Origin of the sequence: Mesorhizobium sp. M0522 (assembly GCF_040321085.1) — a bacterium.
Lineage (GTDB): Bacteria > Pseudomonadota > Alphaproteobacteria > Rhizobiales > Rhizobiaceae > Mesorhizobium.
The window spans coordinates 113,294-168,994 of the sequence record NZ_JAMYQW010000009.1; the positions used below are offsets into that span (position 1 = coordinate 113,294).

The 55,701-nt window shown below is 63.8% G+C and carries 56 protein-coding genes (2 of these 56 only partly in view); 14 read left to right on the plus strand and 42 right to left on the minus strand.

The genetic code is table 11. From position 1 onward, the window contains the following. The 3 genes in view from NKI58_RS13435 to NKI58_RS13445 are tightly spaced (each overlapping or abutting the next) and all read right to left on the minus strand, a layout consistent with a single transcriptional unit that may run on beyond the window. Positions 1-1,495 carry the 5' portion of a sugar ABC transporter ATP-binding protein gene (locus NKI58_RS13435; protein WP_352638292.1) on the minus strand. It extends 50 nt beyond the left edge of the window, so 1,495 of the gene's 1,545 nt are visible here — the first part of the coding sequence; its start codon is at positions 1,493-1,495; the stop codon falls past the left edge of the window. Further along, positions 1,492-2,871 carry an FGGY-family carbohydrate kinase gene (locus NKI58_RS13440; protein WP_352782881.1) on the minus strand — a complete coding sequence of 460 codons (1,380 nt, stop codon included), beginning with the start codon at positions 2,869-2,871 and terminating at the stop codon, positions 1,492-1,494. The genes NKI58_RS13435 and NKI58_RS13440 overlap by 4 nt, the downstream gene beginning before the upstream one ends. Beyond that, on the minus strand, positions 2,868-3,650 hold the full coding sequence (locus tag NKI58_RS13445) for a DeoR/GlpR family DNA-binding transcription regulator (RefSeq protein WP_352757313.1): 783 nt from the start codon (positions 3,648-3,650) through the stop codon (positions 2,868-2,870). The genes NKI58_RS13440 and NKI58_RS13445 overlap by 4 nt, the downstream gene beginning before the upstream one ends. Before the next feature lie 228 nt (positions 3,651-3,878). Between NKI58_RS13445 and NKI58_RS13450 the strand changes: the two genes are divergently transcribed. The 3 genes from NKI58_RS13450 to NKI58_RS13460 are packed head-to-tail and all read left to right on the plus strand — an operon-like array spanning position 3,879 to position 7,058. Beyond that, entirely contained in the window at positions 3,879-4,922 is a 1,044-nt protein-coding gene (locus NKI58_RS13450; RefSeq protein ID WP_352782877.1) for a class II aldolase/adducin family protein, read from the plus strand. Between the two features lies 1 nt (position 4,923). Next, positions 4,924-6,210: an FGGY-family carbohydrate kinase gene (locus tag NKI58_RS13455; protein WP_352782874.1), complete on the plus strand. Its 1,287-nt coding sequence runs from the start codon at positions 4,924-4,926 to the stop codon at positions 6,208-6,210. Further along, positions 6,207-7,058: a TIGR01459 family HAD-type hydrolase gene (locus NKI58_RS13460; protein ID WP_023680489.1), complete on the plus strand. Its 852-nt coding sequence runs from the start codon at positions 6,207-6,209 to the stop codon at positions 7,056-7,058. The genes NKI58_RS13455 and NKI58_RS13460 overlap by 4 nt, the downstream gene beginning before the upstream one ends. 20 nt (positions 7,059-7,078) lie before the next feature. Here the strand turns inward: NKI58_RS13460 and NKI58_RS13465 are convergent, their stop codons facing one another. From NKI58_RS13465 to tesB, 6 genes are all read right to left on the minus strand, one after another. Next, positions 7,079-7,885, minus strand: a complete 807-nt coding sequence (locus NKI58_RS13465) for an exodeoxyribonuclease III (protein WP_352782870.1) — start codon at positions 7,883-7,885, stop codon at positions 7,079-7,081. 133 nt (positions 7,886-8,018) lie between these two features. Next, complete coding sequence (locus NKI58_RS13470; RefSeq protein ID WP_031213172.1) at positions 8,019-8,702, minus strand: outer membrane lipoprotein carrier protein LolA; 684 nt, start codon at positions 8,700-8,702, stop codon at positions 8,019-8,021. A gap of 134 nt (positions 8,703-8,836) precedes the next feature. Further along, positions 8,837-11,494: an FtsK/SpoIIIE family DNA translocase gene (locus NKI58_RS13475; protein WP_352782867.1), complete on the minus strand. Its 2,658-nt coding sequence runs from the start codon at positions 11,492-11,494 to the stop codon at positions 8,837-8,839. A gap of 340 nt (positions 11,495-11,834) precedes the next feature. Then, a complete protein-coding gene (locus NKI58_RS13480; protein WP_031212694.1) occupies positions 11,835-13,157 on the minus strand; it encodes an ammonium transporter in 1,323 nt (440 codons plus the stop codon). A 49-nt stretch (positions 13,158-13,206) separates the two neighbouring features. Beyond that, positions 13,207-13,545 (minus strand): P-II family nitrogen regulator, encoded by a 339-nt coding sequence (locus NKI58_RS13485; protein WP_023679755.1) that lies wholly within the window; start codon positions 13,543-13,545, stop codon positions 13,207-13,209. Positions 13,546-13,764: 219 nt separating this feature from the next. Continuing rightward, entirely contained in the window at positions 13,765-14,640 is an 876-nt protein-coding gene (tesB, locus tag NKI58_RS13490; protein ID WP_031212697.1) for an acyl-CoA thioesterase II, read from the minus strand. Between the two features lie 101 nt (positions 14,641-14,741). Here tesB and NKI58_RS13495 point away from each other — a divergent pair, with 101 nt between their 5' ends. Next, complete coding sequence (locus NKI58_RS13495; RefSeq protein WP_352593791.1) at positions 14,742-15,986, plus strand: ubiquinone biosynthesis hydroxylase; 1,245 nt, start codon at positions 14,742-14,744, stop codon at positions 15,984-15,986. A 31-nt stretch (positions 15,987-16,017) separates the two neighbouring features. Here the strand turns inward: NKI58_RS13495 and NKI58_RS13500 are convergent, their stop codons facing one another. The 3 genes from NKI58_RS13500 to NKI58_RS13510 form a co-directional block, all read right to left on the minus strand. Then, the gene (locus NKI58_RS13500; RefSeq protein WP_352578116.1) at positions 16,018-16,545 is read right to left on the minus strand and encodes a hypothetical protein; all 528 of its coding nucleotides are present in this window, start codon (positions 16,543-16,545) and stop codon (positions 16,018-16,020) included. Between the two features lie 143 nt (positions 16,546-16,688). Beyond that, positions 16,689-17,045, minus strand: a complete 357-nt coding sequence (locus NKI58_RS13505; protein WP_352593790.1) for a YciI family protein — start codon at positions 17,043-17,045, stop codon at positions 16,689-16,691. Positions 17,046-17,047: 2 nt separating this feature from the next. Then, positions 17,048-17,407, minus strand: coding sequence for a hypothetical protein (locus tag NKI58_RS13510; protein ID WP_352593789.1), 360 nt, complete (start codon positions 17,405-17,407; stop codon positions 17,048-17,050). Positions 17,408-17,509: 102 nt separating this feature from the next. Between NKI58_RS13510 and NKI58_RS13515 the strand changes: the two genes are divergently transcribed. Beyond that, positions 17,510-17,935: an OsmC family protein gene (locus NKI58_RS13515; protein ID WP_031212702.1), complete on the plus strand. Its 426-nt coding sequence runs from the start codon at positions 17,510-17,512 to the stop codon at positions 17,933-17,935. A 267-nt stretch (positions 17,936-18,202) separates the two neighbouring features. Here NKI58_RS13515 and NKI58_RS13520 read toward each other — a convergent pair whose 3' ends face one another. The 7 genes from NKI58_RS13520 to NKI58_RS13550 form a co-directional block, all read right to left on the minus strand. Next, positions 18,203-18,841, minus strand: coding sequence for a YceH family protein (locus NKI58_RS13520; RefSeq protein WP_352593788.1), 639 nt, complete (start codon positions 18,839-18,841; stop codon positions 18,203-18,205). Between the two features lie 251 nt (positions 18,842-19,092). Further along, positions 19,093-19,872, minus strand: a complete 780-nt coding sequence (locus NKI58_RS13525) for a succinate dehydrogenase iron-sulfur subunit (RefSeq protein ID WP_292663232.1) — start codon at positions 19,870-19,872, stop codon at positions 19,093-19,095. Then, positions 19,872-20,309, minus strand: coding sequence for a DUF3052 family protein (locus tag NKI58_RS13530; RefSeq protein ID WP_031212704.1), 438 nt, complete (start codon positions 20,307-20,309; stop codon positions 19,872-19,874). Before NKI58_RS13530 ends, NKI58_RS13525 begins: the two co-directional genes overlap by 1 nt. A gap of 2 nt (positions 20,310-20,311) precedes the next feature. Further along, on the minus strand, positions 20,312-22,150 hold the full coding sequence (gene sdhA, locus NKI58_RS13535) for a succinate dehydrogenase flavoprotein subunit (protein ID WP_023679766.1): 1,839 nt from the start codon (positions 22,148-22,150) through the stop codon (positions 20,312-20,314). Between the two features lie 4 nt (positions 22,151-22,154). Then, entirely contained in the window at positions 22,155-22,550 is a 396-nt protein-coding gene (gene sdhD / locus NKI58_RS13540; RefSeq protein ID WP_023679767.1) for a succinate dehydrogenase, hydrophobic membrane anchor protein, read from the minus strand. Between the two features lies 1 nt (position 22,551). Then, positions 22,552-22,971: a succinate dehydrogenase, cytochrome b556 subunit gene (gene sdhC / locus NKI58_RS13545; RefSeq protein ID WP_292663224.1), complete on the minus strand. Its 420-nt coding sequence runs from the start codon at positions 22,969-22,971 to the stop codon at positions 22,552-22,554. Between the two features lie 242 nt (positions 22,972-23,213). Further along, positions 23,214-23,594 (minus strand): hypothetical protein, encoded by a 381-nt coding sequence (locus tag NKI58_RS13550; RefSeq protein WP_352450157.1) that lies wholly within the window; start codon positions 23,592-23,594, stop codon positions 23,214-23,216. Between the two features lie 255 nt (positions 23,595-23,849). On the opposite strand from NKI58_RS13550, the gene NKI58_RS13555 reads away from it, so the two are divergent. Further along, complete coding sequence (locus NKI58_RS13555; RefSeq protein ID WP_352450158.1) at positions 23,850-24,209, plus strand: hypothetical protein; 360 nt, start codon at positions 23,850-23,852, stop codon at positions 24,207-24,209. Here NKI58_RS13555 and NKI58_RS13560 read toward each other — a convergent pair. Then, on the minus strand, positions 24,193-25,413 hold the full coding sequence (locus NKI58_RS13560; RefSeq protein WP_352782860.1) for a GGDEF domain-containing protein: 1,221 nt from the start codon (positions 25,411-25,413) through the stop codon (positions 24,193-24,195). The genes NKI58_RS13555 and NKI58_RS13560 overlap by 17 nt on opposite strands. 76 nt (positions 25,414-25,489) lie before the next feature. Further along, positions 25,490-26,686, minus strand: a complete 1,197-nt coding sequence (locus NKI58_RS13565; RefSeq protein ID WP_352782857.1) for a GGDEF domain-containing protein — start codon at positions 26,684-26,686, stop codon at positions 25,490-25,492. 161 nt (positions 26,687-26,847) lie between these two features. Between NKI58_RS13565 and NKI58_RS13570 the strand changes: the two genes are divergently transcribed. Next, positions 26,848-27,159, plus strand: coding sequence for a hypothetical protein (locus tag NKI58_RS13570; protein ID WP_023679773.1), 312 nt, complete (start codon positions 26,848-26,850; stop codon positions 27,157-27,159). Positions 27,160-27,217: 58 nt separating this feature from the next. Here the strand turns inward: NKI58_RS13570 and leuC are convergent, their stop codons facing one another. The 5 genes from leuC to rplS all read right to left on the minus strand — a co-directional run bounded on the left by leuC (position 27,218) and on the right by rplS (position 32,401). Further along, on the minus strand, positions 27,218-28,627 hold the full coding sequence (leuC, locus tag NKI58_RS13575) for a 3-isopropylmalate dehydratase large subunit (protein ID WP_023679774.1): 1,410 nt from the start codon (positions 28,625-28,627) through the stop codon (positions 27,218-27,220). Between the two features lie 404 nt (positions 28,628-29,031). After that, positions 29,032-29,667, minus strand: a complete 636-nt coding sequence (locus NKI58_RS13580; RefSeq protein ID WP_352782853.1) for a class I SAM-dependent DNA methyltransferase — start codon at positions 29,665-29,667, stop codon at positions 29,032-29,034. A 52-nt stretch (positions 29,668-29,719) separates the two neighbouring features. Next, positions 29,720-30,535 carry an amino acid ABC transporter permease gene (locus tag NKI58_RS13585; RefSeq protein ID WP_352782850.1) on the minus strand — a complete coding sequence of 272 codons (816 nt, stop codon included), beginning with the start codon at positions 30,533-30,535 and terminating at the stop codon, positions 29,720-29,722. Positions 30,536-30,801: 266 nt separating this feature from the next. Next, positions 30,802-31,599 carry a transporter substrate-binding domain-containing protein gene (locus tag NKI58_RS13590; protein ID WP_031212709.1) on the minus strand — a complete coding sequence of 266 codons (798 nt, stop codon included), beginning with the start codon at positions 31,597-31,599 and terminating at the stop codon, positions 30,802-30,804. A gap of 262 nt (positions 31,600-31,861) precedes the next feature. Next, on the minus strand, positions 31,862-32,401 hold the full coding sequence (gene rplS / locus NKI58_RS13595; RefSeq protein WP_254817835.1) for a 50S ribosomal protein L19: 540 nt from the start codon (positions 32,399-32,401) through the stop codon (positions 31,862-31,864). Positions 32,402-32,783: 382 nt separating this feature from the next. Between rplS and NKI58_RS13600 the strand changes: the two genes are divergently transcribed. Beyond that, positions 32,784-33,536 carry a sulfite exporter TauE/SafE family protein gene (locus NKI58_RS13600; protein ID WP_352572230.1) on the plus strand — a complete coding sequence of 251 codons (753 nt, stop codon included), beginning with the start codon at positions 32,784-32,786 and terminating at the stop codon, positions 33,534-33,536. On the opposite strand, the gene trmD is transcribed toward NKI58_RS13600, so the two are convergent. Both trmD and rimM read right to left on the minus strand, forming a co-directional pair. After that, on the minus strand, positions 33,518-34,216 hold the full coding sequence (trmD, locus tag NKI58_RS13605; protein ID WP_352593785.1) for a tRNA (guanosine(37)-N1)-methyltransferase TrmD: 699 nt from the start codon (positions 34,214-34,216) through the stop codon (positions 33,518-33,520). The genes NKI58_RS13600 and trmD overlap by 19 nt on opposite strands. Beyond that, entirely contained in the window at positions 34,213-34,812 is a 600-nt protein-coding gene (gene rimM, locus NKI58_RS13610) for a ribosome maturation factor RimM (RefSeq protein WP_352593784.1), read from the minus strand. Before rimM ends, trmD begins: the two co-directional genes overlap by 4 nt. 115 nt (positions 34,813-34,927) lie before the next feature. On the opposite strand from rimM, the gene NKI58_RS13615 reads away from it, so the two are divergent. Next, positions 34,928-35,866 (plus strand): tyrosine recombinase XerC, encoded by a 939-nt coding sequence (locus NKI58_RS13615; protein ID WP_352782845.1) that lies wholly within the window; start codon positions 34,928-34,930, stop codon positions 35,864-35,866. An 85-nt stretch (positions 35,867-35,951) separates the two neighbouring features. Continuing rightward, positions 35,952-37,019, plus strand: coding sequence for a TraB/GumN family protein (locus tag NKI58_RS13620; protein ID WP_352782843.1), 1,068 nt, complete (start codon positions 35,952-35,954; stop codon positions 37,017-37,019). Positions 37,020-37,917: 898 nt separating this feature from the next. Here NKI58_RS13620 and lpdA read toward each other — a convergent pair. The 11 genes from lpdA to mdh are packed head-to-tail and all read right to left on the minus strand — an operon-like array spanning position 37,918 to position 49,838. Next, positions 37,918-39,324 carry a dihydrolipoyl dehydrogenase gene (lpdA, locus tag NKI58_RS13625; RefSeq protein ID WP_352680591.1) on the minus strand — a complete coding sequence of 469 codons (1,407 nt, stop codon included), beginning with the start codon at positions 39,322-39,324 and terminating at the stop codon, positions 37,918-37,920. Between the two features lie 18 nt (positions 39,325-39,342). After that, positions 39,343-40,098, minus strand: coding sequence for an SDR family oxidoreductase (locus tag NKI58_RS13630; protein WP_352853329.1), 756 nt, complete (start codon positions 40,096-40,098; stop codon positions 39,343-39,345). Continuing rightward, positions 40,095-40,622 carry a hypothetical protein gene (locus NKI58_RS13635; RefSeq protein ID WP_352853330.1) on the minus strand — a complete coding sequence of 176 codons (528 nt, stop codon included), beginning with the start codon at positions 40,620-40,622 and terminating at the stop codon, positions 40,095-40,097. The genes NKI58_RS13630 and NKI58_RS13635 overlap by 4 nt, the downstream gene beginning before the upstream one ends. 23 nt (positions 40,623-40,645) lie before the next feature. Further along, entirely contained in the window at positions 40,646-41,944 is a 1,299-nt protein-coding gene (gene odhB / locus NKI58_RS13640) for a 2-oxoglutarate dehydrogenase complex dihydrolipoyllysine-residue succinyltransferase (RefSeq protein ID WP_352782836.1), read from the minus strand. 29 nt (positions 41,945-41,973) lie between these two features. Further along, the gene (locus tag NKI58_RS13645; RefSeq protein WP_352824154.1) at positions 41,974-44,961 is read right to left on the minus strand and encodes a 2-oxoglutarate dehydrogenase E1 component; all 2,988 of its coding nucleotides are present in this window, start codon (positions 44,959-44,961) and stop codon (positions 41,974-41,976) included. A gap of 35 nt (positions 44,962-44,996) precedes the next feature. Beyond that, positions 44,997-45,743, minus strand: coding sequence for a hypothetical protein (locus tag NKI58_RS13650; protein ID WP_352782834.1), 747 nt, complete (start codon positions 45,741-45,743; stop codon positions 44,997-44,999). Between the two features lie 41 nt (positions 45,744-45,784). Further along, entirely contained in the window at positions 45,785-46,687 is a 903-nt protein-coding gene (sucD, locus tag NKI58_RS13655) for a succinate--CoA ligase subunit alpha (protein ID WP_352623528.1), read from the minus strand. Positions 46,688-46,736: 49 nt separating this feature from the next. Next, positions 46,737-47,108, minus strand: a complete 372-nt coding sequence (locus tag NKI58_RS13660; protein WP_023679793.1) for a cupin domain-containing protein — start codon at positions 47,106-47,108, stop codon at positions 46,737-46,739. Positions 47,109-47,140: 32 nt separating this feature from the next. Then, entirely contained in the window at positions 47,141-47,632 is a 492-nt protein-coding gene (locus NKI58_RS13665) for a hypothetical protein (protein ID WP_352782832.1), read from the minus strand. Next, the gene (sucC, locus tag NKI58_RS13670; protein ID WP_352782830.1) at positions 47,632-48,828 is read right to left on the minus strand and encodes an ADP-forming succinate--CoA ligase subunit beta; all 1,197 of its coding nucleotides are present in this window, start codon (positions 48,826-48,828) and stop codon (positions 47,632-47,634) included. The genes NKI58_RS13665 and sucC overlap by 1 nt, the downstream gene beginning before the upstream one ends. Before the next feature lie 41 nt (positions 48,829-48,869). After that, positions 48,870-49,838: a malate dehydrogenase gene (gene mdh, locus NKI58_RS13675; protein ID WP_292660644.1), complete on the minus strand. Its 969-nt coding sequence runs from the start codon at positions 49,836-49,838 to the stop codon at positions 48,870-48,872. A 232-nt stretch (positions 49,839-50,070) separates the two neighbouring features. Between mdh and NKI58_RS13680 the strand changes: the two genes are divergently transcribed. After that, positions 50,071-50,499 carry a GNAT family N-acetyltransferase gene (locus NKI58_RS13680; RefSeq protein ID WP_352782827.1) on the plus strand — a complete coding sequence of 143 codons (429 nt, stop codon included), beginning with the start codon at positions 50,071-50,073 and terminating at the stop codon, positions 50,497-50,499. 34 nt (positions 50,500-50,533) lie between these two features. Here the strand turns inward: NKI58_RS13680 and zapE are convergent, their stop codons facing one another. Further along, the gene (gene zapE / locus NKI58_RS13685) at positions 50,534-51,736 is read right to left on the minus strand and encodes a cell division protein ZapE (RefSeq protein WP_352782825.1); all 1,203 of its coding nucleotides are present in this window, start codon (positions 51,734-51,736) and stop codon (positions 50,534-50,536) included. An 83-nt stretch (positions 51,737-51,819) separates the two neighbouring features. Beyond that, the gene (locus tag NKI58_RS13690; protein ID WP_352593778.1) at positions 51,820-52,359 is read right to left on the minus strand and encodes a protease inhibitor Inh/omp19 family protein; all 540 of its coding nucleotides are present in this window, start codon (positions 52,357-52,359) and stop codon (positions 51,820-51,822) included. Positions 52,360-52,662: 303 nt separating this feature from the next. Between NKI58_RS13690 and NKI58_RS13695 the strand changes: the two genes are divergently transcribed. Continuing rightward, positions 52,663-53,673: an MBL fold metallo-hydrolase gene (locus NKI58_RS13695; RefSeq protein ID WP_352782822.1), complete on the plus strand. Its 1,011-nt coding sequence runs from the start codon at positions 52,663-52,665 to the stop codon at positions 53,671-53,673. On the opposite strand, the gene NKI58_RS13700 is transcribed toward NKI58_RS13695, so the two are convergent. Then, complete coding sequence (locus tag NKI58_RS13700) at positions 53,670-54,929, minus strand: flavin-containing monooxygenase (protein ID WP_352782819.1); 1,260 nt, start codon at positions 54,927-54,929, stop codon at positions 53,670-53,672. The two genes, NKI58_RS13695 and NKI58_RS13700, sit on opposite strands and share 4 nt — an antisense overlap. Positions 54,930-55,168: 239 nt before the next feature. Here NKI58_RS13700 and NKI58_RS13705 point away from each other — a divergent pair, with 239 nt between their 5' ends. Next, positions 55,169-55,330 (plus strand): DUF1328 family protein, encoded by a 162-nt coding sequence (locus NKI58_RS13705; protein ID WP_031195454.1) that lies wholly within the window; start codon positions 55,169-55,171, stop codon positions 55,328-55,330. Positions 55,331-55,404: 74 nt separating this feature from the next. Next, positions 55,405-55,701, plus strand: the 5' end (the start) of a protein-coding gene (dapF, locus tag NKI58_RS13710) for a diaminopimelate epimerase (RefSeq protein ID WP_352782817.1). 588 nt of this gene lie beyond the right edge of the window; 297 of the gene's 885 nt are visible here — the first part of the coding sequence; it begins with the start codon at positions 55,405-55,407; its stop codon lies off the right edge, out of view.

Sequence of the window (55,701 nt, forward strand, 5' to 3'; positions counted from 1 at the left end):
GCGGCTCGCCCTCCGACGCCGTCACCTCGCCGGCAATGGTTCCGTCGCGCATCACCAGCACGCGGTCGGCGATGCCGATCACCTCCGGCAGTTCGCTGGAGATCATCAGGATGGCGATGCCTTTCTTGGCCAGGTTGTCGATCAGCCGATAGATTTCCGACTTCGCCCCGACATCGACGCCGCGGGTCGGCTCATCGAGGATGACGACCTGCGGCTCGGTTTCCAGCAGGCGGGCGAGCAGCACCTTCTGCTGGTTGCCGCCCGACAGCGAGCCGGCATTGGCCTGCACCGAGCTGGTGCGGATGGAGAGGTCTGACACCGCCTTGGCGGCGCGCTTTTCGGCAGCCGTGAAGTCGCGCAAACCGCCGGCCTTCGCGTCCTTTGCCAGCACGCCCATGCTGATATTGTCGGAGATCGACATGTCGAGAAACAGGCCAAGTTGCTTGCGGTCCTCGGTCAGGTAGGCGATGCCGGCATCGAGCGCCTCGCTCGGCGAACCGATGGATATCGGTTTGCCGCCGAGCTCCAGCGTGCCTGATGTGTGCCTGTCGGCGCCGAAGATCAGCCGTGCCAGTTCGGTGCGGCCCGAGCCGACCAGGCCGGCCAGTGCCAGCACCTCGCCCTTGTGGAGGTCGAAGGAACAATTCTTTATGAGATTGCCGTCCGACATGCCGCGCACCGACAGCGCGATGGCGCGCTTGCTGTCCGGCGGACGGTGATCCTTCTTGTAGAACGTCGACAGATCGCGCCCGACCATCATCGATACCAGGCGCGAGGCGTTCAGGTCGGCGCGGTCGAGCGTGCCGACATAGCCGCTGTCGCGTAGCACGCTGACGCGGTCGGCGAGCTGGTAGACCTCTTCCATGCGGTGGCTGATGTAGATGATGGCGATGCCTTGCGACTTCAGCGTCGCGATCACCTCGAACAGCCGGTCGGTCTCACGCGAGGTCAGCGACGTGGTCGGCTCGTCCATGACGATGATGCGCGCATTGGTCGACAGTGCGCGGGCGATTTCCACCAGCTGTCGCTCGCCAAGCGACAGGCTTGCGACCGGACTGCGCGCCGAGAAGGTCACGCCGAGCCGCGCGATGATCTCGCTGGCGCGCCGATTGCACTGCTCGCGGTCGACAACGCCGAACCGTCGCGGCTCGTTGCCGAGAAAAATGTTCTGCGCTACCGACAGATTAGGCGCCAGCGACAGCTCCTGATAGATGACCGCAATGCCGGCGGCGCGCGCCTTGATCGGGTCGCCAGTCGCGGCCGGCACGCCGTCGATCAGGATTTCGCCGCCGGGGTCCGGCCGGTAGGCGCCGGACAGCACCTTCATCAGCGTCGACTTGCCGGCACCGTTTTCGCCCATCAGCGCGTGCAGCTCGCCGGCGTGAACGGTCAGCGACACATCGTGCAAGGCGCGGATCGCACCGAACGTCTTGGAGATGTGGCGCATCTCCAGCACCGGCTGGCGCACCGTCTCGATCCGGGCGGCGGCGCTCATCGCGCACCTCCTGCGGCTGCGCTGGCCACAGCCCGGTCGGCGGCAAGGCCGCGCCAGTCGTTGCGATAGCCGGCAAGGCCGCTGAAACTTGCCGCATGCACCGCCTCCGGCGCTTCGGTGGCAAACTCGCGCCCGACGCTTTCGAAGGCAAGTGCGGCAGCACCGGTGGCGCTGCCCTCCAGCGTTGCGCCCTGCAGGAAAGCCTGCCCGGGCCGCAACTGCGCCAGCAACGCGGCAAGCAGCCCGCCATTGTTCAGGCCGCCGTCGACGATCACTGTGTTGTCCGAATGGATCAGCTCGAGGCACAGATCGACCATCAGCGCGACATAGAGCAGCGCCATGGCCGCGCGTTCCTCGGCATTGGGCGTACGCCCGACCAGTTCGCCGCGGCGGTGCGGCATCGGGCCGCCGGGCGCGAAGCTCGGCAGCGCCATAATGCCGGCGTCGATCACCCGTTGTATCGATGACGGCGCGATTGCGCCCTGCCAGCCGGCGCTGATCGTGGCGAATTCGCGCCCGCCCATGAAGCGGACGGTTGGCACTGGGCCGCCATCGACATCGACATTGACCAGCATGTCGCGCTCGCCGTCGAGTGCGTCGAGCGGGCAGTCCGGATTGAGCACGACCACCCAGGTGCCGGTCGAGACCACGGTCACCGCCCCGAGCTGCTGCCGGCGGTAGGCATGGAGCGCGGCATTGCTGTCGTGGACGCCATTATGGATGGCGACTGGCTTCGCGGCCTGGCCGAAGCGCTGCTCGCCGATCACCGCGCCGGCACGCTCGAAGGCGGGCATCTGGCCGCGCCAGCCCTCGGCATCGACCAGCGAGCTGAAATCGCGTTTGCGCGGCGCCCATAAATGCGAGTGGCAGCCAAGATACGACACTTCCGATACCGGCCGGCCGCCAAACCGCCAGCTCCAATATTGGGGGTAGCCGAGGATCGATTTCGCTGTGGCGAAGGCACCGGGCTCCACCTCCTTCAGCCACAACATGTGGCGGCCGTAGTTGAAGCCAAGCGGCAGGCGCGGCGAAAAGGTCTCGGCAAAATCCGGAATGCGGCGGTCGATCTGCGCGGCGATTTCAGCTGGCGGTTCCTGCTCGTAATCGAGGATCGGATGCGTCAGCGCGGCTTCGTCGACCAACGCGAAGGTGCAGCCATGGCCGGATACCATCAGCCCTTCCACGCCATGCGTGTCGACTGCATCATCGATGGCGCGAGCCGCCCAGTCGTGCAGCGCTGGCTCGTCGAGCACGCTGAAGCCGCCTTTGCGGATCCAGCTCGGCTGGGTGCGGCGCTCGTCGAGGATCTGTCCGTCCTGGCCGAAGACGAACAGCTTCGAATTGGTCTTGCCGAAATCGAGGACGGCGATGTTCACTGGGCGCCTCCCGAGGAAGCCGCGATCCGCACCATGACGCCGGCATCTTCGAGCATATGGGCATCTGTCTCGGACAGGCCGTCATCGGTGACCAGCGTGCCGATCCGCGACAGCGGCAGTGCCACATTGCGCGCGTGGATCGACAGTTTTCGGCTGTCGGCCAGCACGACGATCTGGTCCGCGCAGAGGCTGAGCTCGACGATCGAGCGGACCAGCAGCGGGTGCGATTCCAGAAGGCCTTCCTGGCCGATGCCTTGCGCGCCGAGAAAGAACTTCGAGGCGTAGAACGGCACCGTCTGCGTCAGCGAATGGATGATGCCCGGCTCGCGGTGCAGTTCGCCGCCGGCGACGGTGAGGCTGCAATGGCCGTGGTCGCTGAGATAGGCCGCGAGCGGCATCGAGTTGGTGTAGAGCCGGATGTTGCGGTCGGCGAGCTTGACGCCGAGATGGAAGCAGGTCGAACCGCCATGCACGATGACCGCGTCGCCGTCGCGCACCATGGTGGCGGCGAGAGCGGCGATCTGCCGCTTGGCCTCGACGGCGAGGTCGCGGTTCTCGTCATAGGGCCTGGCATAGGCGACGCCGGCTTGCGAAGCGCCATCGAGCGCCGAGATGCCGCCATAGACCTTGCGCGCTTCGCCGGCCTCGTCGATCTTGTCGATGTCGCGCCGCACTGTCGCCGCCGACACGCCAAGCCGCTCCTGCAGCTCGCGCACCGATGCGAAAGGCCGGTCCCGCAAAAGCTCGACAATCTGGCGCTGGCGGCCGGAGTCGCTCAACCCTTACCTCCCAATGCGCTTGCCTCCCAAGCATTTTGCAGGGCATTGCCATTTTGCACGGCAATTGGTGCAACTTACTCAACACGCCTCGGATTGCAAGCCTGATCTGACGCGATAACATCACTGTTGACGTAACTTACTCGCATCTGCGATACCAGCGTCGGTCTTCGTCCCGGCACCGGGACGTCCAAAGCCGTGGCCACGCGGCCGGTTTGTGGAGGAATTTCGATGACGATCAGTGCGGATGCGCAGGAACTGGCAGCGCTGCAGTCGCTTTCGGCCGCCATCGGCAGCGACCCGCATCTGACCCAGGCCGCCGGCGGCAACACCTCGCTGAAAGCCGGCGACACGCTCTGGATCAAGGCCTCCGGCACCTGGCTGAAGGACGCGCTCATCGCGGACATCATGGTGCCGGTCGGCATCCCGCCATTGCTCGACGCCATCGAACGGCGCGACCCGGCCGCCGAACAGCCGCAGGCCTTCACTGTCGGCGCCCTCAACGCGCGCGGCTTGCGCCCGTCGATCGAGACCACCGTGCATGCGCTGATGCCGCAGCGCATCGTTCTGCATGTTCACTGCGTCGAGACCATTTCGCTGGCCGTGCAGGCCGACTGCGAGGCCGAGGCCGCCAGACGGCTCGACGGCCATCAATGGGCGTATGTTCCCTATCGCCGGCCGGGACTGCCGCTCGCGCAGGGTATCGCCGAGCGCCTTCGGCCAGGCGTGGATATCCTGATCCTCGGCAATCACGGCCTGGTCGTTGCAGCCGAGACCGTCGCCGCGGCCGACATGCTGCTGCGGCGCGTGACACGACTGTTGGCGCGGCCGCCGCGCCAGGTGGCGGAACCGGACATCGCGGCATTGACGGCGCGCGCCGGCGACAGCGACTACAGATTGCCGGCGGACGTTGAGGCGCATGCGGTGGCGATCGACCCCGAAAGCTGCCGCATGGCTTCGGGTGGCAGCCTCTACCCCGACCACGTCATCTTTCTCGGCGAAGGCTCGGTCGTGGCGAGACCGGACGAGGGTGTGAAGCGCGTCATCGAGCGCTGCGGCGCCGCACCCGTGGCGATCCTGTTTCCTGGACTCGGCGTGTTGATGCGCGGCGACGCCGGCGCCGGTGCCGACGCCATGCAGCGCTGCCTTTCCGACGTGACAGCGCGGATCGATGTCTCGGCGAAGCTGAATTATCTGACACCGGCGGAGAATGACGAGCTGATCAACTGGGACGCCGAAAAATATCGTCAGAAACTCAATGCCGGAGGCAGCTGACATGCCGCGTTCGTCTGGCCCGCTTGCCATCGGCATCGACATCGGCACATCCGGCGCGCGCGCCGTCGCCATGCGTCCGGATTTTTCCATTGCCGCGCATTCCGCTATTGCCCTCGAGCGATTTGGGCCGAACGGCCGCGACCCCGCCATATGGTGGGAGGCGGTCGGCGCGGCGTTGGCGGAACTGCTCAAATGTATCGATCGCGCGGCAGTGCGCTCGATCGCCGTCGACGGTACGTCGGGCACGCTGCTGCCGGTCGACGGCGCCGGGCGGCCGCTGGCCGAACCGCTGATGTACAACGACAAGGTCGCTGACGACACTATTCTGACAGCAATAGCCGGCGCGGCACCGGCAACGAGCGCTGCACTTGGGGCGACCTCCGGTCTCGCCAAGGCGCTGTCTTTCCAGCACCTGCCCGGCGTCGCCACTGTGCTGCACCAGGCAGACTGGATCGCCGGACAGTTTTCCGGCCGCTTCGATGTCAGCGACGAGAACAACGCCCTGAAGACCGGCTACGACGTCGAGGCCCGGCGCTGGCCGGACTGGATCGCGGCGACCGGCGTGCGCATGGAATTCCTGCCCCGCGTCGTCCGGCCGGGCGATGTCACGGACACGCTCACCGCCAGCGCTGCGAAAATGTTCGGCCTGCCGCGCGACGTGGTTATCGTTGCCGGCACGACGGATGGCTGCGCCTCATTCCTGGCGACCGGTGCGAGTGCCGCGGGCGACGGCGTTACCGCGCTCGGCTCGTCGCTGACCATCAAGATCCTCTCCGACCGGCCGATCTCGGCGCCGCAATTCGGCATCTACAGCCATCGGCTGGGTGACACCTACCTGGCGGGCGGCGCCTCGAACTCCGGCGGCAAGGTGCTGGCCCAGCATTTCCCCGTCACCCGCATTGTCGAACTCAGCAAAAAAATCGACCCGGCGACGAAGACCGGCCTCGATTATTACCCGCTGCCGGCGCCGGGCGAACGCTTCCCCATAGCCGATCCGGCGCTGCCGCCGCGCCTCGAGCCGCGGCCCGCCGACGACGCCGACTATCTGAAAGCGATGTTCGAGGGTATTGCGGCGATCGAAGCGCTCGGCTATCGCCGGCTTGCCGAACTCGGCGCCCCCCGGCTGACATCGGTCAGGAGCGTCGGCGGCGGTGCGGCCAATCCGGCCTGGACAGCGATCCGGCAGCGCAAGCTTGGCGTCGCTCTCGTGCCGGCTCTTTCGGAGGAGGCCGCTGCCGGCACGGCGCGGCTGGCGCTGATGGGCGCAAGCGCAGCGGGGCTTTTATGACGGCCAAGGCAATTCAACACCTCGACGGCATCGCCGCGCTGACCGACCGCTATCAGGTGTTCCTGCTCGACCAATTTGGTGTGCTGCACGACGGCACCAGCGCCTATCCAGGTGCTGTCGAAGCGTTGTCGGCACTCAAGCGCGCCGGCAAGACCATCGTACTGATCTCGAATTCCGGCAAGCGGGCGCAACCCAATGAGCGCCGCCTGCTGAAGCTCGGTTTCGAACCGGGAAGCTGGGATCACTTTGTCTCCTCCGGCGAGGTGGCGTGGCGCTCCTTCCACCAAATGGCAGCATCCGGAGCCCTGCGCCCGCAGACAAAATGCCTGCTGATCCGCCGCGACAATGACCGTTCGGCTGTCGACGGCCTGCCCTTCGTCCTGGCCAAGGACGGCGACGATGCCGAACTGGTGCTGATTTCCGCCAGCGAGGGCGATCGCTACGACCTCGACCATTATCGCCGGCTTCTTGGTCCGGCGGCGGCGCGGCGGGTGCCATGCTTCTGCACCAATCCCGACAAGATCATGCTGACTGCCGTCGGCCCTCGCTTCGGCGCCGGCCGGCTCGCCGATCTCTACGAGAGCCTCGGCGGCAGCGTGGCGCGCATTGGCAAGCCCAATCCGCAGATATTCGAGGCAGCGCTGGCACTGGCGGGCCACCCGGAGCGCGACAGCGTGGTCTGCGTCGGCGACAGCGTCGAGCACGACATCGCCGGCGGCAACGGCGTCGGCGTCGCGACGACGCTGGTCCTGTCGGGCATATTGGCGGGGGCGCCTGACCTGGAGGACGTTTTCGCCACGCTGAACGCCCGTCCCGACTACATCGCGGATAGCTTCAGGTTTCGCTGAGTTGTTAAGGCGAGACAAAGCTAATCCAGGTTGAAACGCCCGATCACCGGCACATGGTCCGAGGGCCGTTCCCAGCCGCGCGCCGGCCGCAGGATTTCATAGCCGGCAAAATGCGGCACCAGGTTTGGCGACGACCAGACATGGTCGAGGCGGCGGCCGCGATTTGAGGCCTGCCAATCCTGGGCGCGATAGCTCCACCAGGTGTAGAGTTTCTCCTCGTAAGGCACATTGAGCCGCATCAGGTCGATCCAGTCGCCGGCGAGCCGCATTGCCTCGAAGTTTTCCGTCTCGACCGGCGTATGGCTGACGACCTTGAGGAGCTGCTTGTGCGACCAGACATCGTGCTCGAGCGGCGCGATGTTGAGGTCGCCGACCAGGATCGCGCCGGAGTGCTCGTCATGCTCGGCGCGGACGGCGTTCATCTCGGCAACGAAATCGAGCTTGTGCTTGAACTTGCGGTTGACGGCCGGGTCGGGCTCGTCGCCGCCGGCCGGTACGTAGAAATTGTGCAGCAGGATCGTTTTGCCGCCGGCGTTGACGGTGACCGACAGATGCCGGCTGTCGTCGATCTCGCAGAAGCGGCGCTTTTCGACCACCTCGATCGGCCGCCGCGCTATGGTGGCAACGCCGTGATAGCCCTTCTGGCCATGGAAGGCGATGTGCTCGTAGCCGAGCTTGCGGAACGCTTTCTCCGGAAACAATTCGTCCGGAACCTTGGTTTCCTGTAGGCAGAGCACGTCCGGCGCCTGCTCGACCAGCAGGCGTTCGACGATCGGCATACGCAGCCGGACGGAGTTGATGTTCCAGGTAGCGACGGAAAACGGCATGTGGGGTTCCGGACAACGCGAGATCCGCCGGATGGCTCCGACGGAAGTCAATCGCGGAAACTACTGCCAGCCGCGCACCGCAAAAACAAGCCGCCTGCACCAACGCGGAAAAGCCATCCCGCAACGGTAGAAGTTACCGTGTCTTGGTGTTCAGCTCGCGGTTCGCCGTATAGTCGATGGCGAAGGTGTCGGGGGCGAAGCTGACGCCCTCCTTGGTGTTGAAGATCATCACCGTCGTGTCCTTGCCTTGCGCATCGGTGATGGTCCACTGCCGCAATTCATAAGATTTCGGATCGAACATCATGGTGATCTTCGAATTGCCGAACACCGATTTGTCGGCAAGCTGGATGGTGGTGAGATCGTCCTCTTCCTTGACGCTTCTGACGCGCCCGCCCGACAGATCGATCTTGTCGTCGAGCAGCAGCTTCAGCGGCGTCTTCGACAGCGGATAGAGGTCGGAGGTCCGCAGCTTCTTGTTGAGGATGACCACCGACTTGCCGTCGGAAATCACTCTGAAATTCGAGGCGCCGTCGTAATTGAAGCGGATCTTGCCCGGCCGTTCCAGAAAGAACTTGCCGCCGGTCTGCTCGCCCTTGGGTCCGAACTGCACGAACTCGCCGCTCATCGATTTGACCGAGGAGAAATGATCGGCGATCTTCTGCGCCGTCGCCGGAACCGCTGCTTGCGCCGACGCCAGCAACTGGAAGCCGGGCACGAGGTTGGCGGCCGCCGCACCGGCCAGGACCAGGCCGAGGCCGAGCACCTGCCGGCGGGTTGGGGCGAAATCCCTGCTTGGGGCGAGAGTTGCGTTTTTCATGCCGGTCACCATCATCTGATTGCTTGCTCGTTATATTGGTCTGGCCCCCCAGTTGGGCTTAAGTTTGGCGGGCCGCACGGCGCCCGTCCGCTGCAACGCGCCAAAAGGTTCAAAGTTGCCGGCGCGGACGCGCTCTAGAACTTGTCGTCCTCCGTCGGCACCAGGATTTCGCGTTTTCCGGCATGGTTGGCCGGGCCGACAATGCCTTCCTTCTCCATCTTCTCGATGATCGAGGCGGCGCGGTTGTAGCCGATGCCGAGCCGGCGCTGGATGTAGCTGGTCGAGGCCTTGCCGTCGCGCAGCACCACCGCGACCGCCTGGTCGTAGGGATCGTCGGAATCCTCGAAATTACCGCCGTCGCCGCCGCCACTGCCTTTGCCCGTCGGCTCGTCGTCATCCTTATCGTCGTCCTCGGTGATGGCGTCGAGATATTCCGGCACGCCCTGCAGCTTCAGATGCGCGACAATCTTCTCCACCTCGTCGTCGGAGACGAAGGGACCGTGCACGCGCTGGATGCGGCCGCCGCCGGCCATGTAGAGCATGTCGCCCATGCCGAGCAGCTGTTCGGCGCCCTGCTCGCCCAGGATGGTGCGGCTGTCGATCTTCGATGTCACCTGGAAGGAGATGCGGGTCGGGAAATTCGCCTTGATGGTGCCGGTGATGACGTCGACCGACGGCCGCTGCGTCGCCATGATGACATGGATGCCGGCGGCGCGCGCCATCTGCGCCAGGCGCTGCACCGCGCCTTCGATGTCCTTGCCGGCGACCATCATCAAATCGGCCATCTCGTCGATGATGACGACGATGTAGGGCATCGGCTCGAGGTCGAGGTTCTCCGTCTCGTAGATCGCCTCGCCGGTTTGGCGGTCGAAGCCGGTCTGCACGGTGCGCGAGATCCTTTCGCCCTTTTTCTCGGCCTGCTGCACGCGCGCGTTGAAGCCGTCGATGTTGCGGACGCCGACCTTGGACATCTTGCGGTAGCGGTCCTCCATCTCCCGCACGGTCCATTTTAGCGCCACCACCGCCTTCTTCGGATCGGTGACGACCGGCGTCAGAAGATGCGGAATGCCGTCATAGACCGAGAGCTCCAGCATCTTTGGATCGATCATGATCAGCCGGCAGTCCTGCGGCGTCAGCCGGTAGAGCAGCGACAGGATCATGGTGTTGATGGCGACGGACTTGCCCGAGCCGGTGGTGCCGGCGACCAGCACGTGCGGCATTTTGGCGATGTCGACGATCACCGCCTCGCCATTGATGGTCTTGCCCAGCGCCAGCGCCAGCTTGGCCTTGGTGGTTTCGAAATCGCGGCTGGCCATGATCTCGCGCAAATAGACCGTCTCGCGCCTGGCGTTCGGCAATTCGATGCCGATCGCGTTGCGGCCGGGCACCACGGCGACACGGCAGGCGATGGCGCTCATCGAGCGGGCGATGTCGTCGGACAGGCCGATGACCCGCGACGATTTGATGCCGGGCGCCGGTTCCAGCTCATAGAGCGTGACGACCGGACCCGGACGCACATGGATGATTTCGCCCTTGACGCCGAAATCCTCCAGCACGCCCTCGAGCAGGCGGGCGTTCTGCTCCAGCGCGTCCTTGGACAGGCTGGCGTCGCGCACCACGTTCTTTGGTTCCGACAGGAAGTGCAGCGACGGCATCTCGAATTTTTCCGAGCCGATCAGCGAAGTCTGCGCCTCGCGCTGGACGCGGGCGCCGGGGGCCGGCCGCGGCGCCGGCGCCTCGACGCGTGTCGCCGCGTCGGAACGGAAGTTCTGCACCTTGGCCGTTGGCGCGGCGCGGCGCTGGCCGGCCGGCTCGGGCGCGAAATCCATTTCGTCGTCATTGTCGTCGTTACCGAAGACGTCGGCATCGTCAGGGTCGATCGAGGCACTGCGGTCGTTGACCATGGCGGCGAAGAATTCCGGCTCGACGCGGGCGCGCCCGCCCGGGCTCATCCGCGCCTCGGCGAACTCGGCCGATTCGACCCGTTCGGCCGCCCGCCGCCAGGCGCTGGGGCGCGGTTCCATCTCCGGCTCGAAATCGTCGCGCTCGCGCCGCCGCGCCGCGCGCCGGCGCAGATAGGCCCGCAGCGACAGCCACCAGTGGGTGATGGCGCCAAGCGCCAATATACCTTCGTCGCCCTCGTCCTCTTCATTGTCGAAAAGCAGGTCGTCCTGCGGATCGGGCACTGCAGGCTGTTCGAGGACGGCAAAGCCGTTCTTGCGCGAAATCAGCGCCGAGCCATACAAGAATACCCACAGCGCCGGCGCTGCCAGGAGCACGGCGAGCACGCTGGCAACGAGGCCGGTCGGATAGCCGCCGATCACCAGGCCCGGGATATTGAGCACCATGTCGCCGAAGACGCCGCCGAGGCCGGTCGGCAGCGGCCAGGTCTTGGGCGGCACCACGCAGCCGGCAATTGCCGCGCCAAGCAGCGAAAACCCGAACCAGGCCAGCGCCCGTTTCGGCAGCCGGTCGACGCCGCGCGCGGTAAACAGCAGAAATCCCCAGATCACCGCCGGCACCAGCGCCGCAACGGCGGCAAGTCCGAAGAACTGCATGGCAATGTCGGAAAAGACGGCGCCGGCATAACCCATTGCATTGGTGACGATATTGTCGGTGGCGTGCGAAAAGCTCGGATCGGCGACGTTCCAGGTGGCAAGGGCGGCGACGCCGAAACCAACCAGAGCAAACAGCCCGGCACCGACCAGCCGCCCGACCTGGCGCCTCGCGAACGACCGGATGCCGTGCTCCGTATCGGCCAGCGCAAGCGGTGCTGAAGCCCCTGAACGCATGCTCTTCCTCGTCTGTCGTTGCCCGGCCGGGCGCGGACGCGCAACACGGCAGATTCGGCTGTCAGACTAGCGGCGGGAAGGTTAAGGGCGCATTAACCATGGGCATTCTGCGTCACCGGAACGGGCGACCGCCACCACAGTTCGAAGCCGCTGCGGCCGATGTTTCACGCCGCCGGCGGATCGAGCACCTTGATCAAGCGACCGTGATCGAGCCATCACGGCCATCAGCGCGCAAAAAAGAGGCCCGGAAATCTTCCGGGCCTCAAGGCGTGAGCCCTTTCGGGAGCATCACGACGGGATCTTTCTGGCACCGGCAAACGCCGGTGCCGGCCAAATACCCTTACGGCACCACTTCGCCGTGCTGGCTGATGTCGAGGCCTTCGACCTCTTCCGGGGTGGAAGGACGCAGGCCGACCAGCGCCTTGACGATATAGAGGATCACGAAGCTCGCGATCGCCGTCCACAGGATGGTGAAGACGATACCGTAGAGCTGCTTGCCGACAGAGGCACCCGAGCCGAGGCTGTTGATCGCCGGATCGGCGAGCACGCCGGTCAGCAATGCACCGATGATGCCGCCGATGCCGTGCACGCCGAATGCATCGAGCGAGTCGTCATAGCCGAACGCGTGCTTGAGCTTGACGGCCGAGACGTAGCAAAGCACGCCGGCGACGATGCCGACGATGAAGGCGCCGGTCGGATTGACGAAGCCGGAAGCCGGCGTCACCGCGACCAGGCCAGCGACGGCGCCCGAGATGATGCCGAGAACGCTCGGCTTCTTGGCGACGATCCATTCGGCGAACATCCAGGCGAGCGCCGCAGCAGCAGCGGCAACCTGGGTGTTCAGCATTGCGGCACCGGCAAGGCCGTCGGCGGCCAGTTCCGAGCCGGCGTTGAAGCCGAACCAGCCGACCCACAGCAGCGAAGCGCCGATGACGGAGTAGACGAGGTTGTGCGGCGCCATGTTGGTGGTGCCGTAGCCTTCACGTTTGCCGAGAACCAGCGCGCAGACCAGGCCGGCAACACCGGCATTGATGTGAACGACCGTGCCGCCGGCGAAATCGAGAACGCCGGCTGTGCCGAGGAAGCCGCCGCCCCACACCCAGTGCGCGATCGGGGCGTAGACCACCAGCAGCCACGCGCCCATGAAGATGAGCAGCGCCGAGAACTTCATGCGTTCGGCGAAGGCGCCGGCAATCAGCGCCGGCGTGATGATGGCGAAGGTCATCTGGAACATCGAGAAGACGAACTCAGGAATGTTCGCCACGCCCGGCAGCCACAGCGAGGAGGTGGTGATGCCGTTGTGGAAGAACTTCGAGAAGCCGCCGAGATAGGCATTCATGCCGCCGCCATCCGAGAAGGCCAGCGAGTAGCCGAACATGAACCACAGCACCGTCACCAGGCAGGTGATGGCAAAGCTCTGCATGATGGTGGCGAGCACGTTCTTTTTGCGCACCATGCCGCCATAAAACAGCGCCAGGCCCGGTATGGTCATCATCAGCACCAGCGCCGTCGAGGTCAGCATCCAGGCTGTGTTGCCGGTGTCGAGCGCGGGCGCAGGGGCAGCCGGTGCCGCCGGTGCCGCTTCCTGCGCGAACGCAGCAACCGTGCCCAGTGCAGCGAGAGCGAGCGAACCTAAAACGGCCGCGCGTCCCGTTATCTTCAAGGTGGAAGGAATATTCATTGAACTCTCCATTGGAATACGTATCCGCAGCTCAAAGCGCGTCGGTGTCTGTTTCGCCGGTGCGAATGCGCACCGCCTGGTCGATGCCGAAAACGAAGATCTTGCCGTCGCCGATCTGGCCGGTCTTGGCCGCCGCGGTGATGGCTTCGACGGCCTTGTCGACCATGTCGACAGCGACCGCGACTTCGATCTTGATCTTCGGCAGGAAGCTGACCGCGTATTCCGCCCCGCGATAGATTTCCGTGTGCCCCTTCTGACGTCCGTAGCCTTTTACTTCGGTGACGGTCAGGCCCTGGATGCCGACTGCGGTGAGCGCCTCGCGCACCTCGTCGAGCTTGAACGGCTTTATGATTGCCATCACGATCTTCATAAGGTTTCACCCTTTGCTGTTGCGGGTCCCCGCGTTTGCACGACTTCGCCGATCCCCATGAGAGCCGGAGAGTGCCCGCTAGGATTCAAGCTCCGTGCCAATTGCCGAAGCAGGGTGTTAAGCTGTTGTTAAACAACGAAATCGAGAAGGTCTGGCAGCTGCCTGTTCACAGGCGCGGCAGTGCATATGCTTAAAAAATAGGCAAATTTCGAAAAATGCCTACTCCGCAGGCGGCCGCTTCAGCCGGATGAGTCCTTCTTGGGCAACCGAGGCGATCAAGGTGCCGTCGCGGGCAAACAGCGAGCCGCGGGTAAAGCCACGCGATCCTTGCGTCGACGGGCTGTCTTGCGTGTACAGCATCCAGTCGTCGAGCGGATGGCTGCGGTGGAACCACATGGCGTGGTCGAGGCTGGCTGCCTGGATATCACGATCGAAAATGGCGCGGCCATGGGCAAAGGTCGAGGTGTCGAGCAGCGTCATATCCGAGAGGTAAGCGAGCACGGCCGCCTGCGTGGCGCGGTCGGCCGGCACCGGGCCGGTGGTACGGATCCAGATGTTCTGCTTCGGCTCGAGCTTTTCCCGGCTGGTATAATGCTTCAGCATCACCGGCTTCATCTCGATCGGCCGGTCGCGCTCCCAATAGCGCTTGATGCCGTCGGGCACGGCTTCGCCGAACTTGCCCAGCAATTCGCGCTGCGACAGCAACGTGTCGGGCGCCGGCACGTCCTGCGGCATCGGCACCTGATGTTCCAGGCCGACCTCATCCTGCTGGAACGAGGCTTCCAGCGAAAAGATCGCCTGGCCGTGCTGGATCGCCACGACGCGGCGCGTGGTGAAGGAGCCGCCGTCACGGATGCGGTCGACCTCGTAAATGATAGGCACCTTGGTGTCGCCCGGCCGCATGAAATAGCCATGCAGCGAATGCACGTGGCGCTCGGGCTCGACCGTTCGCTGCGCGGCGACCAGCGCCTGGGCGATGGTCTGGCCGCCGAAGATGCGCTGCCAATCGAGCTTGGGGCTGCGACCACGATACAGGTTGTGTTCCAGCTGCTCGAGGTCGAGAATGCCGAGAAGCTCGTCCATGGCTGCCGTCATCTTGACCTCGCCGCAAAATTACCATGGCGGTTTCCGACAGGAACAGCGGGCAGTCAAGGGCGGAATGCCCGGCGACAGTCAGGCTGCGAAAGGAATTGCCCATGGTCGACAGCAAGAATTCGCTCGACGTTCTGGTCGCCGGCGCCGGTTATATCGGCTTGGCCGCCGCCGTGTCGCTGAAGCAGGCGCGGCCGAGCCTCGCCGTCGCCGTCGTCGATGCAGCACCCGCCGGCGTCTGGCAGAAGGACGGCCGCGCCTCGGCGATTGCCGCCGCCGCGTGCCGCATGCTCGACCAGCTCGGCGTCTGGAACGAGATCGCGCCGGAGGCGCAGGCAATCACCGAAATGATTGTCACCGATTCGCGCACATCCGATCCGGTCCGCCCGGTGTTCCTCACCTTCGACGGCGAGGTCGCGCCCGGCGAACCCTTTGCGCATATGGTCGCCAACAAGGATTTGAACGGCGCCTTGCGCCGGCGCGCCGAACAACTCGGCATCGGCATCATCGAAGGCGTCGCCGTCAGCGCCTTCGACATCAACGGCGCCGGCATAACGGTGCATCTTGCCGACGGCGCGACGCTGAAGGCGCGGCTGCTGGTTGCCGCCGACGGCGTCAATTCGAAGCTGCGCGACATGGCCGGCATCAAGACGGTGAAATGGGAGTATGGCCAGTCCGGCATCGTCTGCACGGTGGCGCACGAGCGGCCGCACAACGGCCGCGCCGAAGAGCATTTCCTTCCCGCGGGCCCGTTTGCCACGCTGCCGCTCAAGCCGGGCAAGGACGGCACCAACCGCTCGTCGATCGTCTGGGTCGAACGGTCGCAGGATGCCGAGAAACTGGTCAGTGGCGACGCGCTGGTCCTGGAATATGAGCTCGAGCAGCGCTTTGGCCTGAAACTCGGAGAAATCCATATCGCCGACAAGCCGCGTGCCTGGCCGCTCGGGCTGATCATTGCGCGCGCCTTCGTCGCGCCGCGCATCGCCTTGGCCGGCGACGCCGCCCACGGCATCCACCCGATCGCCGGCCAGGGTCTCAATCTCGGCTTCAAGGACGTGGCGGCGCTGGCCGAAGTGGTGGTCGAGGCCGACCGGCTCGGCCAGGACATCGGCGCGCTCGACGTGCTCGAGCGCTACCAGCAATGGCGGCGTTTCGACACGGTGCAGATGGGCATCACCACCGATGTGCTGAACCGGATGTTTTCCAACGATTTCGGCCCGCTGCGCACTTTGCGCGACATCGGCCTCGGCCTTGTCGAACGCATGCCGCGGCTGAAGGGGTTCTTCATCCGCCAGGCGTCGGGTCTGTCCGGCGACACGCCGAAACTGTTGAAGGGCGAGGCGATTTAGGCTTGGCAAGTGCGCGTCACTGGCCGTTCGGTCAGTTGACCTCGAAGCCCAGCTTCTGGCGCAGCCTGAGCATTCGCTGGTCGGAAATCTGCAGGCTTTGCCCACCCGCCTCCGCCACACGGCCGACCATCTGCAGCAGATCGTTCCTTTCAGCCGCGTCGAGGCGTTCGCGCAGGAACGGCGCCAGCTTGTCGATGACGACCGTGGCGTCATCAATTTGCGAAGCCGCCCATTTGGCGTAGATCACCGCCTCATCGGTCTGCTTTTTGTCGGCAATCTCCGAAATGACCGATTGAATGGCGGCTTCGCGTTGCGGCAGGATAGGACCATTCTCGGAAACGATGGCGGTGATCAGCGTCGCGGCCGCCACGACCGGATCGTCGATCGCCGTCAGCGGCGAGAGTGCCGCCTGCTTGCGTAGCTTCTTGCGGCGCACATTGCCCTGCACGCGGCCAACGACGTCGGCAACCTCACGCGCCGCGTCGTTCATGATCTTCAGCCGGTACCACCAGAAGCCCGCTGCTCCGAGCAGGCCGATTGCTGCAATCAATATATGCATGCCCCGAAATCCCCCGATGTCGGCGACGATAGGAGAAGTATTGCTTCGCTTCAACACGCAAAAGTTGCGTCCGACGAAGAAAACGAAAGCCCATGCCAGTCGTTGGTCCCCGCCGCTCCGCGGAGGAACTTATCGAGACATCTCTATGACCCGGGCACCTTGTAGATCGCCCGCACCTCGATCGTGCCTATTTCGGCGAGCGGAATCTCGCCCGCGATCTCCAGCGCCTCGTCGAGGCTCTCGGCCTCGATCATGACGAAACCGAGCAACTGCTCCTTGGTTTCGGCGAAGGGGCCGTCGGTGACCAGCCGCTTGCCCTTGCGCCTGCGAACGGTTTTCGACGTTTTCACCGATTGCAGCGCCTGCGCGATGACTAGCATCCCGCGTTGGTCCAATGACCGGTCATGGGCCATCGAATCGGCGTCGAGCTTGGCCAGCCTCTCGGGCGTCATTGCGTAGAGATCTTTTTCTTCACCATAGACCAGGCAAACATACTTCATTTTTATCTCCATTCCTGGCTTGAAGCCGAAGACGAGGCTACGGAAATCTCCGCGGAGCCCTTGCCTGCCGCAGAATCGAGACCGGCCGCAGCATAGTCGAGAAGAGATACCGCAATCCCGATAATGGCAATCGCCGCAAGCAGTCGGCCGAAGCCGGAAGGCTGCAGGCGCGACCAGTCGGCTTGCTGTTCACCGGCCCTGTGGCTGGTGCTTGTCGGGTGAGCAGAAAACAGATTGTTCATGTGGTCCTCCATCCGGCCACCAAGTCCATGGCCGCCCGCAGGACGGCCGGGACAGATGGAAGTCGACATTTTTGCACGCGTATTTTTTCGAATTTTTTTTCGCTCGACATGATGTGTCACGCTGCCGCCGATACGAAAGCGTGGGTGGCCTTCGCTCCGGCGCGCGCTATAGTCGACTGGATGCCGATCACGGGCTCAATCACGACAATCAAGGAGGAATTGATGGACCGCACCGCCAACGCCGTTTGGAAAGGCAGTTTCAAGGAAGGCAAAGGCACGCTCGATACACAGAGCGGGACGCTGAAGGGCACGCCCTATTCCGCCAAGATGCGTTTCGAGGACGAGAGCGGCAAATCCGGCACCAACCCGGAAGAGCTGATCGCTGCCGCCCATGCCGGCTGCTACGCCATGCAGCTTTCGCATTTCCTCGCCGAGAACGGCACCCCGGCTGCCGAGCTCGACGCCAAGGCCGTGGTAACGCTGGTTCCCGGCACCGGCATCACCGGCAGCGCGATCACCCTGGTCGGCAAGGTACCGGGCATCGATGCCGCCAAGTTCAAGGAATTGGCCGAGAAGGCCAAGGCCGAATGCCCGGTCTCGAAAGCGCTCGGCGCCATCAAGGTATCGCTCGACGCCAGGCTCGGCTGAGAGAGCCACATCTAGAAAGCCCATCGGGAGCCATCGGCAGACCAGCGAAGGATATAAACGTCGGCGATCCTTCGCGCGCCCCTCTGCCCTGCCGGGCATCTCCCCCACGAGGGCCCACGAGGGGGAGATTGGCAGCTTCGCCGGTCTCGCCCTCTTTTCAGCGTTAGAGATTAGCGAAAGCCGGGATGACGTCCAATCTCCCCCCTCGTGGGGGAGATGTCCGGCAGGACAGAGGGGGGCGCTGTCGCGTCGACGTCTCGAAAATCCTTATCGTCCTTCGCCGGTCAGCGCGTCGATACGGGCGCGCAGCTCGGCAATTTCTTCCTCGAGAGCCTGCACGCGCATTTCCAGGTCCGAAACCGGCGAGGACGATTGCAAGGGCGTTGCGGCCGCTACGATCTGCGGCGGCCCGCTGAGCAGATGGACATAGCGATCCTCGCGCTGGCCTGGGCCGCGATCGATCTGCTGCACCAGCGGTGGCCGGCGGCCGATCAGCAGATCGAGATTGCCGCGAAGCTCGTCGATCGATGGCAGCCGCGCCATGCGCTCGCTTCGCGCCAGCAATTCATAGGCCGTCTGCGGGCCGCGCAGCAGCAACAGGCCGAGCAGCGCGATCTGCGCCGAGGTCAGGGAAAAGCGCTGCGCCACCACATGCTCGTAGCGCTCGACGCGCGACGCGAACACCTGCCTGACTAGGCCCTTCTGCTCGAGCTGGCCAAGCGCTCTTCTGACCTCGCCAAGTTCGACCGACATCACCGGCTCGCGCGCCGTCTTCTGGTTGGCCGCCGCATGTGCCGCATTGAGCGTCAGCGGATAGACGTCCGGCGTCAGCTCCTTCTTCTCGATAAGGCAGCCGAGCACGCGGGCTTCGATGGGAGAGAGGATGGGAAGGTCGATATCGGTCATAAGTTTGCTATCCTTTCGAACTCGGCGGGACAGCGCCCTGGACAGCGTCCCCCTCTGTCCTGCCGGACATCTCCCCCTCTAGTGGGGAGATTGGCTGTCATCACCGCTTCGCCACTTTTCAAGGCTGCAGAAAGGGCGCTGTCCTCCAAGCTGCTAATCTCCCCCCTTGAGGGGGAGATGTCCGGCAGGACAGAGGGGGGCGCGAAGGATCGCTGCGGACGAGACGATCTCGGCTGCAACTCGCCCGCCGCCTACACCCGTCGCTCCACCATCATCTTCTTGATCTCGGCGATCGCCTTGGCCGGGTTGAGCCCTTTGGGGCAAGTCTGGGCGCAGTTCATGATGGTGTGGCAGCGATAGAGCCGGAACGGGTCTTCGAGATTGTCGAGCCGCTCGCCCGTCGCCTCGTCCCTGGAATCGATCAGCCAGCGATAGGCCTGCAGCAGCGTCGCCGGGCCGAGATAGCGCTCGCCGTTCCACCAGTAGCTCGGGCAGGAGGTCGAGCAGCAGGCGCACAATATGCACTCGTAGAGCCCGTCGAGCTTTTCGCGGTCCTCATGGCTCTGCAGCCATTCCTTGGCCGGCTCGGGCGACACCGTCTTCAGCCACGGCTCGATCGAGGCGTGCTGGGCGTAGAAATTGGTGAGGTCGGGCACCAGGTCCTTGACCACAGCCATGTGCGGCAGCGGATAGACCTTGATCGCGCCGGAAATGTCGTCGCAGCCCTTGGTGCAGGCCAGCGTGTTCGACCCGTCGATGTTCATGGCGCACGAGCCGCAAATGCCTTCGCGGCAGGAGCGGCGCAGCGTCAGCGTCGGGTCGATCTTGTTCTTGATCCAGAGCAGCGCGTCGAGCACCATCGGCCCGCAATCGTCCATGTCGACGAAATACGTATCCATGCGCGGGTTCTCGTCATCGTCCGGCGACCAGCGGTAGATGCGGTATTCGCGCAGATTGGTCGCGCCCTCCGGCTTCGGCCAGGTTTTTCCGGCCATGATCTTCGAGTTTTTCGGAAGCGTGAGTTCGACCATTACCTCAGGTCCTTTCGGATGACGAGCTTCAGCCCGGACCAGATCTCGTTCACGGCGGCGACCTTGACGTCGACGAGGTCGAGCTTCAGCGCCTCTGTGCGGATAACGTCCTCGGTGACGTCGGTCGGCACTTTCGATGCCTTCTTCGGCCATGACACCCAGACCATGCCGTCCCGCTTGATCGCCGCTTCGACGTCGCCGAGACGGTCCTCGATCTCGACACGCTGCCTGGTGAAGGCGTGAACGGCATCATATTTCTCATGAACGCCAGAGATCGCCGACCAATCAGCCAGCCGGTCGACGTGGGCAAACTCGACGGCGTCTGCCAGATCGTCGAGTTCGGGCGGCAAGGCGACGAAGGCGGCAATCATCCCGTCCTTCAGGCCGAGCTTGGCCGGAAGGGGCGTGCCGGAATATCCCGCAACCGCCAGCGCCATCATCAATACACCCTGGCCTTCGGCGCGATCTTGGCCGGGTTGATGCCGCCGTCTGCTTCCTTAAGCAGTGTTTCGGTGTGCACCGGCCGGTAGGTGAGCGCCACCTCGCCGGCCTCGTTGAGCCGAGCCAGCGTATGCTTGCGCCAGTTGGCGTCGTCGCGGGCCGAAAAGTCCTCCCGCGCGTGCGCGCCGCGGCTTTCCTTGCGCGCCTCGGCGCCGTAGACGGTGGTGATGGCGTTGGCCATCAGGTTTTCCAGCTCCAGCGTCTCGACCAGGTCGGAGTTCCAGATCATCGAGCGGTCGAACACCTTGACGTCGCCGAGTTCACCCCAGATCTGCGAAATGCGCCTGCAGCCGCTTTCCAGCGATTCCTGGGTGCGGAACACCGCCGCGTCCTCCTGCATCGCCTTCTGCATCTTTTCGCGCAAAACCGCTGTCGGCGTCGAGCCGTTGGCGTGACGCAACCGGTCGAAGCGGTCCATGATCTTTTCGACGGCGGCCTCGTTGGGCGAAGGGATCGCCGATGTGCGGTCGATCACCTGGCCGGCCCGGATTGCCGCCGCACGGCCGAACACCACCAGGTCGATCAGCGAGTTGGAGCCCAGCCGGTTAGCACCGTGCACCGAGGCGCAGCCGGCTTCGCCGACCGCCATCAGCCCGGGCGACACCTGGTCCGGATTCGACGCCGTCGGGTTCAGCACCTCGCCCCAGTAATTGGTCGGCACGCCGCCCATATTGTAGTGGACCGTCGGCAGCACCGGGATCGGCTCCTTGGTCAGGTCGACGCCGGCAAAGATCTTTGCCGATTCCGAAATACCCGGAAGCCTCTCGTGCAGAACGGCCGGGTCGAGATGGTCGAGATGCAGGAAAATGTGATCCTTCTTCGGGCCGACACCGCGGCCCTCGCGGATTTCCAGCGTCATGCAGCGCGAGACCACGTCGCGCGAAGCCAGATCCTTGGCTGACGGCGCGTAGCGCTCCATGAAGCGCTCGCCCTCGGAATTGACGAGATAGCCGCCCTCGCCGCGCGCGCCCTCGGTGATCAGGCAGCCGGCGCCGTATATGCCGGTCGGGTGGAACTGCACGAACTCCATATCCTGCAGCGGCAGGCCTGCGCGTGCGGCCATGCCGCCGCCATCGCCGGTGCAGGTATGCGCCGAGGTGGCCGAGAAATAGGCGCGGCCATAGCCGCCGGTCGCCAGCACCACCATCTTGGCCGAAAAGCGGTGGATGGTGCCGTCGTCGAGGTTCCAGGCGACGACGCCGGTGCAGGTGCCGTCCGGCTCCATGATCAGGTCGAGCGCGAAATACTCGATAAAGAACTGCGCATTGTGCTTCAGCGACTGGCCGTAGAGCGTGTGCAGCATGGCGTGGCCGGTGCGGTCGGCGGCCGCACAGGTGCGCTGCACCGGCGGCCCCTCGCCGAAATTCATCATCATGCCGCCGAACGGCCGCTGGTAGATTTTCCCGTCCTCGGTGCGGCTGAAGGGAACGCCGTAGTGCTCGAGCTCGTAGACCGCCGCCGGCGCTTCGCGCACCATGTATTCTTGAGCGTCGGTGTCGCCCAGCCAATCTGAGCCTTTGACGGTGTCGAAGAGATGCCACTGCCAGTTGTCGGGCCCCATATTGGCGAGCGAGGCGGCGATGCCGCCCTGCGCCGCAACCGTATGCGAGCGCGTCGGGAACACTTTGGTGATGCAGGCGGTGCGCAGGCCCTGCTCAGCCATGCCGAGCGCGGCGCGCAGGCCGGCGCCGCCGGCGCCGACGACCACGACGTCGAATTTGTGATCGACATAGCTATAGGCGGAAGCCGTGTTGGCGTTCTTCGCGTCCTTGGCCAAAAAATCAGCCTCCAAATGCCAGTTTAAGCAGGGCGAAGACCGAAGCGACGCCGACGACTACGGGAAAGAATGTGTTGAGGGCGAGCAGCGCCAGCCTGGTGCCTTCGCCATGCACATAGTCTTCGATGATCGCCTGCATGCCGAGCCGCATGTGGTAGAGCACCGACAACAGCACCAGCGCCAGCACCAGTGCAACGAACGGATTGGCAAGTGCGGCGCGCACCTCGAGATAGCTGGCGCCGTTGAGTGCGATCAGGAAGCCGACGAAGAACAGGACCAGCGGGATGTTGGAGATCGCCGTCAGCCGCTGGCGCCAGAAATGGCCGGTGCCCTCGCGGGCGGAACCGAGGCCGCGGACCTTGGCCAGCGGCGTGCGCATGTCGGGGTTCTTGCCGTTCATGTCAGGCTCCCCGCGCCATGTAGCCGGCAATCCAGATCAGCAGCGTCAGCGTGACCGAGCCGGCCAGCGTCGCCCAGGCGATCCTCGATGCCGTATGCTTTTCCAGCCCTGCCCCAGTGTCCCAGATAAGATGGCGCACACCGCCCAGCATGTGGTGCATCAGCGCCCAGCTGTAGCCGAACAGCACCAGCCGTCCCAGCCACGAGCCGAAGGCCCAGTTGACGGCATTGAAGGTCGCCTCCGAGCTCGCCGCCGCCATCAGCCACAGCGCGACCAGCAGCGTGCCGAAATAGAGCGCCCCGCCGGTGATGCGGTGGACGATCGACATCGTCATGGTGATCGGCGGCCGATAGACGGTCAGATGCGGCGAAAGCGGCCGTTCACGTCTGGCAAATTCGCGGGTGGCTGGTGATTTGCTCATGGCTCCCCCAGTTCGGCGTCTCTGGAGCCTCAGGTGGGAATGCGGCATTACCGCTTCCGGTTGCGACTTCGGACAGCCGGTTTCTAATGCTCTTTTTGCACCGCGTCAAAGCCGGAAAACCGTTTCGAAAACGTAATTTAGTCTGATGAAAGCAAGGCTTTCATCTTCAATCGATTAGGGCTGTCGCCTTGCGCCGGCACAATGTCGCCGCACTGCAAAATATGGCTGGCGCAAGGGGCGGATCAGCGCTTGCAGGCCAGCGGTGATGCACCGCCCTTCATCACCAGCGCCTCACGCCCATCGATCACGATTGCGTCATGCGCCTCGCCGTAACGGCTGGTCTGATTGGCCGGTGACGCCGGCAGCTCGGCGCTGGCGCCGTTCTGGCCGAGGACCCGCACCGACGTGCCGAGATTCTCGATGGTCATCACGCTACCGTCGGCGCAGTTGTAAGTAGCTGTGCGCGGCTGCGGTGCCGTCGGTTCGCTAGCGGCGGGAGCAAGCGACACGGAAGCGGCGGCCGTGTTGCCGAGCTTGGGCGCGCTGGTCTGCGGCGCGCAGGCGGCTGCAGCCAGCAGCGGCGGAATGGCCAGCGCCATCCGAAACGTGCGGCGTAATCTCATTTGCTGCTTTCCCCACCGCGTATCGAGCCCGCCGCGATGCTCCGGCAAGCCACCGGATTTCATGCTTTTTGAGTCGCGCCCGATGCTGGGGATGGTGGGAACAAGGCATGGCCGAATGATGGCCGGTGGGCGATCGAGTATTAACCATATTTTCCGAGACCTCGCCCCTGCTGCGGTTGCCCTCTTAACAAAGGTTAATAAAAGGTTAATTTCTGATTCGAGGAGGCTTGCCTCTCAGCAATGGAGTAGCACGCCATGCATTCGAATTCAGCAGGATCGCGCCTTCCCTGGTTCCTATTGGCGGCGCTCGCCGTCGGCGTCGTCGCACCGGCATTCGCCGGGACGCGCCATCATGACCGCGTCTATGCCGATTCCTTCGGCAATCTCGTCATCGACAGCGCCGCCGGCTACAAGCGTATCCTCGTTGGCGAGGGCAAGCTGGCCAAGGAATTGTCCGACTACACCAGCGCCGGCCAGCCCGACGTGATCTACGAAAACGAATCGGACGATGTCCGCGGCGGCGACTGCTATAGGCCGCCGGTTTTCGTCAAGGGCCGCAGCTATATGTACGGCCTCTCCGACGGCGAAATGCCGGAGCTCAGCCCCTGCCGCTGACGGCCACGCCGCCCTTGGTTGACGGCGCCGGCAGGGCAACAGCCGGCCCCGCCGAGACACGCACGCAATCGCGACCGCTGCCCTTCGCCTGATAGAGCGCTTTGTCGGCGCGCCGCAGCAGGTCGGAAAAGCTTTCGCCCGGACCAAGCTCGGCAACGCCGAAGCTGGCGCTGCAGCGGTGATCCGCGGGCAGGCAGTCGATCGGCGTGGCACCGAAGGCGCTACGCGTGCCCTCGGCAAAGAGCCGGGCGGCGGCTAGATTGGTCCCCGGCAGGAAAATAGCGAATTCCTCGCCGCCGATGCGGCCGGCGACATGATGGTCGGCCGCGGCATCGCGGAGAAAACCGGCAAAGGTCTCGATGACCCGATCGCCCGACGCGTGGCCGTAAGTATCGTTGATGCGCTTGAAATGGTCGAGATCGGCAATGACCAGTGCCGCCGGAACGGCGCGCCGCATGGCGTCACGCAGTGCGATCTCGGCATGGCGCTCGAAGCCGCCACGGTTGAGCAGCCGCGAAAGCGTGTCGGTTTCCGATTTCGACGTCGCCTCGGCGAGCACGTCGCGGACCAGGATAGCCAATGTCACCAGCGCAAGCGCCAGGCCGAACACGGTGCCGACCGACTGCGACACCAACGCATAGCTGGTCTGCGCATAAGATTGCGGGTTGGCGCCCCAGCCACCAAGCGCATGGGCGATGAAGGGTTTGCTGGCGAACTGCAAGGTGCTGGCCGCCAGGACAGCCATCAGCATATAGTCGAGCCGCTCGCGTCTTTGCCTGGACGACAAGACGATCGCCAGCCCGGTGAACTGCATGGCCGCATAGGGAAGCTGGTAAGCCGCCATTCGCACAAAGGATTGGCGTGGCAGGTCCTGCACGAAGTAGACCGCGAGGGTGGCGAAGACCAGGAAGAACAGCATCGGCGGCCAAGGCGGCGAAACGCGGTATTTATGGGCAAGCCCGCCATTGAAGGCGACGGTAGCGCCAAGGAAGGCGGCAAAGGCGGCGACAACCACGGGGCGCGCATTGTCGAAGGCAGGAATGCTGAACTCGATCGCGAAATAAGCCGTGCCGAGCACATAGCCGAACGCCAGCCAGCGTGCCGACACCCGGCCGGCGTCATAGACCGCGATCGTCATGAAGGCCGCCGCCAGCAGCCCGGCAACGAACAGGTTGATCATCAGGATGAAATTAGCGCTGCCCATGGCGTTTTGGCACTCCCCCCGAACAGCAAATCACCAACGCGCGAAAAAGATGTTAATTCGAAGCCGCCGCTGACGCTCAGCCAGCACTGGTCCGATTGGGAAGGACGACCGTTTCAGGCCGCTGATAGGACAGGTATACGCTGTCGCGGCCACTCCTTTTGGCTTTGTAGAGCGCTTCGTCGGCGCGGCGCATCAGCGGGTCCAGCCCTTCGTCGCTGGTGCGGGCGGCCACGCCGAAGCTCGCGGTCACTCTTGTGTCGGGCGGAAGTCCGTCGATTCTGCCCGCCGAATAGACCGTGCGAATGGCTTCGGCAAACAGTCTTGCCGCGCCAAGGTCGCTGAGCGGCAACAGCACGGCGAACTCTTCGCCGCCGATACGGCCGGCAACGCCGCGCGTACCTGCAGCCGACAAAAGCTTGGCAGCGAAGTCGGCGATGACGCGATCGCCGGCCGCGTGGCCATGCTGATCGTTGAGCGCCTTGAAATGATCGAGATCGGCAAGCACCAGCGCAACCGGCAATTGCGTCGTGGCACAGTGCTGCAGGACAAGCACGGCGCGCTCCTCGAAGCCGCGGCGGTTGAGCAGGCCCGACAGCGGGTCTGTCAGGGTTTCGGTCTTCAGGGCCTTCATCACATCGAGCGCGGCGGCGCCGAACAGGCAAAGCGCAATAAGCAGCGACAGCAATGCATGCGACAGCAGAGCCGTCGTCCAGTAGGACGAGGAGTAAAGCCCTTCATAGCTGGTGAACGGCCCATGCGCGATGACAACGGCAAGCGTCCGCGCCAGGAAGTTCAGGCCGGAAAGCAGCGACAGCACGAACAGGATCATTTCTGTCGGGCCGTTGTTGCGCACCACGCGCAACTCGGCGGCGACAACCAGGCTGATGCCGCCGAAGCTGAAATTGATGGCAAGGATACGCCAGGTGAGATCCGGCCGGGCAAAAAGAAACCACGAGAACGCGGCCAGGCCGCCGCAGGCCAGAATGCCGACCGCCGGGTAAGGCACGCGCCGCCCATAGCGCGCAATGACCGCGCCGGCGAGACAGCAGGTGGCGAAGGTGAAGCACAGGATCGAGATGAGCTTGGTCGGTGCCATGCCGACCGGCAGCGTGAAATACTGGAGCAGGAAGCCTGCGGCCGAGGCCGAGTAGCCCGCCGCCAGCACAGCCAGATAGGAACGGTGGCGCTGATAGAACCATAGCACGAGAAATGCCGCGCCGAGTGTGAGGGCGATGCCTGGATTGAGCAGCGCTATGAGCAGGTCGGTGTCCAAGCGCTGTAGTTTCCCCTCGCTTCCCCTTGGAGGACCTTAGAGCGGAAGCCCAAACAAGCGGTTAAGCGAAAGCGAATATACGACAGGTGCGTCGATAAAGCCGCTGGGCGGAACCGCGAACGGCGAGCGGCGTTTCACGACGGCAACCAGGAGACGCTCCGATGGCCGACACGATCATGCTGACCGATCACGATGCAATTCGCTCATGGGCCGCGGCACGCGCCGGCTTTCCGGCGATCGTCGACGTGTCGCCCGAAGCCGGAACGCAGCCCATGCTGAGGCTGGTCTTCGGCCAGCATGCCTACCAGGACCAGGATGAGGCCGAACGCCCGGTCAATGCCGGCGGCTACGAACTGGTCGAATGGGACGAATGGTTCAAACTCTTCGACGAGCGCCAACTGGCGCTGGTCGTCGCAAAGGACCAACCCGGCCGCCGCGAGGGATTCCACGAATTCGTCAGGCGGCCCGACTGAAGAATGCCCGAACCGCATTGCGGTTCGGGCTCCTCATATCCGACTGCGCGCGCCTGCCCTATTTCCACTCGCGGATGTCGACGAAATGGCCGGCGATCGCCGCCGCCGCGGCCATTGCCGGCGACACCAGATGCGTCCGGCCCTTGAAGCCTTGGCGCCCCTCGAAATTGCGATTCGAGGTCGAGGCGCAGCGCTCATGCGGCTTCAGCCGGTCGTCGTTCATGGCAAGGCACATCGAGCAGCCCGGCTCACGCCAGTCAAAGCCGGCGGCGACAAAGATCTTGTCGAGGCCTTCGGCCTCTGCCTGTTCCTTGACCAGGCCGGAGCCCGGCACGATCATCGCACTGACCCGCGGATTGACCTTCTTGCCCTCGATCACCTTGGCGGCGGCGCGCAGATCCTCGATGCGGCCATTGGTGCAGGAGCCGATGAAGACGCGATCGAGTTCGATATCGGTGATCTTGGTGCCCGGCTTCAGGCCCATATAGTCGAGTGCGCGCTGCTTGGAGGTGCGCTTGTTCTCATCAGTGATGTCGTCCGGGTTCGGCACGATGCCTTGCACCGAGACCACGTCCTCGGGCGAGGAGCCCCAGGAGACGATCGGCGGCAGCTTTGCCGCGTCGAGCACGACCACCTTGTCGAAATGCGCGCCTTCGTCGGACTGCAGCGTCTTCCAGTAGGCGAGCGCGGCGTCCCAGGCTTCGCCCTTGGGGGCGCGCGGCTTGTCCTTGACATAGGCGAAGGTGGTCTCGTCGGGCGCGATCAGGCCGGCGCGCGCGCCGGCTTCGATCGACATGTTGCAGATCGTCATGCGGCCTTCCATCGACAGCGCACGGATTGCCTCGCCGGCATATTCGATGACATAGCCGGTGCCGCCGGCCGTGCCGATCTCGCCGATAATGGCGAGGATGATGTCCTTGGCGGTGACGCCTTCCGGCAGTGCGCCGTCGACGCGCACCAGCATGTTCTTGGCCTTGCGCTGGATCAGCGTCTGCGTCGCCAGCACATGCTCGACTTCAGAGGTGCCGATGCCATGCGCCAGCGCCCCGAACGCGCCATGCGTCGAGGTGTGGCTGTCGCCGCAGACGATGGTCATGCCGGGCAGCGTAAAGCCTTGCTCCGGCCCGATGATGTGGACGATGCCCTGGCGGATATCCTTCTCGGAATAATATTCGACGCCGAAATCCTTGGCGTTTTTGGCCAGCGCTTCGACCTGGATGCGGCTTTCCTCGTTCTTGATGCCGAACTTTCGCTCCGGCGAAGTCGACACATTGTGGTCGACCACGGCCAGCGTCTTTTCCGGATGCCGAACCTTGCGGCCGGTTATGCGCAGGCCTTCGAAAGCCTGCGGGCTGGTGACTTCGTGGACCAGATGGCGGTCGATATAGAGCAGGCAGGTGCCGTCGTCCTGGCGGTCGACAACATGGTCGTCGAAAATCTTGTCGTAGAGGGTGCGCGGTGCGCTCATTTGCGTAAATCCGTCGATTTAAAAAGGGAAAACGACGCCGGGGACCGGCGAAACAACCTGGCGAGTCTGCCCTAGCTAAGTCGGCTGGTCAGCGCCCCGCAGACGCGCGCGGAAAATCGCGACGGCAGGCGTTTCCTGTCCTGCAGCACGAAACCTTTATAGGCCGGATCGCCAAAAAGCTCTTCCATGGCGCTGCTCATATCAATGTTTTGGCTTTTCGGCAATTGGCGGGTTGTGGCGCGGCTTCCCCTTCTCCCCTTGTGGGAGAAGGTGTCGCCGAAGGCGACGGATGAGGGGTGCTCCAGGGAACGCCAACGCCTCATTCCGTCCAACACCCCTCATCCGTCTCGGCGCTGCGCGCCGATCCACCTTCTCCCACAAGGGGAGAAGGAAGAAGGCGCCACTCAAACCACCTCGAACACGAAGGTCTTCACCAGCGCGTCGGGCTCGGCGATTGCGTAGCAGCGAAACCACGGGCTCTCCTCGACCGGCCGCCATTTTTTCGCCTGCTCCAGTTCGCCAAACACGGCCTTGAACCCGCCGCTTTCAAACACCTGATCGCGAACCGTGAAGATGGCGTGGCCGCCCGTCCTGGTGATGCGTACCAGTTCATGCAGGCCCGACGCCGGTGCGTGGCTGATGGTGAACACGCCGGTCGAGAAAAAGGCGCGGAAATACCCGTCCGCCCAAGGCAATGGCCCGCCGAGCATCGCCTGTTTCAGCTCGCTGTAGGCCTGCCGGCTGCCGGCGATTTTCAGCATGTCCTGCGACAGGTCGAGCCCGGCAATATCGTGGTAGCCGAGCGCCTTGAGCGACGGCCCCGACAGGCCGGTGCCGCAACCGGCGTCGAGCAGCGGCCCTTCGCCCGGCGGCGCATGGCGCGCCACCCAGGCGGTTATCAGGAACGGCAGGAGATAGCCGAGCGCCGCGGTTTCGCCGTCATAGGTCGCGGCCCATTGCGCATAGGCCTTGGCGAGCGTCTCAGGCGTGTCGGCCGTATAGACCGCTTCCAGCGCCGCATTGGCCTTGTCGATGATCATGGGTCCTCCCCGGTCGCGTCCGCTCGATGGTAGCGCCGTTTTCGCCTGCCTTCTATTCCCCATGCTGGTTGCGGAGCCGCTTCTCCAGCGCCCGCAAGGCCAACGACAGGCCGACGGTCAGGATGAGATAGATATAGGCGACGATCGAATAGGTTTCGAAGAAGCGGAACGAGCCGGCGGCGTAGATCTTGCCCATCTGGGTGATGTCGGCGACGCCGAGCACCGAGACCAGCGAGGAATCCTTGACCATGGCGACGAAATCATTGCCGAGCGGCGGCAGGATGGTGCGGATCGCCTGCGGAAAGATGACCAGCCGGAAGCGCTGGGTGCGCGTCAGCCCGAGCGCCTTGGCCGCCTCGATCTGCCCCTTCTCGACCGCCTGGATACCGGCGCGGAACACCTCCGAGATGAAGGCGGAATAGCCGATGGTCAGCGCCATGACGGCGCGCCAAAGCAACGACACGTCGCGTACCAGCAGCTCACCGAAGAGGCCGGCGCTTTGCAGCGGCGCCGTCAGCGCGTTCCATGCCGCGACGAAGGCCGGCACCCCGGCAAAGGCGATCCAGAACAACAGCACCAGCATCGGCACGCCGCGGATGATCTCGACGTAGAAGCGGCCGATCTGGCTGAGCCAGCGTGAGCCCGACAGGCCCATCAGCGCGACGCCGAGGCCGATCGCGCAAGCCAGCGCGAAGGCGACCACCGTGACGAAGATGGTGACGCCGATGCCCTTGGCGACGGTTGCGAAGACCTGGGCATAGAGGTCGCTGGCAGCGATGAAGATGGCGGCGGCCAAGGCGATCGCCACGGCCACGGCAAGCCACCACGGGAAGTCGGATTTGGCTGAGGCGGGAGGCGCCGACGGCATCAAGCGGTACCGATAACAGAGTCACGAAGGCAGCGTTCTGTCACACCCCCCTCTGGCCTGCCGGCGATCTCCCCCTCCAGGGGGGAGATCGGCAGCTTTGACCTCGCGGCCCGTTCTGCAACACTGAAAATTGGCGAAAGCCGATGCGAAATCCGATCTCCCCCCTTGAGGGGGAGATGTCCGGCAGGACAGAGGGGGGTGTACGAGCGCAGAGTCAGCGCAAGTTCCCGCGCACAATCGTCATGAAATGCGCGCAACAAGCGGGCCTACTGCCCCATCTTGTAGTCGAGGAACCACTTCTTGTTGAGCGCGTCGAGCGTACCGTCGGCCTTGAGCGCGGCGATTGCCGCGTTGACCGGCTTCACCAGGTCGGAGCCCTTGGGGAAGATGAAACCGAAATCCTCGGTGCCGAGTGGGCCGCCGATCAGCTTCAGCCCGCCATTGGACGCATCGACATAGCCCTTGCCGGCAGTGCCGTCGGTGAGCACGACGTCGACGTCGCCGGCCTTCAGCGCCTGCACCGTCGCGCCGAATGTCTCGAACAGCTTGATGCGCGGGTTCTGCTCGTTGCCGTCGAGCACGCTGTAGACGGCGGTGTAGAAGGGCGTCGTGCCGGCCTGCGCGCCGATCAGCCCGTCCTTGAAGGCGGCGAACGTCTTTGCATCGGTGAAGCGCTTCTCGTCGCCGCGCACCAGCATGAACTGTTCCGAGCGCATATACGGATCGGAGAAATCGACCTTCTGCTTGCGGTCGTCCTTGATGGTGATGCCGGTCATGCCGATGTTGTACTGGTTGTCGGAAACCGCCTGGATCATCGCGTCCCAGGAGGTATTCTGGTACTCGACCTTGAAATTCAGCCGCTTGGCGATCTCGTTCATCGCGTCATATTCCCAACCGATCTGCTTGCCGGTCTTGGCATCGATGAACTGCAGCGGCGGATAGGCGTTTTCGGTCACCACCACCACTTTCTTGCCGCCGAGGTCGGGCAGCGCCTGCGCCAGAGCCGCGACAGGCACGAGAAGGCAAGCCAGCAGGCCGGCCAGCAGCAGTTTCGAATTGATCATGACGATGCTCCCCAGGAACTGAACCGCCTCGATCGGCCGAGGCATGCAGGAAATCCGGCGCCGACTTTAGCTTTCCGCCGGCGCCTTGCAAGCCGCTCCGATGCGGCGTTCGGCACGAAAATGGATTTCAATGCTTTCAACGGCGGCATTACGGAACGATCCGTATCGATTGCCGCCGATGCAGCCCGGCAAAATAGAATCCGCCTCGCGAAACAAAAAGGCGGCCGAAGCCGCCTTTCCGAAAATACGTTCTTGAAGAGCCTTATTCGGCGGCAGCTGCTTCCGCGGCCTTGGCGGCCTCGTCGGCGGCCTTCTTCTCGGCGGCGTCCTGCGCGGCCTTCTCGGCGGCCAGCGCCTGGGCGGCGGCCACTTTCTCGGCCTCGATGCGCGCCTTCTCGGCGTTCAGCGCATCGCGCTCTTCGTCGTTGAGCTTGCGGGCGCGCACGCCGGTGTTTTCCGAAATGCGGGCCGATTTGCCGCGACGGTCTCGCAAATAGTACAGCTTGGCGCGACGCACCTTGCCGCGGCGCACGATCTCGACGCCCTCGACCATCGGCGAATAGACCGGGAACACCCGCTCCACGCCTTCGCCGTAGGAGATCTTGCGGACGGTGAAGTTTTCCTGGAAGCCGGCGCCGGCGCGGGCGATGACGACGCCCTCATAGGCCTGGACGCGGGTGCGGGTGCCTTCGGTCACACGGACCTGGACGCGCACGGTATCGCCGGGCTGGAATTCGGGGAGCTTGCGCTTGGCTTCGATCTTGGCGGCCTGCTCGGCCTCGAGCTGACGGAGGATGTCCATCTCAAAAATCCACTTCTTGTTCTTCCGACAGTCAGAGCGCCCGACACTCGCCTTGCAGTCGCATCGACCGCTCGGCTATGCCCTTCGTTCGAGAACGTCTGTTCGAGAACATCGGGCAGGGGCGACTACACCGTCATTGTTGACGGGCCAGAAGATCGCTCTTGGCAGATTTTTCTTCCGGTTCGGCGCGCACATACAGCTATTTCGGCGCTTTGTCACGTCTTCGCCGTTTCTTTTTTGGGCCGTTTCTTTTTTGCGCTGCTTCTTGGGCTGGCGCCCGCTGTGGCAATCCCGTGATCGCTTGTGGTCCAGGGGGTTGCGCCCGCGCGTCAAGCTTCCTAAGCCGGAAGATAAGCATTTTCCTCCAGCGACGACACCCCTCATGCCAATCTTGGACGCGGTCCTGCTCTTTCTCGCCGGCTTTCTATCAGGCGCGGTCAATGCCGTTGCCGGCGGCGGCACGTTCATAACCTTTGGCGCCATGACCCTGGCCGGCCTGCCGCCGATCGTCGCCAATGCGACATCGTCGGTGACGCAATTTCCTGGCTACATCACCTCGACGCTCGCCTATTGGCACGACATCAAGCATTTCTGGCGCGGCGCACTGCTGCTCAGCCTCATTTCGGCTCTCGGTGCGCTGTCTGGCGCGCTCATCCTTCTAGGGCTCGACAACCCGTCCTTCCGCGCCTTGGTGCCGTGGCTGCTGCTGGCGGCAACCGCATTGTTTGCTGCCGGGCCATGGCTGAAGCCGGCGCCCAAGCCGGAGCATGAGGCCGCGGTGGGTTCTCTGGTCGGGTCGCTGGCGCAGTTCGCCACCGCCGCCTATGGCGGCTTCTTCGGCGCCGGCATGGGCGTCATGATGCTGGCGACGCTCGGTCTCACCCAGTCCGGCGACTATCACCGGCTGAACGCACTGAAGAACATGCTGGCCGTGGTCATCGCTGCGGTTGCCATCCTCGTCTTCGTCTCGGGCGGCGTCATTGCCTGGCTGCAGGCGATCATCATGATCCCGGGTGGCGCGCTGGGCGGCTATGCCGGCGTCTGGATCGCTAGGCGCGTGCCGCAGAACGCGGTGCGCGGCTTCGTCATCGCCGTCGGCCTGTTCCTGGCTTTCTACTATTTCGACAAGGGCTGAGCGGCTGAAAGATCCGGCCGTCGCTCCTTCGTCAGCCTCTCCGCTTCGGCCCGCCGCCACGCCGCGATCTTCCTGTGATTGCCCGAAATCAGCACTTCGGGAATCGGCCGGCCCTCGAACTCCTGCGGCCGCGTATAATGCGGATGTTCGAGCAGGCCGTTTTCAAAGCTCTCTTCCTCGCCCGATACCGCATTGCCCATGACGCCGGGCAGCAGGCGCACCACGGCGTCGAGCAGCACGAGTGCCGCCGGCTCGCCGCCGGACAGGATGAAGTCGCCGATCGAAACTTCCTCGAGGCCGCGCGATTCAATGACCCGCTGGTCGACGCCTTCGAAGCGGCCGCAGACGATCACCGCACCCGGCCCGCCGGCGAGCTCGCGCACCCGTGCCTGCGTCAGCGGCTTGCCGCGCGGGCTCATCAGCAGGCGCGGACGTGGATCGGCTGCCGGCGAGGCATGGTCGATGGCGCTGGCCAGCACGTCTGCCCGCATCACCATGCCGGCGCCGCCGCCGGCCGGCGTGTCATCGACGGTACGGTGACGATCGCTGGCAAAGTCGCGGATCTGGATCGTTTCGAGCGACCAAATGCCGGTCTCGAGCGCGCGGCCGGCCAGCGACAGGCCAAGCGCGCCGGGAAACATCTCGGGATAGAGCGTCAGCACCGAAGCCGAAAAACTCACCGGTTGCCTCCGGCGTCCCTAGGCCCGCGCGGCCTGCCCTTGGGGTCGAAACCGTCGTCAGCGGGAGGCTCGCCGTCCTCGTCCTCGACCAACCCTGCGGCGGCTGGATCAACGCGGACAAAGCCGCCGGCGATCGACACTTCCGGAACAGCGGCCTGCGTGAACGGGATGAGCACGCCTTTGCGCCCCGCCAGCGTCACGTCGAGAATGTCGCCGCCGCCGAAATTATGCACGGCGACGACCTTGCCGATGATGGCACCGATGTCATCCTTGACCTCCAGTCCGACGAGGTCGGCATGGTAGAATTCATCCTCTTCGCCCTCATCGGGCAACACCGAACGGTCGACGAACAATTCGGTGCCGGCCAGCGCCTCGGCGGCATTGCGGTCGTTGACGCCTTTGAACCGCACCACCACCACGGTGTTGGCGGGCCTGATGTCGACGATCTGGAAGGCGCGGCCATCCCTGGCGTAGAGCGGACCGTAATCGGCCAGCGCCAGCGGGTCGCCGGTAAAGCTCTTGACGCGCAATTCGCCCTTGATGCCATGCGCGGCACCGATCACGGCCATCTGGACGGGGTTTTGCGGCTTGATCATCTGCGGAAAATCCTTTGCCTTGCTCTAACCCCAGCCCGTCGTCATTTCAATGACGCCGCTCTTCACCGCTTCCTAACCCGCGTGCCGGAAGATGGCGGGGAACTGGAAGAGTGCAATGCAGGAATTCCTCATACCGGCAAAACCCGACCTGCAGGCGGCGCGCGAGGCCTGGCTGAAGATGCTGGCGCGCGAACGCCGGCTATCGCCCGAAACCGTCGAGGCCTATGAGCGCGACACGCGCCAGTTCCTGCATTTCCTGACCGGCCATTGCGGCGGCTCGCCCGGCATTTCCGACATCGCCGATCTGCGCCCCGCCGATCTGCGCGGCTTTCTCGCTGCCCGCCGTGCCGAGGGCGCCGGCGCCCGCACGCTCGGGCGCGGGCTGGCCGGCATCCGCTCGCTGCTGCGTTTCCTGGAACGGCGCGGCCTCGCCAATGCGGCAGGTGCGACAGCCTTGCGCGCGCCGCGGCAGCCGAAATCGCTGCCCAAGCCGCTGACCGCAAGCGATGCAAAACACGTCGTCTCGGTGGAAGGCCAACTGGCGGAGGAGCCGTGGATTGCCGCGCGCAACGCCGCCGTGCTGACCCTGCTCTATGGGTCCGGCTTGCGGATCTCCGAGGCGCTCGGCCTGTCGGGCGCCGATCTTTCCTCACCTGGTGATACCGTGCTGCGCGTCACCGGCAAGGGTGGCAAGACCCGGCTGGTGCCGGTGCTGCCGGTGGCACTGCGGGCGATTGCCGAATACCGCCGCTTGTGTCCCTGGCATCTCAATCCCAAGGGCCCGCTGTTTCGCGGTGCCCGCGGCGGCCCGCTCAACCCGGCAATCGTCCAGCGCGACATGGCCAAGCTGCGCTCGGCGCTCAACCTGCCCGACACGGCGACGCCGCATGCGCTGCGCCATTCCTTCGCCACGCATCTGCTAGGGCGCGGCGGCGACCTGCGCACCATCCAGGAGTTGCTCGGCCACGCAAGCCTGTCGACAACCCAGATATACACCGGCGTCGACACCGCCAGGCTGCTCGAGATTTACGAAGCAGCTCATCCTCGTGCGTGATCGATGCATATGTCGGTGGCCATCTCGCAACAATTTTGATGCGCCGGTTAACCGTTTTGCCGCTTTTTGCGCCTAGAACCGCAGCATGAAACGCCTCATCGCCATCGCCGACCGCGCGACCCATATGTCGCTGAAGCTGCTCGTCGCGCTCAACGCCCTGTTTTTCCTCTCTTTCCTCATCGTCGCGCTGCTCGCCGCGGGCAAGGCACGCGCCGAGACTTCGGCCTGCGGCGGTAGCGATATGCTGAGCGCGCTGCAAAAGGACGACCCGGCTGCCTACCGCAAGATCGAGGCAGACGCGGCAGCGACGCCGAACGGCAAGGGCCTGCTGTGGAAGCTCGAAAAATCGGGCGAAAAACCGTCCTTCCTGTTCGGCACCATGCACGTTACCGACCCGCGCGTCACCACGCTCCCACCCGCCGCGCAGAAGGCATTCGATGCGGCTGGCACCGTCATCATCGAGACCACCGAAGTGCTCGACAAGCAGAAGATGATGGCCGCACTGCTGAAAGAGCCGGATCTGATGATGTTCACCGACAAGACGACGCTTTCGTCGCTGCTGTCGCCGGAGGATGCGGCGGTGGTCAACAAGGCGCTCGATGCGCGTGGCATCCCGCCAGCGACCGTCGCCAAGATGAAACCCTGGTTGCTGTCGGCGATGGTGGCGCTACCTGCATGCGAAGTCGCCCGCCAGGCTGGCGGTGCGCCGGTGCTCGACGTCAAGCTTGCCAAGGACGCCGAGGCTTCGGGCAAATCGGTCGAGGGCCTGGAGACAATCGCCGACCAGCTGCGCGCCATGGCTTCGCTGCCGATCGCCTTTCACCTCAAGGGGCTGGTCGATACGCTGAAGCTTGGCGACAAGGTGAACGATGTCAACGAAACCATGATCGTGCTTTACCGGCGTGGCGACACTGGCATGTATGTACCGCTGTTTCGGGCCGTCATCCCCGAACAGGTCGACGACCAATCGGGTTACGCCGAATTCGAGCAGACCATGATCACCAGCCGCAACAAGGTGATGGTCGATCGTGCAGCGCCGATCCTCGCCCACGGCAATGTCTTCATGGCGGTCGGCGCCATGCACCTTCCCGGAGCGCAAGGCTTGGTCGAGGGTTTCCGCAAGACCGGCTATACGGTGACCGCCGTCAACTGAACGACACGGCGGAGTTGCACACCGAATCATTGCCGAGGCGGGATCAGCCCTTACTCGTGGCGCGACGGCGGACCAGCCGCGCTTCGTGCCAAGAAACTGAAAAAGGTTCGGTTTGGCTCGATCGAAACCCATTTTGCGGTGGAAATGCATGCCTGCAAGCGATTCCGGATCAGAATTGCCCTGTTTTCGGCGTTTTCAACGCCTAATGTGAAACCGATTCAACGATTGTACGTTGATGGCTATTACTTGATGTTTTTCATCCACGGAGGACACTTTTATGGCGAACACACCCAATCCGAACGACCCATTCACCTCACCGGGTACCGCACGGCCACGCGGCGGCGGCAGCGGCTGGCTGATTGCACTGGTCGTCGTTATCCTGGCAATTGTCGCCTATTATGTTTTTGGAAGACGTAGCGAGGCACCTGCGCCTGCCGAACCGCCCGCAGCCAGCACACCGGCTCCGGCCCCAGCACCTGCCGAGCCGATGAAGCCAGCCGAACCGGCTCCTGCGCCAGCTCCGGCGACACCCGCTCCGGCTCCGGCTCCGGCAGAACCTGCACCCGCTCCGGCCCCTGCGCCAGCCCCGGCTCCGGCTCCCGCTCCCGCACCAGCACCGGCCCCGGCTCAGTGATCAGACTGCTGATTTAATATATGAACGGCCCGCTGAAAGGCGGGCCGTTTTGTTTTTGGGAGCAGCCGTCGATGGCTTCGTCATCCCGGGGCGGAGCGGTTACCAGCCGATGCGAAGAGGCACTCGATTCTGGTTCGCCGGAACACTGCCCCTAGATAACGGCATGGATGTCTCCGCGACGTCGCTTCGCTCGTGCTCCGCCCTGGGATGGCGAAGCGCAGATGTTTCAGCCAATCTCTAAGGTTTGCGATTCACCGCGTTTGCTCAGATATGGATGGGCTTGAAGAACGTCGCCAATGCCGCCTCCTTTACCGCCTCCGACATTGTCGGATGGGCGTGACAGGTGCGGGCTAGGTCTTCCGACGAGCCGCCAAATTCCATCAGCACGGCCGCCTCGTGGATCATCTCGCCGGCGCCGAAGCCGACGATGTGGACGCCGAGCACACGGTCGCTGGCCTTGTCGGCCAGGATTTTCACAAAGCCGTCGGTGTGCAGCATGGCGCGCGCGCGGCCATTGGCGCTGAACGGGAATTTTCCGGCCTTGTAGTCGATGCCGGCCTTCTTCAATTCTTCTTCGGTCTTGCCGACCGAGGCGATTTCCGGCGTGGTGTAGACGACGCTCGGAATCACGTCATAGTTCACATGACCGGCCTGGCCGGCGATGGTTTCGGCCACCGCCACGCCCTCGTCTTCGGCCTTGTGGGCAAGCATCGGCCCGGCGATGACATCGCCGATGGCATAGATGCCGGGCACGTTGGTCCTGAGATGACCGTCGGTCTTGACCCGGCCGCGCTCATCGACGTCGACGCCGGCATCCTTCAGCCCGAGAGCGTCCGAATAGGCCCGTCGTCCCGTCGAAATCAGCACCGCGTCCGCCTCGATCGTCTCGGCCGCACCGCCTTTGACCGGTTCGAAGGTGACCGTCGCCCCCTTCTTGGCCTTGGCGACGCCGGTCACCTTGGCGCCCAGCCTGAACTCAAAGCCCTGCTTCGACAGCAGGCGCTGGAATTGCTTGGCGACCTCGCCGTCCATGCCGCCCAGGATGGTGTCGAGGAACTCGACAACGGTGACCTTGGCGCCGAGCCGCGCCCATACCGAGCCGAGCTCCAGACCGATGACACCGCCGCCGACCACCACCAGATGGCCCGGCACTTTGTCCAGCGACAGCGCGCCGGTCGACGAGATGATCACCTTCTCGTCGAAATCGACCTTGACGCCGGGAATGCCGGCGACGTCGGAGCCGGTGGCGATGACGATGTTCTTGGTCTCGATCTCCTCGACCTTGCCGTCATCGGAGGTCGCCGACACCTTGCCGGCCGCAACCACCTTGCCGGTGCCACGAAAACTGTCGATCTTGTTCTTCTTGAACAGGAAGGCGACGCCATTGACGTTGGCCGTCACCGTCGCATCCTTGTGTGCCATCATCTTCCCAAGATTGAGCTTGGGCGCGCCGATCTCGACGCCGAGCGCCTCGAAGGAATGGCCGGCCTCGGCAAACATCTCGGACGCATGCAGCAGCGCCTTTGACGGGATGCAGCCGATGTTGAGGCAGGTACCGCCGAAGGTCGGGTTCTTTTCGACTACCGCCGTCTTCAGACCGAGCTGCGCCGCCTTGATGGCGCAGACGTAGCCGCCTGGTCCCGATCCGATGATAACGACGTCATAGGCCATGATACTGTCCCTTTTGCTTTAGCGGCCGCCGCCGATTTCCAGATTGGCGCCTGTTGTGTAGGACGCCTCGTCCGACAGCAGCCAGAGAATTGCGGCTGCGACTTCCTCGGCGGTGCCGACGCGCTGCATGGGCACCACCTTGCGCATTCTCTCGACGCGATCCGGCTGCCCGCCGGAGGCATGAATTTCGGTGTCGATGATGCCCGGGCTGACCGCGTTGACACGAATGCCTTCGCCGGCCACTTCGCGGGCAAGCCCGATGGTGAAGGAATCGACCGCGCCCTTCGAGGCGGCGTAGTCGACATATTGACCCGGCCCGCCAAGCCTTGCCGCGATCGAAGAAACATTGGCGATGGCGCCGCCCTTGCCGCCATGCCTGGTCGACATCCGCTTCACCGCCTCGCGGGCGCAAAGCATCGGCGCGATCACATTGATGCGCATCATGCGCTCCAGCCTTGCAGCGCTAAGCTCGTCGATGCGCGCGCTCTGGTCGACCACGCCGGCATTGTTGACGAGCGCGTCGAGCCGACCGAAACGGCCATCGACAGCCTCGAACATGGCCAATACGTCCGTCTCGCTGCCGACATCGGCCTTGACTGTGAAGGCTTCTCCGCCAGCGGCCTCGATGTCGGCGACCACCGCTTCGGCGGCTTTTGCATTCGACGCGTAATTGACCGCAATGCGATAGCCGGCCTTGGCGGCAAGCCTGCATGTAGCGGCACCAATGCCGCGGCTGCCGCCGGTCATCAGCAGGATCTTTCCGCTCGCGCTCATTCCTGACATCCCTTCAGGGCAAAGACGTCCCAGGGCACCTTGGAAAAGCCGTTGGCGCCATAGGCCGCCGACATCTGCAGCGACGCTCCCAGATCGGGCAGGATCAGCTTCTTCGGCGCATCCTTTCCTTCGCCCGGCAGCAACGCGATATTGCCCTGGTCGTCGGCAGTGTAGATGACGCCCTCCCACACGGTGCAGGCGGCGAGCTCGTCGCCGGTGACGTCGCCGGCCGGGCATTTGTACATCAGCGAGCCATGCGGCCGCGCCGCGCCCTCCGTCCACATGACGATGCCGTCGAGCACGACGCCGTTGTCGAGCACCATCTTGAAGCTGTTGGTGACGGCAGCCGACTCCATGGTCGGCCTGAAATCGATCTCGGCGGCGTTTTCAGGATCGCCATAGACGGCGAGCTCGAGCGGGCAGGCGGCGAGGGCCGCGGAGACCGTCTGCACGCCGAGTGCGCAGATTGTGACAAACAAACCGGACCGGAAACGAGACGAACTCATCCGGCGGCGCAGATCCATGCTCCGGCTCACGTCGGCCGCCCCTAGAGGTCGAGCACTAGCCGTTCCGGATCCTCGAGGCTTTCCTTGACCCGCACCAGAAACGTCACCGCTTCCTTGCCGTCGACGATGCGGTGGTCGTAGGACAGCGCCAGGTACATCATCGGCCGGATGACGATCTGGCCGCCGACCACCATCGGCCTCTCCTGAATCTTGTGCATACCCAAAATGCCGGACTGCGGCGCGTTGAGAATCGGCGTCGACATCAGCGACCCGTAAACGCCACCGTTGGAAATCGTAAACGTGCCGCCTTGCATATCCGCAACCGACAGCTTGCCGTCGCGCGCCGCAAGCCCCAGCCTGCCGATGTCCTTCTCGATTTCGGCGATGGACATCTGGTCGGCATTGCGCACGACCGGCACGACGAGGCCTTTCTCTGTACCGACGGCAACGCCGATATGGGCGTAGTTCTTGAAGATGATGTCGGTGCCGTCGATCTCGGCATTGACCGACGGGATCTCCTTCAGCGCATGGGTGACGGCCTTGGTGAAGAAGCCCATGAAGCCGAGCTTCACGCCGTGCTTCTTCTCGAACACGTCCTTGTATTTGCTCCTCAGCGCCATCACCGCGCTCATGTCGACCTCGTTGAAGGTGGTCAGCATGGCGGCGGTCGATTGCGCTTCCTTGAGGCGGCGCGCGATGGTCTGGCGCAGCTTGGTCATGCGCACGCGCTCCTCGCGCGAGGCATCGTCGGCCGAGGATGGCGCGCGCGCGGCAACGGGTGCCGGTACAGGCGCGGCCTTCGGCATTTCTGCCGGCTGCGACGGCGCGCCCCTGGCGATCAGGTCGAGCACGTCGCCTTTCAGCACCTGGCCGCGCTTGCCCGAGCCCGACACCTGGTCGACTGCGAGATTGTGCTCGGCCAGCAGCTTTGCTGCCGACGGTGCCGGCGGCATGGTGCGCGTCTCGATCGCGCCGGCGTCGCCGGCGATCTTGGCCGTCTCGGCAGCGGCCTGCTTGACGCTCGAGGCCGCAGTCGGAGCCGAAGCCTGCGACACCGCCTCCTGCTTCGTTGCCGGAGCGGCGGAATTGGCTGCCGCGCCGGCGCCTGCCGAAATCGTGCCGAGCAGTGCGCCGACGCCGACCGTCTCGCCTTCCTTGACGGCGATCTCGCTGAGCGTGCCCGCGGTGGCGGCCGGCACTTCCACCGTCACCTTGTCGGTTTCGAGCTCGACCAGCGGCTCATCGGCGGCGATCGCGTCGCCGACCTTCTTGAACCATTTGCCGATGGTCGCCTCGGTGACGGATTCACCAAGTGTCGGGACGCGGATTTCGGTTGCCATTGTGCCTGTCCGTTTCTTTCAGTTCTGTTCTATTCACCAAGCGCGTCGTCGAGCAAGGCGGCAAGCTGGGCGAGATGCTTCGACATCAATCCGGTCGCCGGCGAGGCGGCGGCCGGCCGGCCGGTATAGCGCACCCGCTGATGCTTGGCGTCGATATGCGCCAGCACCCATTCGAGATACGGATCGATGAACGACCAGGCGCCCATGTTCTTGGGCTCCTCCTGGCACCACACCATCTCGGCATTGCGGAAGCGCGACAGTTCGGTGATCAGCGCCTTGGCCGGGAACGGATAGAGCTGCTCGACGCGCAGCAAATAGATGTCGTTGATGCCGCGCTTCTCGCGCTCCTCGTAGAGGTCGTAATAGACCTTGCCCGAACAGAGCACGACACGGCGGATCTTCGAATCCTTGGTGAGCTTGATGGCCTGGCCCGACAGCAGCTGGGCATCGTCCCACAGCAGCCGGTGAAAGGCGCTTTCGCCCGACATCTCCGGCAGCGTCGATACCGCCCGCTTGTGGCGCAGCAGCGACTTCGGCGTCATCAGGATCAGCGGCTTGCGGAAGTCCCGCTTCAACTGCCGGCGCAGTATGTGGAAATAGTTGGCTGGCGTCGTGACGTTGGCGACCTGCATATTGTCTTCGGCGCAAAGCTGAAGGAAGCGCTCGAGCCGGGCCGACGAATGCTCGGGGCCCTGGCCTTCGTAGCCATGCGGCAGCAGGCAGACGAGGCCCGACATTCTGAGCCATTTGCGCTCGCCCGACGAGATGAACTGGTCGAAGACCACCTGGGCGCCGTTGGCGAAGTCGCCGAACTGCGCTTCCCACAGCGTCAGCGCCTTCGGCTCGGCCAGCGAGTAGCCATATTCGAAGCCGAGCACGGCCTCTTCCGACAGCATCGAGTTGATGACCTCGAAGCCGGCCTGCGCCGCCGACAGATTGTTGAGCGGGATGTAGCGTGTCTCGTCGCGCTGGTCGTAGAGCACGGAATGGCGCTGCGAGAAGGTGCCGCGCTCCGAATCCTGGCCGGACAGCCGGATCGGATTGCCGTCGAGCAGGATGGCGCCGAAGGCCAGCGCCTCGGCCGTAGACCAGTCGATGCCTTCGCCCGACTCGATCGCCTGGCGGCGGTTGTCGAGGAAGCGGATGATCGTCTTGTGCGCCTCGAAATCCTTCGGCACCTCGGTCAGCTTCTTGCCGATCTCCTTCAGCGTCTTGACCGGCACGGCGGTCTTGCCGCGCCGCTGTTCGTCCTGGTTGTCGGCCGAGCGCAGGCCGGACCAGGCGCCGTCCAGCCAATCCGCCTTGTTCGGCTTATAGTGCTGGCCGACCTCGAATTCCTGCTCGAGATGCGCCCGCCAATCGGCCTTCACCTTTTCGAGCTCGGCCTGGGTGATGTGGCCTTCCGCGATCAGCCGGTCGGCATAGATCTGCATGGTCGTCTTCTGGTTGCGGATCTTGCGATACATGATCGGCTGGGTGAAGGCCGGCTCGTCGCCCTCATTATGGCCGAAGCGGCGGTAGCAGAACATGTCCACCACGACCGGCTTGTGGAACTTCATGCGGAATTCGATCGCCACCTTGGTGGCATGGACCACCGCTTCCGGGTCGTCGCCGTTGACGTGGAAGATCGGCGCCTCGATCATCTTGGCCACGTCCGACGGATAAGGCGACGAGCGCGAGAAGCGCGGGTTGGTGGTGAAGCCGATCTGGTTGTTGATGATGAAATGCAGCGTGCCGGCGACGCGGTGGCCGCGCAGGCCCGACAGGCCGAGGATTTCGGCAATCACGCCCTGGCCGGCAAAAGCGGCGTCGCCATGCAACAGCAGCGGCAGCACCTTGGCGCGCTCTTCCAGCGGCACGATCTCCTCGCGGCTGCGGCCGAACAGATAATCCTGCTTGGCGCGCGCCTTGCCCATCACCACCGGGTCGACGATTTCCAGATGCGACGGGTTGGCGGTCAGCGACAGATGCACCTTGTTGCCGTCGAACTCGCGGTCCGACGAGGCGCCGAGATGGTACTTCACGTCGCCCGAGCCCTCGACCTCGTCGGGCGCGGCGGAGCCGCCCTTGAACTCATGGAAAATGGCGCGGTGCGGCTTGGCCATCACCTGCGACAGCACGTTCAGCCGGCCGCGATGCGCCATGCCGAGCACGATCTCCTTCATGCCGAGCTGGCCGCCTCGCTTGATGATCTGCTCCAGCGCAGGGATCAGCGACTCGCCGCCATCAAGGCCGAAGCGCTTGGTGCCCTTGTACTTGACGTCGATGAATTGCTCGAAGCCTTCCGCCTCGACCAGCTTCTGCAGGATCGCCTTCTTGCCGGCGGCGGTGAAGGAGATCTCCTTGTCGGTGCCCTCGATGCGCGCCTGGATCCAGGCCTTCTCCTCGGGATCGGAAATATGCATGAATTCGACGCCGAGCGTCGAGCAATAGGTCCGGGTCAGGATGTCGAGCATCTGCCGGATGGTGCCGAATTCCAGCCCGAGCACATTGTCGAGGAAGATCGGCCGGTCGTAGTCGGCTTCGGTGAAGCCGTAATTCTCCGGCGACAGCTCGTTGTAATCCTCGAGCGGCTTGGCAATGCCCAGCGGATCGAGATTGGCGTGCAGGTGGCCGCGCATGCGGAAGGCGCGGATCATCATGATGGCGCGGACGGAATCGCGCGTCGCCTGATGCACGTCGGCGTCGGAAAGCGCTGCGCCGTTGCCGACCGCCCTGTCCTTGACCTTCTTTTCGATGTGCTTTTCGACCAGGCCCCAATTGCCGTCTAGCGCCGAGACCAGCTCGCCATTGGCCTGCATCGGCCAGGAGGGCTTGGCCCAAGAGGCGCCCTTGGCGTTCCTGCGCACGTCGCCGGCGTCATCCTTCAGCGCCGCGAAGAAGTCCTGCCATTCGGGATCGACCGACGCGGGATCGTCCTCATAGGCGGCATAGAGCGCGTCGATATAATCGGCATTGCCGCCATAGAGGAAAGAGGTAAGCGAAAACTGGTCGTTGGTTTGATCTTGTCGTGCCATTTTGCCTAGCGGAGCGTTGCTCCGTCTCCCTATCCCTAATGCGCTACCACGCGGCTAAGCCGCCACATGCCAAAAGGGTTTGCATACAGATTGTGGTCCGCGTCGGGCTGCTGCGTTTCCACACTCAAACGATATCGCGGTGCGCCTGCTTCCAGTCCAAACGTCTGACCGGCCAAAAGCTCGGGGCTTTCGTAAAGTTGATACATGTTGAAGCCGCGAAGCAGCTTGACGGCAGACTGAAATTCGTCACCTGAAACGATAGAATCCCAAAGCCCCAGATTACGCATACCGCAGCTGTAGGTAGTCGTACCGTCCGACACGGAATCCAGAACCATCAGCCCGTAGATCTCAACAAAACCGCCGTTTGTCTCTTCAAGCCATTGATCCGCTGAGAATGCCTTTCCGGCCGTTTCGACCTTCACGCCCAGACCACCGGCCTGGATCAGATGGGCTGCCGCCTTTGCGATGGAAATCGATGTTTCCTTCGTTTGCAGGGCCCTGGAAAGCAAATAGACGACGCTCTTGTGCGAGCCGATTTTGTCGATGACATCCTTGCCGAGCTTGTTGGCGAGGCCGGCGCCGGCGAAGGCTCTCGTCATATCCTCGTCGCGGTCGCAGAAATCAAATTCGAACGCAGCTTTGCTCGGGCCGTGCATCACGATCATCCCCGCAGCCACGTAGTCAGCTGAAGGCATCGACGCCTCTGCAACGGCGCGTACGAAAGCCGACCTGTCTTCCCAAGGGCCGGGTATGCATAGGATGATGCGCTTCTCGTCTTCCATGTCCTGCTCATCGGCATTCGAAAGCTCGGCTGCTCACGTTCTTAACCCTTGATCGCCTCGACCAGCGTCGTGCCGAGCCGGGCCGGCGATGGCGAAACCTTGATGCCGGCCGATTCCATCGCCGCGATCTTGTCTTCCGCGCCGCCCTTGCCGCCGGAGATGACCGCGCCCGCATGGCCCATGGTGCGGCCCGCCGGCGCGGTGCGCCCGGCGATGAAGCCGGCCATCGGCTTGCGGCGGCCGCGCTTTGCCTCGTCCTTGAGGAACTGCGCGGCGTCTTCCTCGGCTGAGCCGCCGATTTCGCCGATCATGATGATCGACTTGGTCTCGTCGTCGGCGAGGAACATCTCCAGCACGTCTATGAACTCCGTGCCTTTGACCGGATCGCCGCCGATGCCGACGGCGGTGGTCTGGCCAAGGCCGACATTGGTGGTCTGGAACACCGCCTCATAGGTAAGCGTTCCCGAGCGGGAAACAACGCCGACCGAGCCCTTGCGGAAGATGTTGCCGGGCATGATGCCTATCTTGCATTCGTCGGGGGTCAGCACGCCGGGGCAGTTCGGCCCGATCAGCCGCGACGTCGAACGGTCGAGCCTCGCCTTGACCTTGATCATGTCCATAACCGGTATGCCCTCGGTGATGCAGACGATCAGCGGGATCTCGGCCTCGATCGCTTCCAGGATCGCTTCGGCAGCACCCGCCGGCGGCACGTAGACGACCGAAGCGTTGGCGCCGGTCCTGGCCTTGCCTTCGGCTACGGTGGCGAAGATCGGAAGCGCCTCGCCCTTGGCGCCGGTCCAGGTTTCGCCGCCCTTCTTGGGGTGGATGCCGCCGACCATCTTTGTGCCGTGATAGGCCAGCGCCTGTTCGGTGTGGAACGTGCCGGTCTTGCCGGTCAGGCCCTGCACCAGCACCTTGGTGTTCTTGTCGACGAGAATGGACATGGTGGTCCTTTTCAAAAACCGTTGATCGGGGAAGGCCGCGCGCTCATGGTCACAACCGCTTCAGCTCGGCGACGGTAAGGTCGCTTTTGGCATTGCCGGTGTTGAGCGTCGTTGCCGGCTCGAACATCAGCACCACCGGCTCCTCGCTTAGCGAGCGCGGCCGGTGCTCGACGGCGCGCGGCACGACTATGAATTCGCCGCTGGAAAGCTCCACCGTGCCGTCGCGGAAATCGATGGCGATGCGGCCGCGCAGCACCAGGAAGGCCTCGTCCTCATTGTCATGCGCGTGCCAATCGAAGACGTCGCCGAACTTGGCGATCTTGACCTGGCTGTCGTTCACGTCGCCGGCGATATGCGGGTCGAAGACCTTTTTGATCTTCTGATCCGCCGCCTCGACGAGGTTTATCTTGTGCGGAGGCATCGCCTATCGACCTTGACCCTGAAGTTCTGTTTTCAAGCTGGGCATTTTTGGTTTCCGTGAACGACAGCACCGATCCATCGGCCCCCGGCGCGCCGGATCGTCACGATCTGCACCGATAAATTGCCGCCAGACGTTCTCATTTCACCAAGGGACTTGGGGTCATCATCGGCTTGGAAACTGCTGCCATATTTGGTCAGAAGCCTTTTCAGGATCATGTTGGCGGCCAGCTTCGGATCGTTGGTGCCGAAGGAGACCAGGCAGTCGCAGCGACCACTCGAACTCTTGATTGAGGCAACGATTTCCGTAGCCTTGTAGACTTGCAGCCCGTCGGATCCGGCCTTGAACCCGCTTTGCCGGGCAACCGCGTTGAACCGGCCGAAGCTGGGCGCCGTTGCCGGACATAAATTCATGAAGAGATTGACCCTCTTGCCAATCCAGGCGGGCGACTTCGAAATATCCGCGGCCGCAGCAGCGCTGGCCCAAAAAGCCATGCCGCAGAGCGCTATCGCCAGCAACCGCTGCATCAGCCGCCCTTCACCGCCGCCACGATCTTCTTGGCTGCGTCATCGAGATCATCGGCCGACACCACGTTTAGCCCGCTGTCGTTGATGATCTTCTTGCCGAGCTCGGCATTGGTGCCTTCGAGCCGCACCACCAGCGGCACTTGCAGGCCGACCTCCTTGACCGCGGCGATGACGCCCTCGGCGATGATGTCGCATTTCATGATGCCGCCAAAAATGTTGATCAGGATGCCTTTGACCGCCGGATCCTTGGTGATGATCTTGAATGCCGCTGTCACCTTCTCCTTGGACGCGCCGCCGCCGACATCGAGGAAGTTGGCCGGCTCGGCGCCATAAAGTTTGATGATGTCCATCGTCGCCATCGCCAGGCCGGCGCCGTTGACCATGCAGCCGATATTGCCGTCGAGCGCGACATAGGCGAGGTCGTATTTCGACGCCTCGATCTCCTTCTCGTCCTCTTCGGTGGTGTCGCGCAATTCGACCACGTCCGGGTGACGGAACAGCGCATTGTTGTCGAACGACACTTTTGCGTCGAGCACGCGCAGCCGGCCGTTCTTCATGACGATCAAAGGGTTGACCTCGAGCAGGCTCATGTCCTTCTCGACAAACGCCCTGTAGAGGATCGGAAACAGCGTCGCGCCATCCTTGGCGGCGTCGCCGTCGAGTCTCAGTGCGGCGTTGAGCTTCTTCACATCGTCGGTCGTCACGCCTTTTTCCGGGTCGATGGCGACGGTAATGATCTTTTCCGGCGTGTCGTGGGCGACCGCCTCGATGTCCATGCCGCCCTCGGTCGAGACGACGAAGGCGACGCGCCCGACCGAGCGGTCGACCAGGATCGACAGATAGAGCTCGCGCTCGATGTCGGCGCCGTCCTCGATATAGAGCCGGTTGACCTGCTTGCCGGCCGGGCCGGTCTGCTTGGTGACCAGCGTACGGCCGAGCATCTCCTTGGCATTGGCGACGACCTCGGCTACCGACTTTGCCAGCCTGACACCGCCCTTGGCATCGGCGCCGAGCTCCCTGAATTTGCCCTTGCCGCGGCCGCCGGCATGGATCTGGCTCTTGACCACATAGAGCGGGCCGGGCAGCGCCTTGGCGGCGGCCTCCGCCTCGCTCGCCTTGAACACCGGCACGCCCTCGGCCACCGGTGCGCCAAAGCCCTTCAGCAGCGCCTTGCCCTGATATTCATGGATGTTCATGCGCTATGTCTCCAGCTTGCTTGGCGGGCTTGGTTGCCGGCTTATTTGGCCGCGAGATGCGGAGCGATCTTGACGCAGGCATCGCACAGGCCCTGCACCGCTGCGACCGAACTGTCGAACATCTTCTGCTCACTCTTCGCGAGCTCGATCTCGATGATACGCTCGACGCCGCCGGCGCCGATCACCACGGGAACGCCGACATAGGTGTTCTTGACGCCATATTGGCCCGAAAGATACGCCGCACAGGGCAGCACCCGCTTCTTGTCCTTGAGATAGGCTTCGGCCATGGCGATGGCCGAGGCGGCCGGCGCATAAAAGGCAGAGCCGGTCTTGAGCAGGCCGACGATCTCGGCGCCGCCGTCGCGGGTGCGCTGCACGATCTGGTCGAGCCGCTCTTTCGAGGTCCAGCCCATCTTGATGAGGTCGGGCAGCGGGATGCCGGCAACCGTCGAATAGCGGATCATCGGCACCATGGAATCGCCGTGGCCGCCGAGCACGAAGGCAGTGACGTCCTCGACCGAGACCTTGAATTCCTCGGCAAGGAAATAACGGAAGCGCGAACTGTCGAGCACGCCGGCCATGCCGACGACATGGCTCTTGGGCAGGCCGGAAAACTTCTGCAGCGCCCAGACCATGGCGTCGAGCGGATTGGTGATGCAGATGACGAAGGCTTTCGGCGCGTATTTCTTGAGGCCGGCGCCGACCTGCTCCATCACCTTCAGATTGATGCCTAGAAGATCGTCGCGGCTCATGCCGGGCTTGCGCGGCACGCCGGCGGTGACGATGCAGACATCGGCGCCCTCGATGCCGGCATAGTCGTTGACGCCGGTCAGCCTCGAGTCGAACCCATCGACCGGCGACGACTGCGCGATGTCCAGTCCCTTGCCTTGCGGGATGCCTTCGGCGATATCGAACAGCACGACGTCGCCGAGATCCTTGAGGCCGACCATGTGGGCGAGGGTGCCGCCGATCATGCCCGAGCCGATGAGCGCTATCTTGTTGCGTGCCATGTCAGGATATTTTCCCTTTGACTATGACGGCGCCCAAATCCTTGATGATTTGATGACGGCGTCGGAGGAAGAGGCCGGAATGCTGCGGAACCGCGAAATGCGCCGCACGCAATAGCCCCGGCCGCACAAAAATTCAAACGATTATTTCGAAGTGAGTAATTTCAATCGGTTAGAAACAATGGGAATTACGTAAACGTCAAAATTCTGAAGCCGACTAGAGGAATTCTACACAATGGCACTGGAAATCAGAAGGCTGTTTCCTGGCGATGACGCCCTTGTGATGCGGGTTGCCGACGAAGTCTTCGACGAGCCGGTCAGGCCGGATCGGCTCTCCGCCTATCTCGCGAAGCCCGGTCATTTCATGGTCGTGGCCCTCGCCGACGGCATCGTCGTTGGCCAATGCGCAGCCGTCATCCACCGCCACCCGGACAAGGTGAGCGAACTCTACATAGACGAGGTCGGCGTGGCGCCGGCCTTTCAACGCCAGGGCATTGCGACGAGGATGCTCGGCGCCATGTTCGCACTCGGTCGCGAGCATGGCTGTGAGGAGGCGTGGGTCGGCACCGAGCCGGACAATGTTGCTGCTCGCGCACTTTACGAGTCGCGAAAAGAGCCGCATGGGCCGGCGGAGGGGTTCGTCATGTATGTTTATCGATTATAGGCGCCGGCGGCAGCGCCCCCTTCTGTACTATCCCTCACGCCTGTGCCTGCCGTGCCTCCGTCGATGATCCCTGCGCCCTCTGCCTCTCCGCCCAGTCCTCCAGCCAGTCGTGGCTCTGCATCTCGATCAGCCGCGATGCGGTGCGCTCGAACTCGAAGACTTCGTTGCCGCGCTTGGCCGTATAGAGCTGCGCCGGCGGTGCCGCGGCGCTCATCACCAGCCGCACATGATGATCGTAGAGCGTATCGACCAGCAGGATGAAGCGCTTGGCTTCGTTGCGCTTGCCTTCGCCGAGCACCGGCACATGGTCGATGAAGGTGGTCGAGAAACGGCTGGCAATGGCCAGATAGTCGCGGGCGCCGAGCGGCCTCTCGCAGAGATCGGCGAAGGAAAACCGCGCCGCCTCGCCGGCAGCCCGCGGCACCATGACGTGCCGGCCCTTCACCGTCAGCATCGTGTCGGCCGTCGGCCTGCCATGTGTCATCACCGCCCACGCGTTGTCGAGCGCATGGTCGGCGGCGGCATCGGCCGGGGTGACGTAGACCGGCATGCGGCTGAGCTTGTCGAGGCGGTAATCCTTGTCGGCGTCAAGCGCCAGCACCTGCGCGTGGCGCTCCAGGATAGCGACAAACGGCAAAAACAACTGACGGTTCAGGCCGTCGCGGTAGAGATCCTGCGGCGCGACATTGGAAGTGGCAACCAGCACCACGCCATTGGCAAACAACGCCGAAAACAACCTTGACAGGATCATCGCATCGGCGATGTCGGTGACGGAGAACTCGTCGAAGCATAGCACCCAGGCTTCCTCGGCCAGCGCGCGCGCCACCGGCGGGATCGGGTCGTCCTCCTTGGCCGTGCCGTTCTTGCGAGCCTGCCGGTGCTTCTGGATGCGGTCCTGCACGTCGGCCATGAAGTCGTTGAAATGCACCCGGCGCTTGCGCCGCACCGGCAGCAGCTCGAAAAACATGTCCATCAGCATGGTCTTGCCGCGGCCGACGCCGCCATGGATATAAAGGCCCTTGACCGCCTCGTGCACCTCGCGCTTGCGGGCGAACAACCACCCCAGCGCGCTTGATTTCTGCGCCAGCCGCTTTGCCGATATCTCTTCGATCAGCCGATCGAGCGCAGCGGCGATCCGCTCCTGCGCCGGATCGCGCCCGATGGCGCCCGTCTCGACCAGATGGTCATAGCGCTGCTTGACGGTCGCATGGGTCTGGAGGCCGTCACGCAGATGCATCGGTCACGTCGTTCCGGAGCAATTCCAAGAAAAGTGTGTAGCGGTTTTCTGTCCGGAATTGCGTAACAATGGGGGCCGTTCTCTTACCTTGTAAGCGAGATCGGCAGGCCGTTGGAAGTCTGGCCGTCGAATTTCTCGCCGCCCGAGGAATAGAGCCGTGCCAGCGTGCCGCCATTCTCGTCAAAGAGCGTCAGCTGTTTGCCGGCGACGTTCCAGGATTTGATGCCGTCGAGCGGCGCCGGGCAATGCAGCGGTCCGGCGCGGTAGCCCGAACCGAATTTGGTCTGCGGCGTCGCCACCTGACAGCTCTGGCCGGACACGCTTGCCTTCCACACGCCGGCGACGCTGGACGCGGTAAGGTCGGCCGCACCGGCTGGCGCCGTCCCGTCCGGCGGCAGCGAGGCGACCTGGGTGTTCTGCGGCGCGGTAGGAAATTTCGACGGATCGGCCGGGCCGGGTGTCGCCGGCGGCGGCAGCTGGTTTGCGGTCACCTTGCCGGCGGGCGCAGCTTCCAGGGGCGCCGGCTGCTGCTCGTCCATTGATGTGAACCGTGAGGTTGAACAGCCGCTCGCAACGAGCGCGGCCAGCGATACGGCCAGCAGGCCGGTTTTCGAAATTTTCATTCTTCAACCTCCGTCGGATCGGGCTGGGGGTGCCGTCCGCGCAATGTCCCCCTCACCAAGATGGCGAAGGTGGCGAAATTTCAACCCGATATGGTTAAAATACGGTTTGCGCCGGTAATGTTGCAAATTTGTCGCAAAATGCACATTGCCTGAATTGCGTTACGCCTTGGCCGTTTGGCCGACACCTCCGGTTGATTCGATACGGCGCGCTGGCGCCAAATCCTTGGCGTTCACCTCAAATGCTTGTGCGGGCCGGCTCCGGCATTACCTCTTGGGATCAGCAAACTGCAGGGAGCCGATTTCTTGGCCGCGAGAAAGAGAGCCGCCAACCGCTATTACAGCGGGCCGCCCAGCGATCATTTCGACGGCACCTTGTTCTTCAATCCCAACGGACGGCCGCCGGGTCGCTTTGCCGATCTGTTGAAATGGCAATTGAGCCGCGAGCGCTCGAAATGGCCGGCGGCGGATCCGAGCCCGTTTCCACCGGCAAGACCGGTCGAGCGCATCGATGGTGCAGCGCTCCGCCTCACCATGGTCGGTCATTCCTCGCTGCTCGTCCAGACAGCCGGCCTGAACATCCTGACCGACCCGGTCTGGTCGCGGCGTGTCTCGCCGCTCTCCTTCGCCGGTCCGAAACGCGTCAATCCGCCGGGCATCGCCTTTTCGCATTTGCCGCCGATCGACCTCGTGCTGGTCAGCCACAACCATTACGACCATCTCGACCTCGCCACGCTGAAGCGCCTGAAGACAAGACACGACCCGCTGCTGCTGACGCCGCTCGGCAACGACACGATCATCGGCGCTGCCGTGCCCCGTATGCGGCTTTCCGCGCATGACTGGGGCGACCGGGTCGATATCGGCGATGGCGTCGCCGTCTATGTCGAGCCGGTGCACCACTGGTCGGCCCGCGGTACTCGCGACCGGCGCATGGCGCTGTGGGCGGGTTTCGTCGTCGAGACACCCGACGCAAAGATCTATTTCGCCGGCGATACCGGCTTCCACGGTGGCATCAATTACCGGCTGATGGCGCAAAAGCACGGCGGGTTCCGCCTCGCCATCCTGCCGATCGGCGCCTACGAGCCGCGCTGGTTCATGGCGCCACATCACCAGGATCCGGAGGAGGCGGTGCAAGGCATGCTTTTGTGCAACGCCGCCTATGCCGCCGGCTGTCACTGGGGCACGTTCCGGCTCACCAACGAGCCGATCGACGAGCCGCCCAGAAAGCTCGGCGAAGCGCTCGATGCTGCCGGCCTGCCGCGGCAACGTTTTCGCGCCTTGCGGCCGGGCGAAGTCTGGGACGCGCCGGCGGTCTAGCCCGGCGACCGGCCTGACGGCGCAGGCGAACCCAAGGCTTCCATACACCTGGCTATGTGGGCGGCGTCGCGGCCTACATATGAGAGAAGGCCAGAGCCAAAGGTATGCATCCAATGGAGGCCAAGAAAATACAGGCCAGGAAAAGCCGTCACGCCACGCTGTTGAACGGGTGCACCGCGCGAATCGAAAATTGGCAAATCTATCCAGTTGTAGTCGAAGAGGTATCCCGTCCCCCAGATAACCGAGCTGACGTTCTCGCCGGAGATATCCACTGACCGGGCGCCGCCGACTTCCGCCAGGATTGGCGTTGCTGAGCGTTCATTGCCATCGCTGATGTGGTCCGCGACTTCAGGTTTCTCTGCCAACGCCTCTGCAGCGGAGACAAAATCGTCATAGGACCTATCGGCTTCAGCCAATATCTGCGAGGCATCCCCGGCCACCAACAGTTTTCCATCGGCGTATCCGAGCACACGTCCCAGCACCGTTCCGCTATCGCGGGCAAAACGGCGGACGTTCATATCGTAACCGCCATTGACACCGGTTACGACCGTCGAGGGGGGATACCGCTGCTCCGGGAAACTGTCGATGGTGATCTCGAAACGTCCCATTTTGTCGAACCACCACAAAACATCCTTGCCGCGATAGCGCCGAGGCACCCGACGATGGGGGCTGACCGAAAGATAGACATTGCGCCCGGATTGCTGGAGCTCATCGGCTATCTGGCTTCCAGATGCGCCGCTGCCCACCACCAGCACCGCTCCGGGGGGAAGTTCGTCGGGGCTGCGGTAGTTCGAAGCGTGAACCTGGTAAACGGATCGAGGCAAATCCCTGGCGGCCGCCGGTACCATCGAACGCTGGAACGGGCCCGTCGCCACTACGACATTGCGGGCTCTCATGCTGCCGGTGTTTGTCTCCAATGCATAATCGCCGGTATCCCTGTGCCGGAGCCTCGTGACCTCGACACCCTGGCGAACCGGAGCTGCAATTTTGGCCGCATAGTGCTCGATGAATCGCGTGACAGCGGTGTGATGGGCGAACCCCTCCGGTTCGGGGCCCTGATAAGAAAGCCCAGGAAGCTCTATTGCCTGGTTGATGAATTGAAATCGGAGCGAATCCCAACGCTCCGTCCGCCAGCGTTCGGCAATACGAGCGCGTTCCAACACAACATGCTCACGTTCATGTTGTTGAAGATAGTAGCTCATGGCGAGCCCCGCCTGGCCGCCACCAATAATGATTGTGTCCCAACGCTCGGTCATTGGAAATTTTACCAAGCCGTCGAGACTCAAATATGCAAGTCCCGACTTTCCTATCCGCCGGCCGCAGCTCATGTGCCAGCTAACACGTCGTTTGGATCATTCAATACTATGACACATTGCATCCGTAGCTGCATATCCCAGCCGGGTTCTCCGACCCGCCCCAGCCACCGCCGGCGGAACCCAAGGCCTCGCTGAAGCGTTTGTACGTGTTCAAACCTGTCGGCTGCGAGGTGTCTCTCATGATCAGGTGGATCATCATTCTTTTGATTATCGCGGCCGCGGCGAGCCTGCTCGGCATGCCGGCACTGGCCGGAGCCGCCGCCACCGGCGCGCGCATCCTCATCGGCATCGTGCTGATCATCTTCCTGCTGATCGTGCTTGGCGTCTTCGCGGTGACTTGAAAATCACGCCGCGCTGGTAATTTCTGCCGCTATCCGCCATATAGGCGCCAAACCGGCAAGAGACCTTTCGATCGATGGCAAGCGCGGCCCCTTTCGCCAAGATGAACGGCATCGGCAACGAAATCGTCGTTGCCGATATGCGTGGCCGTGCCGATCGCGTGACGCCTGCGGCAGCCGTCGCGCTTAATGCCGATGCGGCGACCAGGTTCGACCAGATCATGGCGATCCACGACCCCAGGACGCCGGGCACCGCCTTTTTCATCGACATCTTGAATTCCGACGGCACCAAGGCGCAAGCCTGCGGCAACGGCATGCGTTGTGTCGTCCAGGCGCTCGCCGCCGAGACCGGCCAGAAGACATTTGCCTTTGAA

What these genes read in the sequence shown, in the direction of transcription:
- NKI58_RS13450 (WP_352782877.1), top strand. Translation starts at nt 3,879, where the DNA reads ATGACGATCAGTGCGGATGCGCAGGAACTGGCAGCGCTGCAGTCGCTT.
- NKI58_RS13455 (WP_352782874.1), top strand. Translation starts at nt 4,924, where the DNA reads ATGCCGCGTTCGTCTGGCCCGCTTGCCATCGGCATCGACATCGGCACA.
- NKI58_RS13460 (WP_023680489.1), top strand. Translation starts at nt 6,207, where the DNA reads ATGACGGCCAAGGCAATTCAACACCTCGACGGCATCGCCGCGCTGACC.
- NKI58_RS13465 (WP_352782870.1), bottom strand. Translation starts at nt 7,885, where the DNA reads ATGCCGTTTTCCGTCGCTACCTGGAACATCAACTCCGTCCGGCTGCGT.
- NKI58_RS13470 (WP_031213172.1), bottom strand. Translation starts at nt 8,702, where the DNA reads ATGAAAAACGCAACTCTCGCCCCAAGCAGGGATTTCGCCCCAACCCGC.
- NKI58_RS13475 (WP_352782867.1), bottom strand. Translation starts at nt 11,494, where the DNA reads ATGCGTTCAGGGGCTTCAGCACCGCTTGCGCTGGCCGATACGGAGCAC.
- NKI58_RS13485 (WP_023679755.1), bottom strand. Translation starts at nt 13,545, where the DNA reads ATGAAGATCGTGATGGCAATCATAAAGCCGTTCAAGCTCGACGAGGTG.
- tesB (WP_031212697.1), bottom strand. Translation starts at nt 14,640, where the DNA reads ATGACGGCAGCCATGGACGAGCTTCTCGGCATTCTCGACCTCGAGCAG.
- NKI58_RS13495 (WP_352593791.1), top strand. Translation starts at nt 14,742, where the DNA reads ATGGTCGACAGCAAGAATTCGCTCGACGTTCTGGTCGCCGGCGCCGGT.
- NKI58_RS13500 (WP_352578116.1), bottom strand. Translation starts at nt 16,545, where the DNA reads ATGCATATATTGATTGCAGCAATCGGCCTGCTCGGAGCAGCGGGCTTC.
- NKI58_RS13505 (WP_352593790.1), bottom strand. Translation starts at nt 17,045, where the DNA reads ATGAAGTATGTTTGCCTGGTCTATGGTGAAGAAAAAGATCTCTACGCA.
- NKI58_RS13515 (WP_031212702.1), top strand. Translation starts at nt 17,510, where the DNA reads ATGGACCGCACCGCCAACGCCGTTTGGAAAGGCAGTTTCAAGGAAGGC.
- NKI58_RS13520 (WP_352593788.1), bottom strand. Translation starts at nt 18,841, where the DNA reads ATGACCGATATCGACCTTCCCATCCTCTCTCCCATCGAAGCCCGCGTG.
- NKI58_RS13525 (WP_292663232.1), bottom strand. Translation starts at nt 19,872, where the DNA reads ATGGTCGAACTCACGCTTCCGAAAAACTCGAAGATCATGGCCGGAAAA.
- NKI58_RS13530 (WP_031212704.1), bottom strand. Translation starts at nt 20,309, where the DNA reads ATGGCGCTGGCGGTTGCGGGATATTCCGGCACGCCCCTTCCGGCCAAG.
- sdhD (WP_023679767.1), bottom strand. Translation starts at nt 22,550, where the DNA reads ATGAACGGCAAGAACCCCGACATGCGCACGCCGCTGGCCAAGGTCCGC.
- sdhC (WP_292663224.1), bottom strand. Translation starts at nt 22,971, where the DNA reads ATGAGCAAATCACCAGCCACCCGCGAATTTGCCAGACGTGAACGGCCG.
- NKI58_RS13550 (WP_352450157.1), bottom strand. Translation starts at nt 23,594, where the DNA reads ATGAGATTACGCCGCACGTTTCGGATGGCGCTGGCCATTCCGCCGCTG.
- NKI58_RS13555 (WP_352450158.1), top strand. Translation starts at nt 23,850, where the DNA reads ATGCATTCGAATTCAGCAGGATCGCGCCTTCCCTGGTTCCTATTGGCG.
- NKI58_RS13560 (WP_352782860.1), bottom strand. Translation starts at nt 25,413, where the DNA reads ATGGGCAGCGCTAATTTCATCCTGATGATCAACCTGTTCGTTGCCGGG.
- NKI58_RS13570 (WP_023679773.1), top strand. Translation starts at nt 26,848, where the DNA reads ATGGCCGACACGATCATGCTGACCGATCACGATGCAATTCGCTCATGG.
- leuC (WP_023679774.1), bottom strand. Translation starts at nt 28,627, where the DNA reads ATGAGCGCACCGCGCACCCTCTACGACAAGATTTTCGACGACCATGTT.
- NKI58_RS13580 (WP_352782853.1), bottom strand. Translation starts at nt 29,667, where the DNA reads ATGATCATCGACAAGGCCAATGCGGCGCTGGAAGCGGTCTATACGGCC.
- NKI58_RS13585 (WP_352782850.1), bottom strand. Translation starts at nt 30,535, where the DNA reads ATGCCGTCGGCGCCTCCCGCCTCAGCCAAATCCGACTTCCCGTGGTGG.
- NKI58_RS13590 (WP_031212709.1), bottom strand. Translation starts at nt 31,599, where the DNA reads ATGATCAATTCGAAACTGCTGCTGGCCGGCCTGCTGGCTTGCCTTCTC.
- rplS (WP_254817835.1), bottom strand. Translation starts at nt 32,401, where the DNA reads ATGGACATCCTCCGTCAGCTCGAGGCCGAGCAGGCCGCCAAGATCGAA.
- NKI58_RS13600 (WP_352572230.1), top strand. Translation starts at nt 32,784, where the DNA reads ATGCCAATCTTGGACGCGGTCCTGCTCTTTCTCGCCGGCTTTCTATCA.
- rimM (WP_352593784.1), bottom strand. Translation starts at nt 34,812, where the DNA reads ATGATCAAGCCGCAAAACCCCGTCCAGATGGCCGTGATCGGTGCCGCG.
- NKI58_RS13615 (WP_352782845.1), top strand. Translation starts at nt 34,928, where the DNA reads ATGCAGGAATTCCTCATACCGGCAAAACCCGACCTGCAGGCGGCGCGC.
- NKI58_RS13620 (WP_352782843.1), top strand. Translation starts at nt 35,952, where the DNA reads ATGAAACGCCTCATCGCCATCGCCGACCGCGCGACCCATATGTCGCTG.
- lpdA (WP_352680591.1), bottom strand. Translation starts at nt 39,324, where the DNA reads ATGGCCTATGACGTCGTTATCATCGGATCGGGACCAGGCGGCTACGTC.
- NKI58_RS13630 (WP_352853329.1), bottom strand. Translation starts at nt 40,098, where the DNA reads ATGAGCGCGAGCGGAAAGATCCTGCTGATGACCGGCGGCAGCCGCGGC.
- NKI58_RS13635 (WP_352853330.1), bottom strand. Translation starts at nt 40,622, where the DNA reads ATGGATCTGCGCCGCCGGATGAGTTCGTCTCGTTTCCGGTCCGGTTTG.
- odhB (WP_352782836.1), bottom strand. Translation starts at nt 41,944, where the DNA reads ATGGCAACCGAAATCCGCGTCCCGACACTTGGTGAATCCGTCACCGAG.
- NKI58_RS13645 (WP_352824154.1), bottom strand. Translation starts at nt 44,961, where the DNA reads ATGGCACGACAAGATCAAACCAACGACCAGTTTTCGCTTACCTCTTTC.
- NKI58_RS13650 (WP_352782834.1), bottom strand. Translation starts at nt 45,743, where the DNA reads ATGGAAGACGAGAAGCGCATCATCCTATGCATACCCGGCCCTTGGGAA.
- sucD (WP_352623528.1), bottom strand. Translation starts at nt 46,687, where the DNA reads ATGTCCATTCTCGTCGACAAGAACACCAAGGTGCTGGTGCAGGGCCTG.
- NKI58_RS13660 (WP_023679793.1), bottom strand. Translation starts at nt 47,108, where the DNA reads ATGCCTCCGCACAAGATAAACCTCGTCGAGGCGGCGGATCAGAAGATC.
- NKI58_RS13665 (WP_352782832.1), bottom strand. Translation starts at nt 47,632, where the DNA reads ATGCAGCGGTTGCTGGCGATAGCGCTCTGCGGCATGGCTTTTTGGGCC.
- sucC (WP_352782830.1), bottom strand. Translation starts at nt 48,828, where the DNA reads ATGAACATCCATGAATATCAGGGCAAGGCGCTGCTGAAGGGCTTTGGC.
- mdh (WP_292660644.1), bottom strand. Translation starts at nt 49,838, where the DNA reads ATGGCACGCAACAAGATAGCGCTCATCGGCTCGGGCATGATCGGCGGC.
- NKI58_RS13680 (WP_352782827.1), top strand. Translation starts at nt 50,071, where the DNA reads ATGGCACTGGAAATCAGAAGGCTGTTTCCTGGCGATGACGCCCTTGTG.
- zapE (WP_352782825.1), bottom strand. Translation starts at nt 51,736, where the DNA reads ATGCATCTGCGTGACGGCCTCCAGACCCATGCGACCGTCAAGCAGCGC.
- NKI58_RS13690 (WP_352593778.1), bottom strand. Translation starts at nt 52,359, where the DNA reads ATGAAAATTTCGAAAACCGGCCTGCTGGCCGTATCGCTGGCCGCGCTC.
- NKI58_RS13700 (WP_352782819.1), bottom strand. Translation starts at nt 54,929, where the DNA reads ATGACCGAGCGTTGGGACACAATCATTATTGGTGGCGGCCAGGCGGGG.
- NKI58_RS13705 (WP_031195454.1), top strand. Translation starts at nt 55,169, where the DNA reads ATGATCAGGTGGATCATCATTCTTTTGATTATCGCGGCCGCGGCGAGC.